This is a genomic window from Psychrobacillus sp. NPDC096389, assembly GCF_044762855.1.
GTDB lineage: Bacteria > Bacillota > Bacilli > Bacillales_A > Planococcaceae > Psychrobacillus.
Genome location: NZ_JBIWFB010000005.1, coordinates 230,687 through 288,357 on the forward strand (window position 1 = coordinate 230,687; position 57,671 = coordinate 288,357).

The window sequence follows — 57,671 nt, forward strand, 5'->3', positions numbered from 1 at the left end:
ACCATCAGCACCCATTAATGGAACAGTAATTCCTAGTTCACGAGCTTGTTTAACAATTAATCCTACTTCTTCATAATATCCAGGGATAAATACAAATTCAGGATTAGAAGACTTGATACGCGTTAGTGTAGAACGGAAATCAGTATCTTTTGCAACATAAGACTCTTCAGCAACAATAGTACCACCAGCTGCTTCAAAATCTTTAATGAATGAAGCCGCAAGACCTTTCGCGTAATCACTCGCATTGTCCGCATAAACTGCTGCAGTTTTCACTTTTAATTCGTTAGAAGCAAAGTTTGCAGCTACTGTACCTTGGAATGGGTCAATAAATGCTGTACGGAATGTGAATGGATTTACTTTTCCATCATCCCCAACAGTTACAGTTGTACTTGTACCAGATGGAGAAATCATTGGTGTTTTAGTATCTGTTGCAATTTGCACTTGAGCAACTGAGGCACCACTTGTAGCAGCCCCGATAATCGCAACTACTTTATCTTGACTCGTTAACTTAATGGCAGCACTAGTTGCCTCCGCAGCGTCAGATTTATTATCAACTTTAATAAGTTCAATTTGTTTTCCATCAATACCACCATCGGCATTGATTTCCTCTACAGCTAGATCGATAGCATCTGCCTCAGAAGTACCGTATGATGCTACAGCTCCTGAAAGCTCAAGATTGGCACCTATTTTAATAGTGTCTCCCCCACTTGCACTGCTTCCTTCTCCCCCATTTGAACTAGTACCTTCTTCCCCTCCTGCACATCCCGCTAGCACCCCTACTAGTAGAGAAGAAGCAAGAAATAATGAAGCAAATTTTGATTTCTTCATAAATAAAACCCCCTGTTTTAGTTTGACAATTCTGAATATATAAGTCCTACTACTTACCATTCTCTTATTTTGGTAAGAAACTATTCAGAAACTATCAAGTTGTTGTTGTGAACAACTTCATTGTAAAACAAAGTTTATATTCAGTCTATACTAATTTTTCTTTTAGTTCTAAAATTTCTGAAATTACACTAAAATAATATTTCGAAAACATGTATAAATCCTTTTAAATAAAGGGTTTTCACTGTTATTTCCTATCGAATATTCATTAAAAATTATGCTCAATATATTTTTTGAAATATCCTTTTAAAGTATTTTTTTATCATGATTACTAATATATTTGTAAAATAATTGTAAAATGAAAGTTATAAGATTATTTTTACATTACCTATATTGTTCTGTATACTAGAAAATAGTTCGACATCCGTAATAAAAGGAGAGATGAAAAATGGTACAAAAGTTACCTAACCGAGAAGAAGTAAAAGTAGAAGAAACATGGAATTTAGCTCATTTATTCGAAACAGAGGAGGATTTTACAAATTCATTAGAATCAATTGAGAAAGAAGTCCAGCAATTTGTCACAAAATATAAAGGAAAAGTAAATAATGCTACGATTATAGTAGAAGCATTAACCGATTATTCGGCATTATATGAAAAAATTGTACCTGCAGGAACTTATGCTAGTCTTTCTTTAAGTACAGACCAAACAAACACTACAGCGCAAATGAGAGCCAATAAATACGGTTCACTTTACGCTAAAATAAGTAGTGAACTTTCTTTTTTAACAAGTGAACTTTTAGAACAACCAGACAAAATAATCACAGAAGCAACTAAACTTGCACCAACATTCCAATTGTATTTAGACAAGTTATTAGAGAAGAAAAAATATCAATTGCATCCAGAAGTAGAAAAAACCCTTGCTGCTTACTCTGCGTCTTTTAATGCGCCATATAAATTGTATAACACGACCAAAATGCAGGATATCTCTTTCGAAAACTTTGAAGTAGATGGCAAATCATATCCATTAAGCTATGTATCTTTTGAAAATGATTGGGAAGCCGAATCAGATCCAGCTATTAGACGAGCTGCATTCGAATCTTTTTCTAAGAAACTAAAAGAATACCAACATACGACGGCTACAACCTATGATATGCATGTGCAAATGGAAAAAACGACTGCTGATCTTCGAGGATATGACTCTATTTTTGATTATCTACTATTCAATCAAGAAGTAGATCGCAGTCTATACAATCGTCAAATTGACTTAATCATGAGCGAGCTTGCGCCACATATGCGTAAATATGCAAAATTACTTCAAAAAGTGCACGGCTTAGAAAAAATGACATTCGCCGATTTAAAAATTTCATTAGACCCAACTTATGAGCCGTCCATTTCGATCGAGGAATCCAAAAAGTATATCGACGATGCATTAGCTATAATGGGTGAAGAATATTTGGAAATGGTGGACCGTGCGTACAAAGAGCGTTGGATCGATTTTGCACAAAATACTGGTAAGTCGACTGGGGCATTTTGTTCTAGCCCATATGGTAACCACCCATATATCCTTATCTCGTGGTCTTCTAGAATGAATGAAGTATTCGTACTTGCTCATGAGCTAGGACATGCCGGTCATTTTTATCACGCAAATAAAGAACAAACAATTTTTAATGCAAGACCTTCTTTGTATTTTATCGAAGCCCCTTCTACGATGAATGAAATGCTTGTAGCGAATCATTTACTGGCAAACTCGGATGATCCGAAATTTAAACGTTGGGTTATTTCTTCTATTGTGGCACGCACTTACTACCATAATTTTGTTACGCATTTATTGGAAGCTGCTTATCAACGAAAAGTATATGAGCGGGTCAATCAAGGACTAAATGTCAATGCACAAATTTTGAATGAATATAAACGTAGCGTGTTGGAAGAATTTTGGGGTGATGCAGTAGAAATATCGGACGGTGCTGAACTTACTTGGATGCGCCAACCACATTACTATATGGGATTGTATCCATATACGTATAGCGCAGGCTTAACGATTTCTACACAAGTCGCAAAACGCATTTTAAACGAAGGTCAAGTTGCTGTAGACGAGTGGACAGAAGTACTTAAAGCAGGAGGAACAAAATCACCTGTCGACTTAGCAAAAATGGCTGGAGTAGATATTACGACAGATGAGCCATTACGAGATACAATTGCTTATATCGGCTCGCTGATCGATGAGTTAATCAGTCTTACGGAAGAAATTGAACAATAAGCCCTGAAAGTTTGAAAGGAGCCTGAAGTGATATATATACTTCAGGCTCCTATTTGTGTTTTCCAACTAAACTTTATTCAGCCGAGGAACAAAAGCACATACGTCTGCTCTGCCCCGATTCAGTAAAAAGAATTTCGAATGGAATGAAACGCATAATAAGGATAATGCGTCGTAGAGAGTTCAATAAGGAGGCCTCTATATTTCCCCTTGGCAAGTGACGAGCCCCTGCGTCGCTAACGCTCTTGCAGGGTCACACACCTTCGAGCGAAATTCCAAAGAATGGCTAAGGGCAATCAAAAAGCTGTTGAAAGCAACTAATTCTACACTGAAAGCAATTAAAATCAGCATGAAAGCAACTAAATTGCAGATGAGAGCAACTAATTTATTACAATATTAAGTTTACTTGGAGTGAGACGACGCTTATTTTTACATATTATAGAAACAATATACCTAAAAGCTCGCCTAACTTGCCTAGCCGGACATCTGCTCGACTGGTTGGTCGTGTTCAGCGGTCGCTTTGTGGCATTCACAGTGGATATTGTCTCATTCAACCATTTATTGTAAATATCAGACTCCAATTAGTTAGTATTTTCCATTTATTTTCTTGATAGGATGTCGACTCCTGCCGGATGAGTGGTTACCTTAAGATGCATTATCCCTATACTACGCTCAAAACTATAAATACAAATTTAATGTTTTTATAAAGTTATCCACATGTAAAAAATTTTATAGTATCCTAAACGAAAAAAAAGCTAAACCATGGTCGGCTTAGCTTTCTGTTCTTACTTTTACTCTTTTAACAAATAAAGACAATATTAACGCTACTAAAGTAACGAGTGTTGCGATAAAGAATGTGTGATTAATACCTTCAAGCATCGCTTTCATTCCTAAATCTAGTTTAAACTGAGCAAGTCCTTCTTGAGTCGCTGGCATGTTCCCTGCTGCTGCCGCCTCTCCAGCAAGTCTTTCTGCAGAAGTTTCCATTCTCGCATTCATAATCGTTAAGAATATCGCAGATCCGATAGCACCAGAAACTTGTTGCAATGTATTATTCATCGCAGTACCATGCGGATTCATGTTCATCGGTAATTGGTTTAACCCATTTGTCATAATAGGCATCATTACCATCGACATACCGAACATACGAAGCGTATAAATTCCCATAATGTAATAATAACCGGTATCTTGCGTAAATTCACTCATAAAATGAGTAGCGATCGCCGTAATCGTAAGTCCAGTGATTGCTAAAATACGAGCACCATATTTATCGAAAATTTTCCCTGTAATTGGTGACATAATCGCCATTGCAAGTGCCCCAGGTAGCATCAATAGACCTGAATGGAACGGAGAAATCCCACGAATATTTTGTACATAAAGCGGTGTTAAAATCATCCCAGAAAACATTGCAGCAGATACAACTATTGAAATAATAGATGATAATGTGAACATCGGGTATTTGTAAATTCTTACATCTAACATTGGTTCTTCTAAGCGCAGCTGTCTCCACACAAAAAGAACTAATGCGATAAATCCAATAATGATTGTTCCATAAACGATTGGAGAATCCCAACCTTTATCCCCTGCTGTACTAAAGCCATATAATAACGACCCAAAACCTATACTTGATAAGATAAGTGAAAATACGTCCAAACTTACTTTGCTATTAGGCGTAATATTACGCAGTTTAAAAATAGCAAATAATAATACGATTACTGCAAATGGTAAAATAAATTCAAATAGCGCTCTCCATTTGTAATGTTCTAAAATAAACCCTGATAAAGATGGTCCAATTGCTGGAGCCAAAATCATGACTAACCCAAACATCCCCATTGCCGCACCACGACGCTCAATCGGAAAAGCAGATAACATAACGTTCATTAATAATGGCATCATCATTGCAGAACCTGCTGCTTGAATCATTCGCGCTGCGATTAAAACGCCAAAAGCAGGAGCCATAGCGGCTAATAATGTACCAGCTGTAAAAAATACCATCGCTGTGATAAATAATTTTCTATTAGAAAATCGTTGTACAAAAAAAGCACTTGCTGGTATTAATATTCCGTTTACTAACATATATCCTGTTGTTAGCCATTGTACTACAGTAGGCTTCACATCAAACTCATTCATAATGGTTGGCAAAGCTACATTTAATAGTGTATTATTCAAAAACGCAATGAATGCACCTACAAAAAGGATAGCAATCATTGCATAGGGTGGTTTTTGTTGCATTTCTTTCATTACTTTCGTTCCTCCTATTTTATTAAAGCTTCTCTCTATTTCTGTCTTATAACACTTGAACATTTTATACTCATCGTCCAAAAAAAGCAAATAAAAAATTTCAATCAACTAAAATAGTTTGATAAACGTTGATTTAACAGTTATTATATGAATTATACTACTAGTCTAAAGGTGATTAATATATGAATACTAAAAAACGAAATGTTTTAGTAGCGGCGCAAAAGCTTTTTATTGAAAAAGGTTTTAGGTCCACTACTGTAAACGATATTATAGAAGAAGCAAATGTCTCCAAAGGTACTTTTTATAATTATTTTTCCTCTAAAAATGAATGTATTATTGCCATATTGGAAAATGCACGACAGGAAACGGTGATCAAGAGAAGAGAAATTCATGCAAAGCAAAATAGTTCCGATATAAATGTATTATCGAAACAAATGTCCGTTCGATTCATTGTCTTTCAAGAACATAATTTATTTCCTCTTTTTGCATCAATTATTAACTCACAAGACGTGGATCTTCGTGACCTGATTAAACGGAATTATCTCGAAGAAATTAGCTGGCTTTCTAGTCGATTAGTTGATGTCTTTGGTGAACAAACAAAAAATGTATCTACAGATTGTGCAGTACTATCACTTGGCATGATTCAACAATTACAACATCCTTGGATCAATCAAGCCGCTAATATTTCCTTTGATCAATTAATTCATTTTATCCTTAGACGAATTAAAACGATCATTTATGAGATGGCGGATACAAACGATTCCTTACTTGGTAACTCATTTTTTGAACTAAATATAGAAACACCCTCTGTAACAAAGGAGCAAGTAATGGAGCTGTTAGAAACCTTTTATTTGGAAGAAAAAGAATCATTTTCTCCAAATATCACACAAGCACTTGAATTTATACGAGAAGAATTGTCGACTGAAACTCCAAGAATCTTTTTGCTAGAAAATATTCTTCCTGCTTTGACTGAAAGCTTTAATGGAAGTCAACTAGAACAAAAATCTACCATTATCATTTACAAACTTTGGAAACTTTTGGATGGTTGGAAAGTAGGTCAAGCATAATGGACAAAGTAATTTCGCAGTATCAAGAGGATGAAAACGTGATGATTCAGTTGTTCGCTAGCTGGTGTGCAAATCATCAATTAGATGCATTATCGTTGTATACACAAGCCTACCCTGAACAAGAAAAGAATATACTGCTTGAAAAAGCAGTGGAAGAAATAGTTACAGCCCCGGTAACAATAGATACAGAAACTCTTTTAAATGTGCTACAACTTTTCGGTAATGAAGATCTTGCTTTCGTTGTTTCCGAAGAAGCGGATAAACTAAAAAAGCGCTAGATGTGCAGGAGCAATCGGCAATTTGGTGATGCTATATTTATAAAAGCCTCATTTCTGGCCGAATTACTATAGAGAAGGACTGAGCAGCCAAAATTGCATCTTTGGCTGCTTTTACCTATATAGGAAATTAGCTACTCTTTCGTTCGTAAAAGCTTTGGCCTACAATTACAAAAAATGTGTAGAGCTGCGACAAAATCGCATCTCTACACATCAAATAATATAGAACTCATTCCGTACAAAGCACCCATACATATAGTTCAATAATTGTTCATTCAATCTATTAATGTATTAAATATTTTTGGTTAATGAAACTTACACAAGTTGGATGTGACTAGATGCTTGCTCCAAAAAAATCCGCTGACTGTTCATAGGTTTTCCATCAATTTCTTTATAATGGTAAATGCCATTGGAATCTTGCACTCTTGCTTTAGCGGTATCTTGAAGTTCAATATCTAAAATACCCATCACCCTCTTTTTAATAGATGGTGCTAACACTGGAAACAAAATCTCCACTCGTTTTACCATATTTCGAGTCATCATATCTGCCGAAGATAAATATAATCGACTTGCTCCATTTCTATAAAACCAATAAATTCTGGAGTGCTCTAAAAATCTTCCTACTATACTCGTAACAGTAATATTTTCACTTACTCCAACAATTCCAGGACGTAAACAGCATATACCTCGCACGATTAAATCGATTTTCACTCCAGCAGTGGACGCTTCATACAATTTTACGATTAAGTCTTTATCGGTCAGTGAATTCATTTTGAGTTTAATATGCCCATTTGAATAATTTCGATGATATTCTATTTCTTCATCGATCAAATATAAAAACTTATCTCGAATGTCATACGGGGAAACAACGAGTTTTTCATACTCTGGTTTATTCGTATATCCACTTAAATAGTTGAAAAATTGCGTTGCGTCGGAACCGATGCGCTTATTAGTCGTAATAATCCCCATATCTGTATAAATTCTAGCGGTTTTATCATTATAATTCCCAGTGCCTAAATGGACAAATTGCTCGATCCGATTGTTACGACTTCTAATAACCAAGGTAATTTTAGAATGTGTTTTTAAATTATGCATGCCGTATATTACAAGACAACCAGCTTTTTCAAGCTCTCGCGCCCAATGTACATTATTTTCTTCATCAAATCGCGCTTTTAGTTCAACAAGTACAGTCACTTGTTTTCCATTTTCAGCGGCTCTTTTTAAAGCCAAAATAATCGGCGAGTTACCGCTCACTCTGTATAATGTTTGTTTTATCGCCAGCACTTGTGGGTCATCCGCCGCTTTATCAATGAAATCAATAATAGGTTGGAAAGATTCATATGGATGATGGAAAAATAAATCCTGTTTTAATGCTTTGGCAAAAATATCTTCATCACTCGCTAAATCTTTCGGGGCTTGAGGTATAAAAGGCTCGTAAAATAGTTCATTATAATTTCCTTCAAAAAATTGAATAAAGGAAAATAAAAAAGTAATATCAAGCGGACCATGTATTTTATACACATCGTCGCGATGTATTTCTAACTGCTCCAACAAATAATTCAAAACCTTTTGTTGAATTTCACTCGTTTTAACTTCCAGCCTACTTACAGCGCCCCATTTTCTCTTTTTTAATTCCTTTTCTATTTCAATGAGTAGATCTCGTGCCCCTTCTTCATGTATGGTTAAATCAGCATTACGCGTAATTCGAAAAGGATTCGCATGTTTTACTACATATCCGTGAAACAACTTAGAAATATTCGCAATAATAACATCTTCCAATAATACTGCAGCGAATGTGTCATCTTTCGTTGATACTCGGATAAATCTTCTTAAAACGGATGGCACTTGTACAATCGCAATTTTGTTTTGTTCATTGATTTTTTCACTGCTGCCCACCTCTTCTACCATCACTAATATGTTCATTGTTTTACTCAACAATATAGGAAATGGTCGGTAAGCATCTACTGCAACGGGGGTGAGTATTGGGAAAATTTCTTCCTCAAAAATAATTTGTAGTTCTTTTACTTGTGCTTTCGATAACTGGGAATATTTCAATAAGGAAATACCATGCTTCGGCAGATGATTTCCGACCAACTCTTTATATATAGCCATTTGCCTTTCAACTAACTTTTTCGTAATAGTTGATATTTGTGCTAATTGTTCTTTTGGTGTGAGCCCGGCTTTATTTTCTGGTTTATTGAAACCTGCCCTCACTTGATCTTGAAGACCTGCTACTCGCACCATAAAGAATTCATCTAAATTGGAACTAAAAATAGCTAAAAACTTTAAACGTTCTAAGAGTGGGTTTGCATCATCTTCCGCTTCCTGTAATACCCGTTCATTAAAAGCTAACCAACTTATTTCTCGATTATTATAATTAGCATAGTCATTAAATGGATGATCATCTACAATTACTTGGTTCATAATATCGTATCCTCCATTTCGTTTAAAAAATTATTTTTACATGATTATTAACGATTTTCTCCAGATGTTTTGTTAGTTTTTCAGCTTGATACTTTTCCAACATATAATTCCCTTCTACTGAAAAAGTAAGAACAATTTCCTCCGATGATTTTGTTAAAGAAACTTCTTTAATATTCGAACGCCCTAACACATCGATGCCTTTAGTAAAACGAATTAATGCACCAATATCTCTCAATTTTTTTAAGTCATTTCCTTGTAACACACTTTCAAATGCAGCTACGTACTGTTTAAACGTATCCTTATTTTTATATGATGCTAAAAGAGCTAGTTTTAATCGGTCTTCATTGGATAGGCCGTCAATCGTTAAATTGGTTAATAAATAGAAAGTATGCTGACTCACAGCATCTTGATCGATGTGCTCTCCTATATAAAATAATATGTATGCATAGCGCAATAGTTGCTCATTTTCTAATGGTTCTATATAGTCCCACTCGATAAATTGTTTATAAATAGATGTGAAAATAGCATATAAATGCAATGTATCTTCTTCCAACACATTGAATTTGCCCAAAACATGACGCACCGCATTTTGCTTCACTTCATGTACATGAAACTCTGATGGAAACTTCTCCACTAACTGCGAGAAAACGATCCCTTCTCTTAGTCCCCGTTTACTATATATAAACGAAGGAGCATTCACTTTGTCCATAAACAGCCGGAATGTTTCCAAAGCTGGAACAATAATGTCAGCTCGATCACTTGATAAACCATCTATTTTTTTCAGCTCATTTATAGAGCAATGAGCAAATTGGGAACTAATTTCTTGTAAATCTACAGCAGTTAACTCATATTGATGTATACCATTCAAAGGATAATTTTTTCGTTGCTGATCTACTTGTGCAATATTACGTGCACTTCCTCCGATTGCAATAATAGGTATTTGGACATTATGCAACCAAGTGAGTGCTCGTAAATGTTCATTCACATATTCCCTTAACTGAATCTTTTCTTGGTGGGTCATTTCCGCATTTTGCATAAACTTTTTAGTTAATGAAACAGCACCAAATGGGATACTATGCATATGAATTAGCTCTTTGTTTTCAAACAACGTAATTTCTGTACTGCCGCCACCCATATCAATCGTTATGGCTGTTTCTATACTAGTAGAATGAATAACTGCCAAATATCCATAATATGCTTCATCATCGGTAGAAATGATAGTTAGTGACAAACCTAATTTACTTTCTATATATGCTAAAATCTCTTCCTTATTTTCGGCTTGACGAATCGCTGCTGTTGCAGCCGCAAACACATGCTGTACTTGTATATCTGCTAGAATTTCTTTGAATTTTGTCAGTGTTTCTAAAAGTATTTGAATACCATCCTCCGTCAATTTTCCAGTAGAGTCGATATACATACTAAGACGCGCAACCGTTTTAAAATTATGATGTTCTACCAATCCTTGCAAGAAGTTATAACTGTATATTACTAGACGAATAGAGTTCGATCCTATATCAATAATTGCTTTTCGATTTGTCATTGTGTTCATTAGCTCCTACTCCTCTATTAAATTATTTTAAACGCAACTGCCCTATATATTTGTAAATGTTTTGTAAATTTTAAATTTAATCAATTTCATTATTTAGAGATACCATTGTTAAATTCTCGTAATTTTTCACAATTTTTTCCCTTGATGCTTTTGAATCATGTACAATAAGGAAAACGACGATAGGGGGATTAACAGACAGATGAAAAAGTTCACCAAAGAGGAGAACAGTTGGTCATTTTACGACTGGGGATCATCGGCATATTCGATCACTATTACTACTGCAGTATTTCCTATATTTTATAAATCTTCGGCAACTTCCGCTGGGGTAGACGCTGCTGATTCTACCGCTTATTTAGGATATACGATTGCTATATTTACGTTTATTCTAGCAATGCTCGGCCCCATTTTAGGAACAATTGCTGATTATCGTGGGATGAAAAAGAAATTTTTCACTTTTTTCTTTGTACTCGGCGTGACATTTACTGCGATGCTTGCATTTATACCTTTTGATAATTGGTTACTCTTACTTATTTGTTACACATTAGCAGCACTTGGTGCAACTGGTGCAAATGTGTTTTATGACGGATTTATCGTCGACGTGACGACTAATGAACGCATGCATAAAGTATCTTCCAGAGGATATAGTCTTGGCTATATCGGAAGTACTATACCCTTTTTAATTAGTATTATCATCATTGTGTTATCTCAACAAGGAATAATTGCTTTATCTACTACTAATGCTAGCCGAATTGCTTTTCTCATTACAGCCATTTGGTGGATTATTTTTTCTATTCCATTGTTTAAAAATGTGCAACAAATTCACTATATCGAACGAGAAGGAAGACCAATTATCCAAAGCTTTAAGCGCTTAGGTAAAACCTTCAAAGAAATACGTCAATATAAAGCATTGTTCTTATTTTTACTAGCATACTTTTTCTATATTGATGGAGTTGGCACCGTTATTAATATGTCTACCGCATATGGGACAGATTTAGGATTAAGTGCTACTAGTTTATTAATCGTTCTTTTTGCTACCCAAGTTGTTGCAGCTCCTTTTGCGCTTTTATATGGGAAGCTTGCAGGGAAATTTTCTGAAAAGAAAATGTTGTATGTAGGAATCATCGTCTACATTATAGTGTGTACGTATGCCTTCTTCTTAGAAACTGTAGTCGATTTTTGGATTTTGGCCATGTTAGTTGCGACTTCCCAAGGTGGTATCCAAGCACTTAGTCGATCTTATTTTGGCAAACTTGTACCAAAGGAAAATTCCAATGAGTTTTTTGGTTTTTATAATATTTTCGGAAAGTTTGCTGCCATTATGGGACCTTTATTAGTCGCTTTTACAGCTCAAATCACAGGCAAATCTAATTACGGGGTATTTAGTTTAGTAGTTTTATTTATTATTGGATTCATCATTTTATCTAGAGTACCAGAACCAAAAACTAGTCCAGCTGTAGATGAAGTTGGCGCAAACTAATAAAAGAGAAGGTGTAGATTATCTCTACGCCCTCTCTTTTCCTTTAATAATGCTTTTTTAAGATAAACGAGGTAGTAATTCCAACAGAAATTACCGTTATACAAGAATAGATGAAAGAAACTGCTTCAACTAGTATACTACCAACGGAAACTATTACAACATCAATGGATAAAATACAAAGTCCCGGATTGATATGTAAGCGTCTAGCAAGCATTTGCGCAAGTAAATCAGTTCCTCCTATTGTGATGCTAGAACGTAGCATGATACCTACTCCAACCCCGATCAATAGCCCACCGCAAATCGCTCCAACCAGTCCAGATGATATGAATTTCTCCCCAACAATATGTAAAGGATATAAAAAATCAATGACGACGGAAGAGACTAGTAGTCCATGTATTCCGTTGTAAAAAAAAGGACGATAATAAAACCAGGCTAAAAGAAAAATCGGCACACTTATACATAGAATTGCAATACCTACTTTTACCTCTACTAAATAATGAATGATTAAACCTAATCCAATTCCCCCTCCATCTAATAAATGAAAAGGAACTAGAAAGAAATTAATCCCCAGCGCAATGAATATACTACCAATTAAAATGATCAGCGTTTTATTGAAAAAATACATTTTCCCCTCCTTCCACTAATTCATATATATGATTAAACGCACAAAAAAACACAGGAATTTGAATATCCTGTGTTTTAAATCTATTGTTAGATTAAGTTGTTGCTGCAAAAGTTGCTGGCATGACAACCGCTACTACTTCCCCTTTAGCACATAGCGTATCTCCGGCAAAAACTTCCGTTGTCACTTTCCATTTCTTTGGATGAATTTCTTCGATTGTGCCAACAGCTTTAAGCATTACTTTTTGTGGCGTCGGCTTTAAGAAATCCACATGTAAAGATCCAGTAACAAATCTTGGCGGTACTTCTTCACTTCCTGGTTCAAAACCATTTTTACGGTGTAATGCAAGTGAAGCAGAGCCTGTCCCATGGCAATCGATAAGCGAAGCGATTAATCCACCATAGACAAAGCCTGGAATCGCAATATGCTTTTCGATTGGATCATAGATAGTCTCTGTATGGTCCCCATTCCATACAGTTCGGAAATGATAGCCTTCATCATTTAACCGTCCACAACCAAAACACCACGCAAAATCGTCTGGATAATCATCTTGTATTGCTCGAACGTCATTTGTCATTTCTTTTCTCCCCCTTTTCAACTACCATTCTATTATACTTATATTTGTTTGAAAAATGCAAAAAAGATAGACTACTCAGTAAAAAGACTGTAGAGTACTTCTACAGTCTAGTAAATTAGTTATAAATTTCTTCTCTTCTATCCGAAAACACTGGTATACGCCCTCGTACATCATCTATTTCTTCTAGATTAATATCGACGATTTGCACACATTCCTCGTCTCCACCATTCCACAAAATCTCTCCCCAAGGACTTATTACCATAGAATTCCCACCAAATTCATTATGTGGGTCTCTGCCAACTCGATTCACCGCTATAATATAGCTTTGGTTTTCGATTGCTCTTGCTTGCAACAATATTTTCCAATGATCGATTCGTTTAGTCGGCCATTGCGCCGGTACAAACATAACTTTTGAACCATTTAGTGAATGCACTCTCGTCCATTCAGGAAAACGCAAGTCATAGCAAATGATTCCACCCATTTGTACGCCATCAAGTGTAAATAGATTTTTTTCATTACCAGCTTCAAAGTAAAGATGTTCATCCATCAATTTGATCAAATGTGCTTTGTCATATTCGGCTACAACTTCACCCAAAGTATTCGTAACATACATAGTGTTGTAAAACTTTTCCCCTTTTTTTATCGAAACAGAACCTCCAACGATATGTACATTTAATTCTTTGGAGAGCTCTGACAATAGTTTTTTTGCTTCTTCTCCATTCACATCTGCGATTTCTTCTAATCGAGTTAAATCATATCCCGAATTCCACATTTCTGGTAATACGACTACATTTGCTCCACTTGAAGCTGCCTCTCGAATTTGTTTCTCTACATTTTTAAAATTTTCTTTTGGCTTACCAAAAACAATATCTGATTGAACACAAGCAACTTTCATCTCGACACCACCTATAGACATAATACTAAAAAGATTATAAGATTTGACTAATATATGCAACTATTAAGAAAAAAGAGGTAACGTACATGGACTTTTCAAATCGATTAAAAAATCTACCAACACAATTTTTTGCTTCTCTTGTTCAAAAAGTAGCTATCGCAGTGGCGGAAGGAAGAGATGTTATCAATCTGGGTCAAGGAAATCCAGATCAACCAACTCCTGAACATATTGTGAAAGCACTACAAGAAGCTGCCGCCAATCCTGGATCCCATAGATATTCCCCTTTTAGAGGTACAAATGATTTCAAACAAGCTGCTGCTGACTTTTATAAACGGGAGTACAATGTGGACATAGACCCGCATACAGAAGTAGCAATTATGTTCGGTACAAAAATAGGATTAGTAGAATTACCACTGGCAATAATGAATGAACAAGAATTGATGTTGCTTCCTGATCCAGGCTATCCGGATTATTTGTCTGGTGCGGGTCTTGCAAATGTTCGATTTGATACAATGCCACTACTGGAAGAAAATGAATATTTACCAGATTACAGCAAGTTAACGGCAGAACAAAAACAAGCGGCAAAATTAATGTATTTAAATTATCCTAATAACCCGACAGGCGCTACCGCAACAAAAGATTTTTTTGAAGAGACTGTGTTACTAGCAAAAGAGTCGGATATTGCCGTTGTGCATGATTTTGCATATGGGGCTGTAGGATTCGATGGCGTAAAACCAATAAGCTTCCTGGAAGTAGAAGGTGCTAAAGAAGTCGGAGTGGAAATGTATACACTATCCAAAACATATAATATGGCAGGCTGGCGTGTGGGATTTGCGGTAGGAAATGCAAAAATGATTGAAGCGATTAATATTATTCAAGATCATTTATTCGTAAGTCTCTTCCCTGCTGTTCAATCTGCAGCAGCTGCAGCTCTTAACGAAAGCCAACAATGCGTAGATGACTTGGTTGCATTGTATGAAGGTAGACGAAATGCATTAGTAGAAGCATGTTCGAAAATTGGTTGGGATGTAAAAGCACCTCAAGGTTCTTTCTTTGCATGGTTGCCTGTTGCTAAAGGATATACAAGTGAAGAATTCGCGGATTTACTACTAGCTAAAGCGGATGTTGCGGTTGCTGCGGGTAATGGCTTCGGTACATTTGGCGAAGGCTACGTGCGAGTAGGTTTGTTAGTGGATGAAGAAAGATTAGTAGAAGCTGTGGAACGAATTGCTAAACTAGAGTTGTTTTAAGAATGTGGCTGTCTCGAAAGTTACACTTTTGGGACAGTCTTTTTGTTGGTTGAGTAAAAGTGTTAATTTATAAACGTGCAACATTTATTAATACTAGTCAGACTCATCGATGTCTCACTCCAAGAATACTTGATGTTATAAGAATTAGTTGCTCTCGTCGGCAAATTAGTTGCTCTCGCACTGATTTTGGTTGCTTTCAAACTAGAACTAGTTGCTTTCAATGATTGGTCAGTCGCTCTATGCCATTTACTGGATACACACAAGTGAAAAACTGGAGAATATTTTGTTTTTTAGCAGGTCTGCACAGATAAACAAGCAATTACGATGCTTTATCCCGCACAAAATAAAAAAGGGATCCTCCCAAAAAGTCATTTTGGACTCACCCCCATAGCTTATTTCTCGATTTTTCTTGGTTCCTTCTCATTTTTCTCCACCGGATAAAATTGATTGCCTCCCGTTTCTGGATCAAACTTACGATGGAATTCCATACCAGCCACTTCTGCTATTACAAGATCCACTGTTATCACCGGGTTTTCCCCTTTGATAAAATGGCCCCCAAAAACGTTCCCATTTTGGTCACACATTGTACCGTGAAAGTGCGTTTCGTACGCTCCTTCTCTTTTACAAATAACGCCTGTACCTTGTAAAAATTCGATTGGACCTTCTTTTCTAACCAAATCATTATAGCCAACCCCAATAACAGAATTTTCATTTGGCACTAAATAGACAAAGCCACTTCTTTGAAAACTTCCAAAACAACTAATAATCGTTGCATATTGTATATTGTTTTCTTTGCATAATTGTTCGATTCCTTCCAGTAAATCCGTACCGTATACTAATCTAGCTGCTACTGTTTTTCCAAACTGTCCAGTCGCATAATTGACTCTAATTGCTGACATTCTTTCATCATCCTTGTATTATTATTTATTGATAACAACTTTAATATAGACCGACTGAATATTTCAACTAGAAAAAAATTGTTGACTTTAGTAAATTGACGTAGTAAATTATATTTTATGGAACTTCTGAATAATTTAATAGCTTATATCTCTTATCAAGAGTAGCTGAGGGACTGGCCCGTTGAAGCTCGGCAACCATCTACATTTCGAATGTAGAAAGGTGCTAAATCCTGCAAAACATATTGTTTTGGAAGATAAGAGAGGACAGATTGTATTTTTGCGCCTCTCTTTCTTTTGGAAGAGAGGCTTTTATATTTATTCAATTTTTCTTATAACTATTAGGAGGAATTAGAAATGAAAAAATTTGGTTTACTTTTATCAAGCATACTATTAACTGGAGCACTTGCTGCATGTGGCGATGACTCTAGTAGTGGAGATAAAGCGTTAGACGAGAAAAAATTAGTTGTTGGTGTAACAGCTGGACCACATGAACAAATCGTAGAAGTGGCAAAAGAAGTAGCAGCAAAAGACGGGTTAGAAATTGAGATCAAAACATTCTCCGATTACATTCTACCAAACACTGCATTATCTGAAGGCGATCTCGATGCAAACAGCTACCAACATGGTCCATTTTTAGATACGTTTAACAAAGATCATGGTACAGACTTAGTGCCAGTAGGAAAAACAATCTTAAACCCAATGGGAGTTTATTCGGATAAATACGAATCGATGGATGACCTTCCAGATGGTGCAACTTTTGGTTTACCGAATGACCCAACAAACGGCGCTCGTGCATTGTATATTTTAGAAGAGAATGGATTTATCAAAATTAAAGAAGATAAAAGAGAGACTGCCTCTATTTATGACATTGAAGAAAATCCAAAAAACTTAAAATTTATTGAGTTAGAAGCTGCTCAAATTCCTAAACAATTAAGCGAAGTAGATGCTGCTGCGATCAATACAAACTTTGCACTAGATGCTGGGATTAATCCAAAAGAAGATTCTATTTTACTAGAATCATCAAACTCACCATATGTAAACTATATTGTTGTTCGTGCAGAAAATGAGAATGATCCAACGATTCAAAAATTCGTTAAAGCTTATCAATCAGAAGAAGTGAAAAAGTTCATAGAAGAAGAGTTTCAAGGATCTGTTTTACCTAGCTGGGATGAGTAAAATTAATCAATCACGCTTACCCGTGATTGCGTCTAGATTTTGAATTGAGCTTGCTCAATTACCTCCCTTCAAAATCTGTGACATCCGCCAGGGGCTTAACTTTATTCAGCAGGAATTTAAATCCTACTGAATCGAAGGCAGTTTCATTTTCACCTTCCACTTTTATTTAGAGTTGGTGGACATTTGCTGAATCAAGTTAGAACGTTACCGACATCGGTAACGTTTTCTTTAGAAAGGAAGATATACAATGATTGTTTTGGAAAATATTTCGAAAGAATTCGATAGTAAAAGTGGAAAAGTAAAAGCAGTAAACAATGTCAACATCCATGTTAAAAAAGGAGAAATTCACGGTGTAATTGGTTATAGCGGCGCTGGAAAAAGTACGCTTATCCGCTGTGTCAACCTTCTCGAAAGACCAACAAAAGGAAAAGTATATATAAATGGAGTAGAAACCACTTCCCTCCCCCTTCCTAAATTACGTGAAGCTCGTAATAAAATCGGGATGATTTTCCAAGGATTCAACCTACTAAAAACAGCTACTGTTTACGATAATATTGCGATTCCTCTTAAACTTCTAGGTTATAACAAAACAGAAGTTCAGAAAAGAGCAGAAAAATATTTAGAGATTGTTGGATTAACAGATAAACACAAAAATTATCCAAGTCAGTTATCTGGTGGTCAAAAGCAACGCGTTGCTATTGCAAGAGCACTTGCACAAGAGCCCGAAATTCTATTAAGTGATGAAGCAACTAGCGCACTCGATCCAGAAACAACAGATTCTATTTTAGATCTTCTATTAAAGATAAATAAAGATCTAGGAATAACTATATTGCTTATTACACATGAGATGAATGTCATCCAAAAAATTTGTGATCATGTATATGTAATGGAAAATGGGCATGTGGTTGAGCAAAATAATGCAATTCAGTTATTTACAAAACCTACGCATCCGACAACGAAAAAGTTTTTAAGTACCATTAGTCAGCGTAATCTATCCCCTGCTTTAATTTCACAATTACATGTGACAGGTAGCGTAACACGCTTAACTTTTGTAGGAGAAAGTGCTGGCCAACCTCTACTTGCTGAAGTTAGCAAAAAATTTAATGTGCAACCAAATATACTAACCGCCAACATTATTGAATTAAAAAATGGCATCGTTGGTAATATAGTCATACATTTAATTGGAGAACAAGATCAAGTAAATGCTGCGTTACTATTTTTAGAGGAAAATGGCGTTGGTATTGAGAAGTTGGAGGGACAATCATGAGTAGATTAGAACAATTTACAAATCAATGGCTGCCGATTATCGGTAAATCCGTCATCGAAACATTTCAAATGGTTGGAATTTCATTGTTTTTCTCCGTGCTTATCGGAATACCGCTAGGAATTTTAATCGTATTAACTAGACCAGGTCAAGCTTTGCAAAATAAGTTTTTATATCAAACTAGCAACTTATTGATTAATATACTTCGTTCGATTCCATTTATCATTTTACTATTTTTTATTCTACCATTTACAAAATTTATCGTTGGTACGACGATTGGTGTAAAAGGCGTAATCGTCCCTCTCGTTATTTATACTGCACCGTATATTGCACGTTTAATGGAGTCTGCATTACTAGAAGTTGAAAATGGTGTGATTGAAGCTTATACCGCAATGGGCATTAGAACTGAATCGATTATTTGGCATGTGTTGTTACGTGAAGCACGTCCTTCCATTATTTTAGGTTTAACAATCTCTACGGTTAGTTTAATCGGAGCAACGGCAATGGCTGGTATGGTCGGTGCTGGTGGTCTAGGGGATTTAGCTTATCGCTTTGGACATTTACGTTATGAAGTCGATGTTATGTATGCTACTGTCTTCATATTAATTATCCTCGTTCAAAGCATACAGTCTATTGGAAATAGACTTGCTGCAAGATTGAAAAAAGACTAGTTGGAGGTTTTTGAATGTCGAACAATTTATATGTAGAAAAGAATGGCGCCATCGCTACTCTCATTTTTAATCGCGCGGAAAAGAAAAATTCTTTTTCGCTTGCGATGTTTAAACAATTAGGTGAAATATTAGATGAGTTGGAACTGGATCAACAAATTAAAGTATTGATCTTGAAAGGTGTCGACGAAACTGCATTTTCAGCTGGCGCAGACATTTCAGAGTTTCTAGAAAACCGCTTTTCTGCTCAAAAGGCAAAAGATTATAATGATGCAACCTTGGAATCAATCGAAAAACTGTATCGTTTTCCGAAGCCAACGATTGCCCTTATCAAAACACTTGCTATCGGTGGTGGACTAGAACTTGCAAATTCTTGTGATTTTAGATTTGCTACTTCTGAAAGTAAACTTGGCATTACAGCCGCAAACATCGGAATCATCTACAATTTGACGAGCACGAAGCGTCTAGTTAACTTAGTCGGTCCATCCAAAGCAAAAGAATTATTATACACTGCTAAGTTAATCCGTGCAGAAGAAGGTAAAGAAATCGGCTTAATCGATTATGTTTATCCAATGGAAGAAATAGAAGAAAAGTGCTTAGAATTTGCCGGACAAATAATCCGTAAATCTTCTGTTGCAAATAATGGGATAAAACAAGTAATCCAATCGATTATCGACGGAGAAAATGCAGAAACAAAAGAAATCGAACAACTCATTTTAGATTCCTTTAGTTCCGACGATTATAAAGAAGGAATTGCAGCATTTTTAGAAAAAAGAAAAGCTAATTTTTCATAAGGAGTGGCTCGCATGACTAACTTAGATTTATTGTTAAACAATATTGGCACCAATGAAAAACATCCGATTAATTATAGCGAATTAGAACAAGCGGCGAAAGAAAAGTTAGATGGAGGTCCATTTGGATACATACGCTCATCAGCTGGCGGAGAAGAAACGCTTCGAAAAAATACAGATTCCTTTGCCAAATATTCCATCGTGCCTAGATTTCTAAACGATGTATCCACCTTAAATACGGAAATAACATTGTTCGGACAAATATACCCCCACCCTCTTTTCATCGCACCAGTTGGAATGAACAAAATTGCGCATGAAGATGGAGAAATTGCTGTAGCAAAAGCTGCAGCCAAGTATAACTTTCCGTATATTCAAAGCACTGTTTCTAGCTATTCAATAGAAGAAATTGCGGATGCGACAGAAGGAAGCACAAAATGGTTTCAATTATATTGGTCAGAGAACAAAGAAATTTCATATAGCATCGTAAAAAGAGCCGAAAAAGCTGGATACAAAGCAATTGTCGTAACCGTTGATACAGTGATGCTCGGTTGGCGTGAAGAAGATGTACGTAACCAATTCTCTCCCCTAAAAAAAGGAATCGCTAAAGGGAATTTTGTTACAGACCCATTATTTATGGCATCCCTCCCAGATCAATCAGAAGCTTCTATTATTAATGGTATTGTAGATTATTTATACCACCCTACCTTAAATTGGGATGCTATTGTAGAACTGCGAAAACAGACTTCATTACCTATTCTTATAAAAGGTATACTACATCCTGATGATGCGAAACTTGCAATCGAAAAAGGAATCGACGGTATTATTGTATCTAATCATGGCGGTCGCCAGTTAGATGGTGTAATCGCAAGCATTGATGCCCTACCAGAAATAGTCGAAGCAGTCGATGGAAAAATTCCTGTGTTATTTGATAGTGGGATTCGTCGTGGTTCAGATGCTGTAAAAGCGCTAGCACTTGGTGCCACTGCTGTTTGCATCGGTCGTCCATTTGTTTGGGGATTAGCAGCGGCTGGTCAAGCAGGAGTAGAACGAGTGCTGGAAAGTTTCCTTGCGGAGACAAAGGTGTCTATTTCTTTAAGTGGTGTAAGTCATGTAAATGATCTGCACAAGTTAAAAGTAGTGAAAAGCTAAGGATTGATTGAAGGTGGTATACTCGATGGAACAAGCATTAAAAGGAATGAAAGTGATCGACCTATCTCAAGTATTAGCAGGACCTTATTGTACAATGGTACTAGGAGATATGGGAGCAGATGTTGTCAAAGTAGAAAAGTTTCCTTCTGGTGATGATACTAGACTGATGGGACCTTATATAAATGAAGAAAGTTATATGTATATGATGGTGAATCGCAATAAACGCGGGGTTTGCCTCAACTTAAAAACAGATGAAGGTTTACAAGTTTTATATAAGCTAATAAAAGATGCGGATGTTTTTATCGAAAACTACCGTCCGGGTGTCACAAAAAAACTGGGTATCGATTATGAGACGTTAAAATCAATCAATCCAAGTATCATTTATTGTTCGATTTCAGGTTATGGTCAAACAGGTCCTTATAAAAATAAAGGCGGATTTGATATTATGGCACAAGGGCTTTCCGGCTTGATCGATATGACAGGAGAACGACAAGGAAAGCCTGTCAAAGTCGGTATTGCTATTCATGATATTGCCGCAGGACAAACAGCTATTCAATCTATTTTAGCCGCTTATATTCACCGTTTGAAAACTGGTACTGGACAATATATCGATGTTTCGCTAGTCGATTCTGGGCTTGCTTGGACAGTTTGGGAAGCTGCAGCCTATTTCGGGAAAGGTGAAGTGCCGCGTAGAAACGGAACTGCTCATCGTGTGTCTGCTCCTTATCAAGGCTATAAAACGAAAGATGGTTTTATCCTTATTGGCGCAGCGAACCAAAAGCTATGGGAAAAATTCTGTTTAGAGGTTGTACATAAACCCGAATGGATAAGGGATGAACGTTTCTTAACGAATAGTATACGTGCACAACATGTAGATGAGCTAGAAGTAGAAATGGAAAAAGTGTTAAGCCAACAGGAATCAGCGTATTGGTTAGATTTATTGGACAAAAACGGTATTCCATCTGGACCTATTTATTCGTACGATCAAGCACTAGCTGATGAGCATATTATTTCTAGAGAAATGATTATAGATTATGAGCATCCAGTTGCTGGAGCGATGAAGACATTAGGCTTCCCTGCTAAATTTTCCGAAACACCAGGACAACTTAGAAACCCTGCCCCCCTTCTTGGTCAACATAATAAAGAAGTACTAGTGGAACTTGGCTATTCTATAGAAGAAATTGAGTCTTTCATGGCAAATAGTGTACTAAAAAATTAACCGATTGCACATGCAATCGGTCTTTTTTACATATTTTCCATTAATCTTTTAGCAATTGCTTGATACTCTTCTGGTCCAATACCAGGAGCGAACTGTTCAGGGAGAGAATCTAAATCTGGTATATCATACCCTTGTGGACTACCTTCTTTTACTATTAACTGTGCGCCACTTGCTGGGTTCGTTCCTTTCCAAATTTGCTTTATGTCTGCGTAATCCCCAACATTATTCCATGTAAATAACACATTACCATAACCGAGGTCCTCGTATTTTTTGGCTTGGTCAAAAGCACGGTTATCTAGACTTGGAATTGGGAGCATTTTAGTTACATCTACCCCAGTTGCAATCTCTATTGCTTTTGCATAGGCCAATACATGTGTACCCCCGCGAACTAGCAAGTAACCGATCATTTCTCTTGCAGTAGGATGGTCCGTCATTTCATACACACGCATTTTATGTGTTCGTGCACCACATTCTAAGAAAAAGTTATGAAGTAAATCAAGTACTAGATTACCGCTTGAAAAAACATAATCTCCTCTCCACGGGGCCCCCATCGAGTCACCTGCTAAAGAAGTTTGGGCATTCGCTATGAAGTGATAAGTATTTCTTTTATCCTTTGCCATTTGAAGTGGGGTAACATCAGGATCTCCATTAAATGTAGTCCCTTTTTGTAATAAATTTATCGTGTTAGAGACTAGCTCTACATGACCGAACTCTTCCGCTGTTATACTTGCTACTAGATCATAAAAAGGCTTTAGCTTTGTTTTATCTCGAAAGTTAAATGATTGGTACATATAATTATTGAGTGTAGACATTTCACCAAACTTCCCGCCTAACAATTCTTGTACAGCAGCTGCAGCATTTGCATCACCATACTCTAAGTTTGGGAGTTCAATTAACAATTTGTTCACCCGGTTGAACAATCTATCATACTCCTTTTTCTATTTTGATAGTGTGACCCAGACAATTTCTTGATTTCTTATATAAAAAGGACTGCTACTAACATCAACGACAATATGATCTGGTGTGACCATTGTTAAATTTCCTTGAATCGTACTATTCCTTGTTTGTACTGCAACTCGTTTCCCGCTTAACGTTTGAAGTAGATGATATAAATAAGGCTCAAAACTACTTACAAATTCAACAGACGACTGTGGATTTGTGTTCACTTACTTCCCATCCTTTCAATTCAATCGTTGTATTGTATGAAAAGAAATTTTATAAGGTGACTTGAAAGTGGTAAGATAATGTGGAGATGTTATATAAAGAAGGTCATATAAATGGTGAAACGATTAGTTGTAACAGGCTATAAAGCGCATGAATTAGGTATCTTTAATGATACGCACCCTGGAATTCCAATCATTAAAAAAGCGATTAAAGATCGGCTACTTCTTTTAATTGAAGAAGGATTGGAATGGGTTATACTAAGTGGACAGCAAGGTGTCGAAACTTGGACAGCAGAGATTGTGCTCGAATTGAAGGAAGCATTTCCTTCATTAAAGTACGCCATCATTACTCCTTTTTTAGAGCAAGAAAAGAATTGGAATGAGCTGAAACAAGAAAAATATAAAAGTTTATTGTTTCAAGCGGATTATGAAACAAGCTTAACGAAAAGACCGTACGAAGCACCTTGGCAATTCATCGAAAAAAATAAATTTTTACTTCGTAATTCGGATGGTATACTTATTGTTTACGATGAAGAAAATGAAGGCTCACCAAAGTTTATGAAAAAATTAGCGGAGGCATACATGGAGAAGGAAATTTATACGCTGATTACGATAGATGCGTATGACCTTCAAACGATTGCGGACGAAATTGCAGAAGAAATGAGGAATGATTTTATATGAGTAAACAACAAGTAGTATGTGAAAGATATGATAAAGAAACGGAAGAACTGGTATCGAAAGATTCAATGGAATTTTTGAATACTCCCCTATCTCATTTAAAAGAAAAGAAAAATGAATATGTTTATTTGCAAACAGAAGACTTAAATGCATTAAAAGTAGATGGACTAGTACTAGAATACGACGAAGTATTTGAAGTATACACAGCTATGTTCGGTCTTTCCGTTCAGAAAAAATTTGCTCCTAAAATAGAAGCTTACTTAAACGAACATTATAATAGTGAGAAAATGAACTATAGCATGATGTTTGCTGGAGATGAAGGTTTATGGGAAATAAATTTACCATTAGATTACATCGATCAATTTAGTGAGAGCTTTACGTTGGAAGAAGCGTATCAATTTCTACAATCGTTCATTACTTCCTTAGTGGAAACGATCGAAAATTAATTTATTTGTATAAACACATCTGCATATCAGTCATCGAACTGACCAAACTATAGAGGATGTCCCAATACATTTTCTACAAGGAGGAGAAATTCGAATGAATCAAAACTCATTTGGTCAAGGTCAAACACATCAAAATATGCAAACTGGAAATGTTCCACCACAACTTAATCATGGTGGTCACGAATTATTCGATGTGCATGAAGTATTATCGACGGTTCTGTCGGGCTTGAACTTAAAAACAATACTTCGTCCACATGTGCAAGATCAAGAACTACTCAATATTTTAAATCGTCAATATGCATTTGCATTGGATGAATATAATATTACGGTAGAATGCTTCAAAACAGGTAAAGATCCTTCCCATCCAACTTCTAGCTATAAAATGCAAGGTGGCAATGACTTTATTTATGGGATGAAACCGTCACAACCGAAAAAGCCAATGCAAGGACCAAATGATATTACAGACGAAATGATTTCCGGGTATTTACTCGGTGCTGCAAAAGCTTCTGCAACGGCTAAAACTGCTGCCGCTCTAGAAACAACGAATCCAGTTGTAAGACGAGTACTTGCAGATTCCATTCCAAACTGTATTGAAATGGCATATGAACTGGCTATTTACCAAAACAAGCATCACTACTACCAAGTTCCACAGTTAACGCAGCAAGATATGCAAGGCATACTTAATTCATACGCTCCTGCTCAAGGACCGATGAACAACCAAGTACAATAATTTCGGCTCATCCCTATTTGCAGTAGGGATGAGTTTTTTTATCCATTGTTTCCCTTTCCATTTAACGTATAATGAATATCAAAGACATACATGAGAAAGAAAAGGTGAATGGAATGCGAGTTGCAATTTTTGATTTCGATGGAACGCTATATGCAGAAGAAACATTCAAGCTGTTAATGAATCATTTGAAAGAACATCCCAAATACGGAACAAAATATAAACGCTTTTACCGATCTATCGTCCCACCTTATATTGCAAATAAATTAAAGCTATATCCAGATGCCAAAATGAAAGAACGTTCGATGCAATTATACATAGAAGCTTTTGATGGAATAACAGAAAAAGAAATGGTCGCTTATTTTGATGAACTAACGAAACCGGTTCAACAAGATTTCAACCAAACAGTTTTGACAAGACTCCAACAGCATCAAACTGACAACATACATATACTGCTTGTTTCTGGTGCTTATACGCAATTTTTGCATCAAGTGACAGCTGGCATTTCTTTTAACCAAATTATCGGTACAGAAATTTCCTATAAGAACAATAAAGTCCATACCCATACTCCTATCAGCCATGTGAATGGAACTCGAAAAACCGAGAATATATTACAAACACTACAAGGTCAACAAATTGATTGGGAAAATAGTTATGCATACGGGGATAGCTTTTCGGACTTGCCCGTTCTAGAACTTGTTGGAAATCCTGTAGCGGTAAATCCTGAGGAGAAACTAAAACTAATTGCAAAAGAGCGAGGATGGGAAATAATTTGAAAACCAGAGAGCATTTGGCTATATGCCGGTGCTTTTTTCTTTAAATTTATTTATTTGGAAATATTTACTGCATGCCTTTTCTGACGCAAAAAATCGAAGTTACTCCGCATGAGTTTACTATTTACAAGCTTACGTTATCAGCCGAATGAAGTCCTCACATTTGGGTACACTTTTACTTAAACAGAACAATTAGTAACTAAGGAAAAAATTGTACTATTAATTGGAATGAGGCGTACTTGCATGGAAAGTAGTAATTGCGATTTTTCACCATTAAAGGATCGATTAATAAGAGAGCTTAAAGAAGTATCAATTGAAGTGGATATCGGGCTAAAAACATTATCAGAAGATAACTTTTGTCTTTTAAGCAAACTAGCTACCATTAAAGAACACTTTGAAAAAGCAGAAGCGATGGCGGCTTCTTTTTATTTGAACTGTTATTTGTCTCCGTTTACGGATATGTATTTAGATATTTCGACCGCTCTCCAGCATCTATCAAATCAAAGACATGGAGCCCTAATTGTCATTGAGCGAAAGGACTCTGTAGATTCTATTATTCGCTCAGGCACTCCCTTAGGTGCAAAGTTGACACATTCATTGTTAGAATCCATTTTTTATCCGGGAAATCCTCTCCATGATGGTGCTGTATTAGTTCGGAGTAATCAAATTTTATCAGCTGCAAACGTGCTTCCTTTGTCGAGCATATTTGTAGGTGAAAAAAAACTTGGTACTCGCCATCGTGCTGCTTTAGGATTATCAGAAAAAAGTGATGCGCTCGTCCTTGTTGTTTCGGAAGAGACGGGTAAGGTTGCTTTTGCTCTAAATGGAGAACTTCACCATATTATTACAACTAGCTCTGCGATTCTTTAACCTAGCTATTATGCTTATTAGTTTTAACGTTTTCTTCATCATCAACACATTCGTCTAAGTCCATTCCTATTTATAACATATCATAATAGGAGGGATGAATTCTTTTATCCTTCATTTGGATGTAGGAGGTGAAAGTAATGGGCTATGGATATGGTGGTGGCTACGGTAGTGGCTATGAAGGTGGCTATGGTGGCGCTGGCTCAAGTTTCGTATTGATTGTTGTGCTGTTTATTCTTCTTATTATCGTAGGTGCAACTTTTCTTGCATAACAAGCATAATCGTCTGTTCATTTGAAATAATAAAGGGTGGACTTAATACATCCACCCTTTTGCTTTGTTCTCATTTTATTCCATTCGCACGTTTATCTGTTTGCTTTTTAAATACGATTTAATATCAGAGATCGTGTAATCACCATAGTGAATCATTGATGCGACGAGTGCTGCATCTGCATGGCCATCTGTAAAAACTTCTTCGATATGTGCAAGTTCCCCCGCGCCTCCAGAAGCGATAATTGGCACGTTTACTTTTTCAGATAGTAATTTGATCAATTCGACATCGTAGCCGTTTTTCATACCATCTTTATGAATACTTGTACATATGATTTCCCCAGCACCCAGATCTGTTGCTTGCTGTGCCCACTCCACGACATCCATCCCTGTTTTCTCATGACCAGAATGTGTATATACTTCCCATCTAATTATTTCTTCGTCTTCATTATAAATAGGCATTGCATCTAATCCTAATACGACACATTGTTTTCCGTAAATTTCAGCAGCTTCACGAAGCAGTTCTGGTCTGGCTACTGCCGCGGAATTTACACCAACTTTATCTGCACCTGCACGTAGTAAACGTTTAAAATCATCGATTGTTCGTACACCACCAATGACCGAAAACGGAATATATACTTGTTCTGCAACTTTTCGAATCCAGTCGATTTTCAATTCTTGGCTTTTAAGAGAAGCAGTTGTATCTAGATAAATTAATTCGTCTGCGCCATCTTCTGTATATTTCTTACCTAATTGTGCAGGATCTCCGATAATCGTCGGATTACGAAATTGTACATATTTTACTGCTTTATCATTTAACACATCGATTGCTGGAACAATTCTTTTTCTAAGCATATATGTTACTCCTCATTTACAGTAATTTTCTAATAACTGAATGCCATGTTTACCGCTTTTTTCGGGGTGAAACTGTACTCCCATTACTTGTTCGTTCCCAATAACGCTAGCAAAATCGAATCCATAATTAGTACCTCCTAAAACATCCTTTTCTTCTGTGGCATTCGCATAAAAAGAATGGACGAAGTAAAAATCTGCGTTTTGCGGAATTTGATGAAATAAGAAATGATTTTGAACATCCTTTACTTGGTTCCAGCCCATATGAGGAACCTTTTCGACTGTTTCTTTAAATAAAGGAACGCTTCCTTTGATCAGTCCCAAACATTCCACATTTCCCTCTTCACTTGTTTCCAACAAAAGTTGCATCCCTAAACAAATACCTAAAAGTGGTGTTCCTTTTGAAACCTCTATTTTTATATAGTCGCTTAAACCTGTTTCATTTAACACGTCCATGGCAACTTTTGCATTTCCAACTCCAGGTAATATGAGCTTTGTCACAGATTCGTCATGATCACTCGATTTAGTAATAAGCTTTGTCTCATATCCTAGACGGTCGATCGCTTTTAATACACTATGTAAATTCCCTGCTCCATAATCGATTATGCCAATCATCATTTTGCCTCCACTAATTAGTATTCTTTTATTATGCCACCAATCGATCGAAAAAAACAGAAAAACTTTAGTCTGCTAATAGAGTAAACCAGTCATTTAAGAAATGACTGGTTTTTTGCTTACATATGCACCTACTTTTTTGGCTACTTCCTGCCCTTCTTTTATGGCCCAAACGATAAGACTTTGCCCTTTTCTTGCATCTCCTGCAGTAAATATGCCTTCCACATTCGTAGCGTAATCTTTTGTAGAAGCGGCAATTTTTTTGTTCACGATGTTCACCCCAAATTGGTTTGGAAGTGTTAGCTCGGGACCTTCAAATCCAATCGCTACAAACACAAATTGCGCTGGCCAAACTTTTTCGGTACCAGGAATTTCACGGAAAAAATGATAGCCATCCTCTCCTAAAATTTTTTCCATTTGAATGGTATGAAGCTCTTTTAAATTTCCTTTTGCATCTGGGATCATTTTTGTCGTTTGAATCAAATATTCTCGAGGATCTTTACCATATTTTGCTTCTGCTTCTTCATAGGCGTATTCCAATTTATAAGTAATTGGATCAGTCGGCCATAAATTGTCTTCCGCTCTGGCAGTTGGTAATTGTGGGTGTTTACCGAACTGGACAACCGATTTACATTTTTGACGAATTGCAGTCGCTACACAATCAGCACCAGTATCTCCCCCACCAATTACGATGACATCTTTTCCTTTCGTATCGATATACTGTCCATCAGCAAAATTGGAATCCAGTAAACTTTTTGTTGTTGTCGTTAAGTAATCCATAGCGAGATGAACCCCATTTGAGGTGCTACCTTCCATATGAAGAACTCGTTGTTTTTGTGCACCAATACATAAAATAATGGCATCGAATTGATCTTTTAATTGCTGAGCTGAAATATCTTTGCCGATTTCTGTATTTAATACAAAATCAATTCCTTCTTGCTCTAGTAATTGAATTCGACGCTCCACCACTTCTTTTTCTAACTTCATATTAGGTATCCCGTAAGTAAGTAACCCTCCTGCACGGTCCGCACGCTCATAGACAGTGACAGAGTGACCAGCTTGGTTTAATTCATCGGCACTTGCAAGTCCAGCAGGACCCGATCCTACGATGGCAATTTTTCTCCCACTACGCTCCTTCGGAATTCTAGGTACTACCCAACCATTTTCAAATCCTTTATCAATAATCGTTCGCTCAATATTTTTGATGGATACTGCTGGATCTGAAATAGCAAGTGTACAAGAACCTTCACAAGGTGCTGGACAAACACGACCAGTAAATTCAGGAAAATTATTGGTCATAGAAAGTCTTTCTAGTGCCTCTTGCCATTTCCCTTTATAAACTAAATCATTCCACTCTGGGATTAAATTATTAATCGGACAGCCTGCAGTTGCACCTCTTATTTCAATCCCCATATGACAAAAAGGAGTACCGCAATCCATACATCTTGCCCCTTGTATTTGAAGCGCCTCATCCGTTAACTTGGAAGCATACTCCCCCCAGTTTTTAATACGCTTGAGGGGGGCTTCCTCCTTTCCTTTTTCTCGTTTATAATCCATAAATCCAGTAGGTTTCCCCATTTGTATTCCCCCCTCTTATTTTTTTACTAACGTGAGTGGCTTCTTTTCTTCTTTCACAGAAGTGGCTAGAAATGCTTGCATTGCTGCTGCGTCATCCGTTAAACCATTACGTTTAAAGTCTGCGATTTTATCGAGCATTTTCTTATAATCTTTCGGCACGACTTTTACCATTTGTTGTACTGCTACATCCCATTTATCCAGTATATTCATTGCTTTCGTGCTTTTCGTGTAATAGTAATGATCCATTATTAATTGGCGAATGGAGTGTCTTTCTTCTGACAATTCAATACGTTCCAACTGAATCATTTCCATATTGCATTTTTCTTTTAATCCGTCCAAGTCATCAACAAGTACATACGCAACCCCGCCTGACATGCCTGCAGCAAAGTTTTTCCCTACATCCCCTAGTATGACGGCACGACCACCAGTCATATATTCACAACCATGATCCCCAATGCCTTCTACGACTACATCTACCCCACTATTTCGAACTGCAAAGCGCTCCCCAGCACGACCATTAATAAATGCAGTTCCACTTGTTGCACCGTAAAGCGCGACATTCCCAGCTATAACATTTCCTTCTACAGCGCCTTTAATAGGTGCCGAAACAAACAGTTTTCCACCAGATAAACCTTTCCCAAAATAATCATTTACATCCCCTGTAACATACATCGACATCCCTTTAGGTACAAAAGCGCCAAAGCTCTGACCTGCACTTCCCGTAAACCTTAGTGTAATGGAATCATTGGCTAATCCTCTAGCTCCGTATAGCTTAGAAATTTCGCTTCCAATTACTGTGCCTACTACACGGTCCGTATTGGAAATTGGAAAATTCAAATCCACTTTTGATTGGTTTAAAATGGCATGTTCTACTTTTGGTAATAGTTCTGTTAAGTCAAAAGATTGATCTATTTTATGATTTTGAATTGTTTTAAACGTTCTCGGACCTTCTGGCTGAAATAGAAGTGCCGTTAAATCTAAGTGCTTGGCTTTCCAATGTTCTTTTGCACGATTGCTCACCTCTAACACATCCGTACGTCCTACCATTTCTTCTATCGTTCTAAAACCAAGTAATGCCATATATTCACGCACTTCTTCTGCTACGAATTTCATAAAGTTGACAACATAATCGGCTGTTCCTGTGAATTTGTCACGAAGCTCTGGATTTTGAGTGGCAATACCGACTGGACAAGTGTCTAAATGGCAAGCCCGCATCATTACACACCCTAAAACGATTAAGGGAGCTGTTGCAAAGCCATATTCTTCTGCACCGAGTAATGTGGCCATCACAACATCTTTACCAGTCATCAACTTGCCGTCTGTCTCTAGTCTGACTCGATCACGAAGTCCATTTAACATTAATGTTTGATGAGCTTCTGCAAGGCCGAGCTCCCAAGGAAGTCCCGTATGTTTAATGCTCGTTTTCGGAGATGCCCCAGTTCCCCCATCATAGCCACTAATGACAATAACATCTGCTGCACCTTTTGCCACCCCAGCTGCAATGGTACCAACGCCAGATTTTGCGACTAGTTTTACACTAATGCGAGCAGTTCTATTGGCATTTTTTAAGTCATGGATTAACTGCGCCATATCTTCAATCGAATAAATATCATGATGCGGAGGCGGAGATATTAATCCAACTCCAGTAGTAGATCCGCGAACATCCGCTACCCATGGATATACTTTATTGCCAGGTAACTGGCCACCTTCTCCAGGTTTTGCCCCTTGCGCCATTTTGATTTGAAGCTCATCTGCTTGCACTAAATAATGGCTTTTTACACCAAATCGACCAGACGCTATTTGTTTAATCGCACTTCTACGATTATCTCCGTTTGCATCTAGTTCATAACGACTTGGATGCTCCCCGCCTTCTCCACTGTTACTTTTACCGCCAATTCGGTTCATAGCAATGGCAAGTGTTTCATGTGCTTCTTTGCTAAGTGAACCAAATGACATTGCACCTGTTTTAAAACGTTTGACAATGGAATCCACTGACTCTACTTGTTCCAGTGGAATTCGTTTAATATCTTGTTTGAATGTCCATAAATTACGTAAAAAACCGATGCGTTCTTCATTAGCCATTTCTGCATATTGGCGATATAAACCGTAATCACCTCTCCTAGTAGCCCACTGAAGTGTATGAATCGTTTTCGGATTAAAAGCGTGATGCTCCCCTGTGCTTCTCCACTGGAAATCACTGCCTGAATCTAATGAGCCTCCCTTTGAATCCAATGCTGATTGATGTCGTTTATTTGCTTCTTCAGCAATCGTTTCTAGATTGATCCCTCCTATTTGAGAGGCTGTTCCAGTGAAATAGCGATCGATTACGTCTTTACTAATACCTACTGCTTCAAAAATCTGTGCACCTCGGTAACTTTGCACAGTCGATATTCCCATTTTGGACATGACTTTGACTACACCATCAGCAATACCTTTACTGTATTTGATTACAGCTTCTTCGTAACTTATATCAATATGCCCATTCTCCATTGCTTCGGCAATTGTTGCATAGGCAAGATATGGGTTAATCGCATCTACACCGTAACCGATTAAAGCGGCGAATTGATGGACCTCTCTTGCTTCACCAGACTCTAAGATGATACTTACTTTCGTTCGATTTCCTGTGCTTAGTAAATGTTGGTGTAGACTACTTGCTGCGAGTAAAACAGGAATGGTTGTTTGATTGCTGTCTAGCGGTTTATCTGACAAGACAAGCAAAGTTTTCCCTTGAGCGATACACTCATCCGCCTTCTTAGAAATGGTACTCAAACTATTTTCTAAGTTTTCAGACATACCTAGATAGATTGTTGCGCTTTGAAAAGATTCTGACTCCATTTTCATCAATTGTTTCAGTTGGCTGTTCGTTAAAATTGGTGTGTCTAGAAAAATCCGCTTACTATTTTGTTCCGTAGGATGGAGTAAGTCCCCCTCTGCTCCGAGCAATGTCATCGTTGATGTGACAATATGCTCTCGAATTGAATCGATCGGCGGATTGGTCACTTGTGCAAATAGTTGTTTAAAATAATTGAATAAAGATTGTGGACGATCCGACAACACAGCAAGTGGCGTATCGCTACCCATTGATCCTATTGGGTCTTTGCCATCTAATGCAATGGGAACAATATATTTTTGAATATCTTCATATGTGTAACCAAATACTTTTTGTTTGAATAAAAGATCTTCTACCTGCTCTGGTTGTTCATTTTCGGAAGTAAGTGGTATTAAATGATCGTTTAACCACTTTTCATACGGTAATGCATTTGCCATTTGGGATTTTATTTCTTCGTCTGAAATAATGCGACCTTGTTCTAGATCGACAAGTAGCATTTTGCCCGGACTTAATCGTTCTTTTATCAAAATATTTTCTTCTTCGACATCTACTACGCCTACTTCAGATGAAAAAATAATATAATCGTCTTTTGTCACATAATAGCGAGCTGGGCGTAAGCCGTTACGATCTAAAATAGCTCCAATTTGCTTGCCATCTGTAAATGAAATCGCAGTAGGTCCATCCCACGGCTCCATTAAACTGCTGTGATATGCATAGAAGGCTTTTTTCTCGTCACTAATATGCGGATTTTCCGTCCAAGGCTCTGGTATTAGCATCATCGCAGTATGCGCTGGAGTTCTCCCAGCAAGCACAAAAAATTCAAAAGCATTGTCGAGCATGGAAGAGTCACTTCCATTTGTATCAATGATTGGCAACAATTTAGGGAGATCTTCTCCAAATGCTTGTGATATAAATTGTTGCTCGCGAGCTTTCATCCAGTTTATATTTCCACGTAATGTATTAATTTCTCCGTTGTGGACGATGTATCGGTTAGGATGTGCACGTTCCCAGCTCGGAAAAGTATTCGTACTATAGCGGGAATGTACTAATGAAAATGCAGATGTAAATAGCTCATCTTGTAGATCTAAGTAAAATAGGTCTACTTCTTCTGGTGTAAGCAATCCTTTATAAACAATTGTCTGGCTAGAAAGACTAGCACAATAAAATTTTTTCTCTTGTTGTAGTGCCCAATGTTCTACTTGTTTTCGAATGACGTATAATTTCCGTTCAAATGCAAGTGAATCAGTTGAATCAACTGCCTTGATAAATACTTGGCGAACGACTGGTGCCGTTTCTTTTGCTTTTTCGCTTAAGCAATTTTCGTTAATAGGGACAGTTCTCCAGCCGATAAGTTCTTGCCCTTCCGCTGCAATTGTATCGTTTATCTTTTGCTCAATTGCTTCGCGTTCTTCCGTGTTATTTGTAAAAAATAGCATTCCTACACCGTATGCTCCACTTTCCGGTAAATTCCATTTGTTACAAACAACACGAAAATAGACATCCGGGATTTGAACCATAAGCCCAGCGCCGTCTCCTGTTTGACCATCACTTCCACGTCCCGCACGGTGATCAAGACGACATAACATTTCTAATCCTTTTTTGACAATATCATGTGTTTTCATTCCTTTTATATGTGCATATAAACCTATCCCACATGCGTCATGCTCAAACGCTGGGTCGTACATGCCTTGTGCTTTCGGTATTTGATGAAATGTCATGTGAATCCCTCCATCTTTTTCAAAAGTTAACTTAGGAATATTGTATGTTTTCAAACTAATACAAACAATATATAATTTGGATATAAATCATCTACATTTTAGATAGATTAGGAGGAAACGATGGAAATACGCCAATTGAGGTACTTTATCGAAGTAGCAGAACGAGAACATATTTCAGAAGCAGCAATTCATTTGCATGTGGCACAGTCAGCTGTCAGTAGGCAAATCGCCAATTTAGAAGATGAACTCGGCGTCGAATTATTCGAGCGTGTTGGGAGAAATGTAAAGTTAACGCCGATTGGGAAGATTTTTTTAGAACATAGTATTTCGGCATTGCAAGCAATCGATTATGCGAAAAAGCAAATTGATGAATATTTAGATCCGGATACAGGTACGATTAAAATCGGTTTCCCTACTAGTTTAGCGGGACATTTTTTGCCTACTGTCATTTCTGCATTTAAAAAAGAATATCCAAATGTTGCCTTCCATTTACGTCAAGGTTCTTACAATTATTTAATCGATGCTGTGAAAAATAGAGAGCTAAATCTTGCTTTTTTAGGACCACTTCCACCTAAGGATCATTCGATTAACACATCTATTTTATTTACCGAAAATTTTTCGGCACTTTTACCTTCTACTCATCCACTAGCAAAGCGGGAGAAAATCCATTTAAAAGATTTGTTGGATGATGACTTCATTTTATTTCCAGAAGGTTATGTATTACGGAAAATCGCATTAGAAGCTTGCCATTCTGTTGGATTCACGCCTAACACTTCTTCGGAAGGAGAAGATATGGACGCGATTAAAGGATTAGTGGCAGCAGGAATGGGGGTAAGTTTACTGCCAGAAAGCTCTTTTTACCATTCAACACCTAGATTTACAGTTAAAATCTCAATCGAAACGCCGGTTATTAGAAGAACAGTTGGCATTATTAGTCCAGCAACGAGAGATTTATCACCGTCAGAAAAAGTGTTCCACCAATTTGTCATACGCTTTTTTGCGGTACTTGGCCAGTATCAATGAAAAAGACAGCAAATCCTCATTCAAGGATTCCTGTCTTTTTTCCATTTTTAAATTTCTGATCTATTAAGTTCTCTTATCGAAAGTAACTTCTTTTTGCTTTGATAGTTAACGATAAAAATACTTAACCCTACCATTGCCAATCCAACAACAAGCAAATAAGTAATTGGCTCACCTAAAAAGACAGCTCCTAAAAAGACGGCAATAATTGGCACGAGAAAAGTAAACGCCCCAACTTTACTTGCTTCCCCTTCATTAATGAGTTTGTAGTATACAATATAGGCAAGTGGAATCCCGAAAACGATACCGAAACTTACACCAAATAAATAACTGCCGTTCCATATAATATCGGACCAATTTTCAAAGATGGTCCCGCTCCCTAATAAAACGGCTCCACCGATCATCGATTGCATAGAAACCATCCAATAAGCGTCTAGTCGATGTCTGACTTTCTTTACATAAATCACCCCGAAAGCCCAACATACAGCAGTGGTCAACCCTAAAACAACCCCGATGACAGATACATGATATGTCAGTCCATCCATACTCACGACTACAATTCCCGCAAATCCAAGAAATAGGCCAAATATTTTCACGAGCGTCATCGATTCTCCTAACCAAATCCAAGCAAGCAACCCCAATAAAATCGGTTGAAAATACACAAGAATTGAAAACAATCCACCAGGCAAATAATTTAACCCAACAGTGTGTATCCCAAAAAACAAAACCGTATTAAATAATGCAGAAATACAATACATACGCCAATTGTCACGCCAATTAATCTTATCCCGCCGCTTCAACAAGAGAATTCCCAATAAACATCCACCAATGAATGTTCGCATTCCTGCAAATAGCAAAGGTGGAGTAAAAGGTAATGCATATTTGTAAATCGGCCAACTGGCCCCCCATAAAAAAACAAGAAATAAAAGTAGTACCGTAGAATTCGAGAATAACTTATTCAAGTTTACAACTCCCCTCCCCTACAAAACGAACCCCTTACTTCCACTATACGCCCAAAATCCAAAACGACTCACTACAACTTTTCAAATCTAACCTTTGCTTTATTACATTTGTGTTACTGGTGCCAGGCACCAGTAACTTAGTTGTAACATTTCCTTAACTATTAGAATACTAAAAATAGAGTAGATACATGTATTTATTCATGCGTCTACTCTATTTTGTGCCACATTATATGAAAGCATTATCCAACAATCGAATTTGCAATTATTAACATAATCATCGCTGTGAACCAAGCAAGTGTTGTTGGTATAGACCAAACTAAGACTTGTTCTTTCAACTTTGTAATGCCAAGCATACGGTTAACTACCCAGAATAGGGAGTCGTTGAAATATGAAAACAGCATTGCACCGAGTGCTGCAGCTTGTGCTGCAAGTGCTAAATTCACATCTAAATTTGCTAGTATAGGAGCTGAAATAGATGCGGCTGTAATCATTGCAACTGTACCACTACCTTGGATCAAGCGAACGATAGAAGCAATAAAGAAAGGAACTAAAATTGCTGGTAAAGGCAATCCTGCAATAATTTCTGCAAGGTAATCACCAGTTCCACTATCACGTAAAACTGTACCTAAAGCACCACCAGCTCCAGTTACTAATAAAATTATTCCAGCAGTAGTCATACCTTCTTCCATTCTCTCAAGTGCTTCTTCACGTTTCATACGATTTGCTAAACCATAAATTGCAGCAACTAATCCTAGTGCTAATGCGATAATTGGTTGACCTAAAAATAATACATAATCCCAAACTCCGCCTGTGATTTTTAATGCTGATAATGTTGTATTTAAGAATATTAATAGAATTGGTAATAAAATCGGGAAAAACGACAGAAATAATGATGGCAATTCTTTTTCACGATCTGCAGATGCCGCTAAAAAGTCATTGTATACCATTTCTGAAGAGTCTCTTCGTATAAATCCTTCCCCATCTTCCTCAGGCACTTGGTAAATTCTTTTACCAATCCATTGTGCGTACAACACACCAACAATAATGATTGGTATAGCGAATATCAGACCCCAGAAAATCATTTCCCCTATGTCTACCCCAAAAATCCCTGCAACTCCTAACGGACCTGGAGTCGGCGGTACTGCATGATGCGTTGCAGCCAATCCAATCGCTAGTGCAACTCCAAGTGTAACGACGGATTTTCCTGTTTTACGAGATAATGACTTTACTAACGGATTTAAAATTACAAAAGCGGAATCTACAAATATCGGAATAGAAACAATGTATCCCGCAATCGCCATTGCCCATTCTTCTTTTTTCTTTCCTACTAGACGAATCAACGAGTAAGCTAGTTTTTCGGCTGCTCCTGTGACTTCCAAAATACGTCCCATCATAACTCCAAGACCAACTACAATACCAATAGATGCCAGCGTATTCCCGAAACCTGATGTAATAGAATTAACCACTTTAAGTGGCTCCATCCCTCCGATTAATCCAGTAATTGATGCAGCAATAATTAGTGCTAAAAATGCATGAATTTTTGTTTTTAAAACTAGTAAAATAAGAACTGTAATACCAATAGCTAAACCAAGTAACATTTGCATTTCTAATGTCATCCCCATGAAACCCCTTTCATTTTATCTTTATAAAATAGAAGGAAAGCACACTCTCCTTCTATCAAATAACTTATAGTGATTCTCGAGTAAATTTTGGTGCATATTCTGCAGCAAGTTTGATACATTCGTACATACTCACTTCAGATGCGATGTTTTTCCATGCGATATCAAATGCTGTACCATGGTCCACAGATGTACGTAAGAATGGTAAACCATTTGTAATCGAAATCGTACGGTGGAAATCTGTCATTTTTGCAGCGATATGCCCCTGGTCATGGTAAAGAGAAAGAACAGCATCGTATTTACCATTTAAGGCTTGGAAGAATACTGAATCTGCTGGAACTGGTCCGTAAGCGTCAATTCCTGAAGCTACCGCTAGTTCAACACCTGGTTTAATCTCTTCCACTTCTTCATTACCAAATAGACCGCCTTCCCCAGCATGTGGGTTAAGTCCTGCAACTGCTAATTTACGGTTTTCAACTCCAAGACGTTGTAAAGCTTTGTCACAACGAATTAAATAATCATGGACACGCTCTTTTGTCATTTGTGTAATAGCTTTCGCAACAGACACATGGCGAGTTAAGAAGAAAATACGCATCCCATTTACTTGGAACATTGTCAATGGATCTGGTGACCCACTAAGGTCTTCTAGCATTTCAGTATGCCCGATATAAGGAACATTCGCTGCTTTTAGGGATTCTTTATTCATCGGAGTTGTTGCGAGTGCTTTTACTTCTCCAGCCATCGCTAACTCTACAGAACGTTTAATATATTCAAATGCCGCTTTCCCATTTTGAGCAGCAACTTCCCCTGGAACAAATGCATCCACATCAATGTTCGCTAGATCCAACACATCAATCGTACCGAATTCATAAGCACCTTCTGCTGGGCTTGCAACTGTTCTAACTTGTAGATTGACTTCTGTCACTTCAATTGCTTTACGAATAATATTTGCATCCCCGACAACTAAAGGTTTACACATATTGTATAATTCTGCTTTCGCTAATGATTTCACAGTAATCTCTGGGCCAATACCTGCTGCATCTCCCATAGGAATTGCGATAATTTCTTTTATTGTTGTCATATCCTATACACTTCCTTCTTCTTTTTTATTTGTTAAGAATCTTACACATTTATAGATAGAATATTTATCCCCAACCGTACCACCTTTTGTAATAACTGGAATCCCATCAAGTGTTCCACCGATGAAATGTCCATAAGCTGCACGAGGGAGAACTTCATCTTGTAAGCCTATTGCTTCCGCATTACTTACAGCACACAATGCCGCAGTAACATCCCCACCACTTGAAAACGTACCGTCTATCGTATGGTCTGTCTGTAGAACAACGTTATTTGTTACTCTAGCAAGGCCTTCTGTAATTCGTTTTGCCAGTTTTTCTTCCGTGACACCTTCATTAGCTGCAATTTCCGAAAGCTTTAACTTTTCAGTTCCCGGGGAGTACGTTGTAATGATTAGTATTTCCTCAGTTTCCAATTTAATTAATGCTTCCTTTGTTGCACGATCAATTTCCGCATCCCATGAACTTGTAACGGAAGCAAGTGATTCTGTTTTAACATAAACAGGTTGAGCAGCTTTCTTATCAATTAAATAGTTTAGTTGCCGGCCCGTTAAAGGGGTGATACTACCTACTGTGACAATGAATTTATTCGTCTGCACATGTTGATGCGCTTTCATACGACCATAAGAAGCAGTTAAAGGTCCTGGATCTACCGGGATAAAATGAGTTCCTTCTATTGAAATCATCGCTTCAGATATATGATCTATTTCTTCATTCGTCACAGCATCAATAACAATGATTCGATGCCCAGCCTCAATTTGGCACATTAGTTCCAATTGAATGGCTTCTTTTCCCTTTAGAACTTTTCCTAAACCAATATGCGAAACTGAATAATTACTTTGCTCTTCCATTAACGTTGGAACATGTGATTTCGATATTGGGTTCATCGGATCTTTTCCGACATCGGTCGCTTCTACCGGTACACCGTCTACTAAAAGATAGCCGCCAGATACAACACGACCAGAGTCCGGAAAAGAGGCAACAACGATCGCTACACTGTTTTTCCCAGTGGCGGTCAATAAGGCGTCCGTTTCCACACCTAAATTTCCTCGAACCGTACTGTCAATTCGCTTAGTAATGACACTAGCTCCCCAAGTGCAAAGCTGTTGGTAAGCTTTTATCACACGTGTCTCTGCTTCAGTTGCTGCGCAATATCTGCTATCCGTATCAATTCCTAGTGCCGTGAAGTCGCCTTTTGTTGGAACTTCTCCATCAAATACGACCGTTGCACTCGTAAATCCATTCTTCAAAAGACGAACCCCAGTAGCATTCGCACCAGTTAAATCGTCTGCAATAACCCCAATTTTCACAATTACACTCCCTTTATAAAGGTAGACATTTCTCCGTAAATTTGCTCTAAATCTTTTGGCATTGTTTGATCTGTAATAATTCCCGTTATCGAATCTACATCTGCTATTTTGGCAAACGCTTTTTTTTCAAACTTTTGTGCGTCTGCTACTAAATATACACTCTCACTGGCGTTGATCATTTCTCGCTTAATAGCGGCTTTTTCAAATGTAGCTGATGTTATTCCTAAAGTAGAGTGCACCGCATGAGCTCCTAAAAATAATATATCTACATGAATGTCTTTTAACATTTTCTCCGCGTAAGAACCAAACACCGCTCCTACATCGTTTTGTATTTTTCCACCCAATAGGATTACTTCTAGTTGACTATCTACAAGTTCAGCTGCAATCTTTATATCATTTGTTACTATTGTTAAAGTTTTTCTAGTCTTTAAACGCCTCGCAATTTCGAAAGTAGTTGTACCAGAGTCTAGTAGTATTCTCATACCATCTTTTATAAGCCCTACAGCAATCTCTGCAATTTCTACTTTCTGGGCATGTGCTTCTGAAAGCTTTTGGTTATAGCTCTGTTCTGCAATGATCGCTTGCGGAAGTGCCGCACCGCCATGTGTTCTGATTAGTTTTTTCTGCTTTTCTAATTCATCTAAATCTCGCCTGACCGTCATAGCAGATACGGCCAAAAGATCGACTAATTCTAGAATCTCTACTTTCCCTTTTTGTGTAAGTTCTTCTAAAATCAGTTTTTTTCGTGAAACAGGTGTCATGAAATCATCCCTTCAACCTTTGAAAGCGTGTTCATTATGAACATATTATGTTCTATTACTTCAAATAAGTCAACATATTTTGTGAAAAAAGAACATTTCTTGTTCGAAAATAACAAATCAGTATAATCACAATATTTCATATGAATATTACATTTCTGTTACTGGTGCCTGGCACCAGTAACAGAAATGTAATACTACCAATGGGATAAAAGATATATAATGCACAACTAATTATTAAGAATTATCGGAAAAATATAGAATTTCCACGATTTAGTGTGTTAAAATGAAGTGTACTTAGTGACTTATTAATTGGAGGTTGGCATCAATATTATGCAAGTAACAAACACGAAAACCGTTCAAGTAGAAAATGTGCTAATAGCATATCAATTTTTAAAAGATGTGGTAGTACATACCCCTTTGCAAAAAAATGATTATTTATCTGAAAAATACGGAGCAACGATTTATATTAAACGAGAAGATTTGCAACATGTTCGCTCCTTTAAATTACGAGGCGCCTATTACAAAATTAAAACAATCGAGCAACTAGCACGACAACAAGGAATCGTTTGCGCAAGTGCAGGAAATCACGCACAAGGAGTAGCTTACGCATGTGCTCAATTACGAATTTCTGCTAATATTTTCATGCCGTTAACAACGCCAAAACAAAAAATTGACCAAGTGAAAATGTTTGGTCGCGAATATGTGGAAATTACGCTTGCCGGGGATACTTTTGATGACTCAGCAGCTAGCGCCGCAGCTTTTGCAGAAGCAGAGGATCGAATTTTCATCCATCCATTTGATGATCCCGACATCATCGCGGGCCAAGGAACAGTCGCTATAGAAGTGATGAATGATATCGAAGAACCAATTGATTTTGTATTTGGCAGTATTGGAGGCGGCGGATTAGTAGCTGGTGTTTCTACTTATATAAAGAACCTCTCCCCACATACAAAAATAATCGGTGTGGAACCTGCCGGAGCTGGTAGTATGAAAGCGGCATTTGACAATAATGGGCCTGTCGTACTTGATACAATCGATAAATTTGTGGACGGAGCTGCTGTACAATGCGCGGGAAATTTAACTTATGAAACTTGTAACAAATACGTAGATGATATCGTGCTCGTACCAGAAGGAAAAGTCTGTACAACTATTTTAGATTTATACAACAAACACGCAATCATTGCAGAACCAGCTGGTGCACTGCCGATTGCAGCACTTGACTTTTATAAAGAGGAAATCAGAGGAAAATCGGTCGTTTGTGTTATTAGCGGTGGTAATAACGATATTGGCAGAATGCAAGAAATTAAAGAAAAATCACTGATGTATGAAGGGCTACTCTACTACTTTATCGTGAACTTCCCACAAAGAGCAGGGGCACTCCGTCAATTTTTAGATAAAGTACTTGGGCCTGAAGATGATATTACGACATTTGAGTACACAAAGAAAAACAATAAAGAAAGCGGTCCAGCATTAGTAGGAATCGAGTTAAAACATAAAGAAGACTATCAGGGGCTTATCACACGATTGACTGAGAATGGATTTTCGTACAAAGAAATCAATAAAGATAGCACTTTATTCGACCTTCTCATTTAATAGTTAGAAAGAAATTCCTTGTCATATCAAAGATTCATCGCCTCACTAAATAGAATAAAATTATTATAAAATAAAAATTATTAAAATGTCACATTTGATTTCTAGCAATATTCCTAGCAGTTTGATATAATCATTATTGAATGATAAAGATTCTAATCTAGGAGGAATTATTAATGGCTGAAAATCAAAACAACAACAACTTGACAACTGCAGCTGGCGCACCTGTAGTAGATAATCAAAACTCAATGTCCGCTGGTAAAAGAGGTCCTCTATTATTACAAGACGTTTGGTTATTAGAAAAACTAGCTCACTTTGATAGAGAAGTAATTCCTGAGCGTCGTATGCACGCAAAAGGTTCTGCTGCATATGGTAAATTCACAGTAACAAACGATATTACAAAATATACTAAAGCAGCACTATTCTCAGAGGTTGGAAAAGAAACAGAAATGTTCGTTCGTTTCTCAACTGTAGCTGGTGAACGTGGAGCTGCAGACGCAGAACGTGATATTCGTGGATTCTCTATGCGTTTCTACACAGAACAAGGAAACTGGGACCTAGTTGGTAACAACACACCAGTATTCTTCTTCCGTGATCCACTTAACTTCCCGGATTTAAACCATGCTGTTAAACGTGACCCAAGAACAAATATGCGTAATGCAAATAATAACTGGGATTTCTGGACTAGTCTTCCAGAAGCACTTCACCAAGTAACAATCGTAATGAGTGACCGCGGTATTCCAGCAACTTACCGCAATATGCACGGTTTTGGTAGCCATACATTCAGTATGATTAACGCGGATAATGAGCGTGTTTGGGTGAAATTCCACATGCGTTCTCAACAACCAATTGAGAATTTAACAGACCAAGAAGCGGAAGAACTAGTTGGGAAAGACCGAGAAAGTCACCAACGTGATCTTTTAGAAAATATCGACAACGGCAACTTCCCTAAATGGAAAATGTACATCCAAGTGATGACAGAAGAACAAGCAAAAAATCATCCAGACAATCCATTCGATTTAACAAAAGTTTGGTATAAAGGCGATTACCCATTAATCGAAGTTGGAGAATGGGAATTAAATCGTAACCCTGAAAACTACTTTGCAGAAGTAGAACAAGCAGCGTTCACACCTGCGAACGTAGTACCAGGTATTAGCTTCTCTCCAGACAGAATGTTACAAGGACGTCTATTCTCTTACGGAGATGCACAACGTTACCGTTTAGGTGTTAACCACCATCAAATCCCAGTTAACCAACCAAGATGCCCAGTTCACTCTTTCCATAGAGATGGTGCAATGCGTACGGATGGTAACTTAGGGGCAACATTACACTATGAGCCAAACACTTACGGTCAATGGAAATCACAACCAGCATTCAAAGATCCTGCACTTGATCTGAACGGTCCAGCGGATATTTATGACTTCCGTGAAGATGATGATAACTATTTCGAGCAACCAGGTAAATTATTTAGATTAATGAGCCCTGAACAACAACAATTATTATTCGAGAACACTGGCAGAAACATGCAAGGTGTAGACAAACATATTCAACTGCGTCATATCACGCATTGCTATAAAGCAGATCCTGCTTATGGTAAAGGTGTAGCAGAAGCATTGGATATTCCATGGGGCGAAGTAGAAGCAGCATTAGCTTTCGCTGAATAATACGAAACAACGAAAAGCACTGCATTTTGCGGTGCTTTTTTGTTATTTTCCTCTTCTTTGTATTGCTAATAAAAATTGCACATTCCTACTAATCTAGCTTTTTCTAAGCAGTAAAATCCTCTACAATTTCAACCACTTCTACCTTCCCATCAATTAACAATTCAGAAAGGTCGTTTTTCACGTTTCCTTCCCAATATTCTCTAGCTTGTTCGATTTTTCGAGAAAAGGGAACCCCATCTTCTTTTGGCAAAAGGTTTCCGTCTCCCTCAAAAGATTTTCCATGAACTCGAAGTTTAACAATCTGTAAAATCTCCCGATTGTATGAATCGAATAATTCTTTCCATTTCATTACATCTTCATAGGTTTTTGTCGTATATAAACAAGACAATCTTGAAGGGTATTGTGGATATTCTTGCAGTCTGACCATTTCAACTATCACTTCTCTTATTGCTCTTATTGTTTGACTTGTATAATTAATTGCTACATCCGCATTTTCTTTATTCAAGTACAATCCTTCATTTGAATAATTTTCTTGTAAAATTTGAAAAAAGTCTTCTCCTTTAACATTCAATTGCTCTCTCTCAAAAAAGAAGTGATATAAAGTATTTTTTTGTTTATTATCAAAGCGAATAATTTGACCAAGAGTCATTTTTTTCCTCGTAACAAGATGATAAACATACAGCTCATTCTCATTCATAACCTATCTCCCACCTTTCTTCTCTGAAGGGCTAATGTTACATTAACCCTTTTCAGTCTCGGTTATCTACCTATTAATTGTGTTCATCCCTATCTCTTTAAAGACAGTATACCAAAATATACCAAAAGGTCTTTAGAACTACAAAGTATACTGTTTTAATCAATTACATCTGTTGGTGTTGCTTCTTTTAAAATAATGATGCCGTCATATGCCTTATTGGGTACCATTTCAATTGTGTAAAACATTTTTACAAGCTTTTGCCACGAGCGAAAATCGTCACCCACGTTCACCATTTTTTGTTCACTTTTAATAATTTCCAACAATTCCTTTGACCGACTTGCTTTTTCAAAATCAACATAAAAGATATCTGGCTCTACTTCACTAAATGCATCCACTAAACCATTATGATTTTTTATCTTATAATTCTTTCTTTTATCAGATCCACGGTTTAGGGCTTGAAATTCACTGTTCAATAAGTCGGTACCAATTGCAAAATACTTGGTCCCGTATATCTCATCTAAATAACTTCCCATCGATTTATAACCTGCTAATGAAGCAGACGTTTTTTCAACATGCCCATTATGTCCAGAGAAGAACACCTTATCATGACCACGTGCGACTTCAAATTCAACAATCCATTGCAAATTATCCGCTAAATATTGATCACGAAGTTGTTGGTAGTCCCCCTCATTTAAAAATAGCTCTGTTCGTTGTTTCATAAGTTGTGCGTATTGTAAGGCAAAGGCAAACTTATCCGATGATGAATGTTCCGTATAAACTACTTTGTTTGATTGCAAATCAAAAATGATACTTTCGAGCACCTCATCAATTTCTTTCAGTTGCTTCGTTGATAAAGATCTCATTGTAGTGTTTGAAGCATTTTCCAGTTGAACTGCATATTTTTGTTCCGCTTCTTTGTTAACAACTTCATAATAGTCAAGCAGACCTTTTTTACTATAATCATATCGCTGCATATCATTTCCGTAAAAAAATATTTTCTCATCGCCACTAGCCGTTGCGTTATAATCATGCATCCATTGAACAAGATCCATCATTTGCTCCGTTTTATAAATGCTATAATCAAGTGCCTTCACGGCTTCTTCTGCAGAACCCTTTCCGTCCAAAATGAACTGATTTATTTCCTGTCCGCCTCCAAAATCCCCTTCTATTACAAACACACGGACATGTTCATTTTTAATTAATGCTTCAAAAACATCTTTTTTCAAGTTCTGAAGTTCTATATTCCCATGTGTTGCTTCTCCAAAGCCAATTATTTTTACATCATCCGGGATATTCATTTCGTTAACAGACGAAATATATTTTTCTGCTTCAACCAACACTTTCCCCTTATTACTGCACCCTGATAAAACAATCATGAAGCAAATAATAGCCATTAAGAAATGTTTCTTTTTAGAAAAATGCATCTTTAAATCCCCTCGTTTACTATTTTTCTTTTAACATAGAATACTTTCGATAAGCTTTATAGAAACTGCTACCAAAGAAAACAACCATAAGGGCGGGCAGCAATCTTAAAAGGGCAAATGGAGTTTCAAATAAAAATGCTTTCCAAAATAATGAACCTTCCATATTCCAAAGACCTTCCGCTAAATATAAACCTGAATCCTTGTATAGCATATAAGAAAAGCACAAAAACAATATACATAAACCAGATGAATAGCCCATCAATCTTTTATAATAATTACTCGTTGACTCACGATCTGAGAAGATTTCATTTTGATCGTCCTCTTCTTTTTGCCAATATCGTATCCCACCAAGCCAAGGGCCATTTATATAACTCCAACCGAAGTCTTCATATATCCCTTTGTAATCATTGAACTTTTTCTTTGATAAATAATCTTGATAATCCAGTCTCATCACATACCTTTTGTCGGTTTTTTCGAAAGTATATATTCCAAACCCACTAATATTTGTACAACGATAGCCTTTTTGTAATTGCTCGTTCAGCCATTGCTCCTCTTTTTCAATATCAAAAAATGTCTTAATTTTCTTCATTTGATTCACTTCCTTCATACAAGGATAAAATATGCAATAACCTGTTTTGTTCCATTTTTAAAATTTTACTTCCTTCCGCAGTTATCATATAAACTTTTCTCCTGCCTGACTCTCCGACAGGTTCAATCCAACCATGCTTATTCAAGTTTTCAATCGCACCGTATAATGTACCTGCTGCTAAAATAACAGTACCATTACTTATCTCCTCAATCTTCTGCATTACCGCATAGCCATGGAGTGGCTCACGCAAAGCCAATAAAATATAATGCATCGTTTCAGACAACGGTAATAATTTATGTCTCATCTCTTCACCCTCTATTCAGTTCGACTATATAGTTCAACTTAGTAACAATTTAATACAGTTCAACTGAATAGTCAACAACATTTTCAAGATTAGTCAAAAAACTTAAATTAAAAAGTCGCTACCCTTAAATAAGGGAAAGCGACTTTTTGTGTAGTTTTATTCAATTAAATTGTGCAAAACTGTTCCATTTTTAGTGATAAAACACAGCATTTTATTTTTTTATAATAATAAGCCACCTATTAGTTGATTAAAAAATATCTCCATAAGTATACAGCCCGTTTAAAGCAATTGAATTTTAATGATGGATTGGTAAATAAATCTCTACTTCTTCATCACTATTTTCTATTGGATGATAGGTCTCCACAATATAAGATTCTAAATCCCTTTCATATCCCTGCTCAACTATCCATTTTAGTAATTGTTCATGCAGGTGATCAATATTCATAATTTTGCCCCGAGTCGTGATATACGATTTAGCAGTTTCAAAATAATCCATTCCAACTGGAACTTCCTTTAGAGTCTCATTAACAATTACCCCTACATAATAGCGACCTTCCAAATGATCAACATCCTTTTTAGGTTCGAAAAGTGCTATTTCAGTACCAGAGTGATTTGCAACTTCATCTATACGAGTTAGAAATTGCCGGGCAAGTTTTGGCACTTCGGTACCAAAATTTGCAAAGGTTCCTCCGCCTTTTATGCCTACAGCTTTAAAGTTTCTGTTTACCTTTTTACATTCCACCATTATTCCCCCATTGCCTTTTATAAACACTTTTATGTCATTCTCTTTTTAACAATAGAATCCCTTCTTAAGCAATCTTATTTATCTTAAGTAAGAAAAAGTATTGTTCATGTAGGAGTAGGAGAGTAACAAAGATATAACTTTTTTAAGTATCTAATAGCTTAATCATTTGTATTGTTTTAAAAAGTTATAACAGCGTTTTAGTCATGATAAGGTCAGTTTGCTCTTCATCCCCCATGTAAAATGAGTGGGCCCCGGTTTGAATAAACCCTATTTTCTTGTAAAAAGCAATAGCATTTTCATTCTTCTCCCATACACCTAACCAGATCTTCTTTTTGTTACTTTGCTTGGCAATTTCCAGCGCTTTTTGGTACAGATGTTTACCAAGCCCATGTTTTTGAAATTGATTTTTTAAATAAATTCTTTCAATTTCAAGTGTTTCATCACCCATTTTTTCAGACTGTGCATCATTGGTATTGATCTTTAAATAACCAGCAACTTCATTATGAAAATAAACAAAGAAAAATTGTGAAAAAGTATTCAATAATTCTTTTTCTAATTGATTTAGGTTAAATGCTTTTTTCAAATAGGCATTCATATTTTCTGGTGAATTCTGCTGCTGAAATGTCTCATTAAATGTTTCATAACTAACTTCTTGCAGTTTATGAGCATCTTCCATCGTACATTTTATTATTTGTATGGTCATCTAACCGTATCTCCCCTTTAAATAATCAATAAGTTCTCTTGTTTCCTTTTTTTACAAATTCCCAGTCTTTTTCTATATTTTTTCTCACTTTTTGCAGAAGATTAAAAATAGTTTCCATTTCTGTCTCGGAAAACCCTTGTAATGCAACAGTATTGGAATATTCATTTTCTCTTTTTATAAGAGGATAAACGTTTTCTCCCTTTTCGGTTGGGAAAAGTTTTTTAATTTTTTTGTTCTGTTGATCCTCTCTCTTTTCGATAAAACCATTCATTTCCAATTTCTTTATCGAACGGGCTGCTGTTGTTCGATCTACCTTTATCATCTCAGCTAACTTTTCTTGAATAATGCCTGGTTGTTCACATATTCGTACGAGGTACAAATATTGCCCTTTCGTAAGGTCGTACTCCTTAAACTCTATATTACTTACAGAATCAAGTGCTCTTGCTATCATTCCAATTTCACGAAGAATGTCCTTCATAACCGACTCCTTTTTGTTGTAAATACAACAATTAATCTATATCTAATTTACATCTTTTTTGTTGCATTTGCAACAAAAAAGAGATTGCAAACTAGACTATTTTACTTCTGAACTTGAAAGAGTTACCTAAGCCCCTCTAACTAAGGCAACTTCTATCAAGATTTCCTCAATAGGATGTTAAAAATATTTTCCCCGTTGATATTTTAGAAGATTCAACAGCATCCACTGCTTGTTTTATATTGGTTAAGTCGTATTGAGAATCAAGCGACATCAAACGTAATTTATTGTCATCAAATAACCTTATTAAATTGTTAAATGTTTCTTGCCATTTATTTGCCGAAACTCCTTTATTCCAATGTCTTAAATGAAATATATTGGCATTGACCTTTGCTTTTTTTACAATATCCGCCCAATTCACTTGTACTCCCGATAGAAGACCAATTGTTAGAAAATGACCATTAGCTTGTACACAAAAAGCTAAGTCGTTTCCAGATGAACCGCCGATCGAATCAATAGCAGCATTTGCACCTATGCCATTTGTTAATTCCATAACCGTTTCATAAAGAGAATTTGTAGATGTATCAATTACAAAAGAAGCACCTAGATCAAGTAATTCCGCTGTATGCTTGTTGTTTCTAGTAACTGCAATTAATCGAAAACCTAAAATCTTTGATAATTGTGCAAAAATACGACCAATAGAAGAGCCACATGCATTCACCAATAAAACATCATGTGGTTTTAACTTTAATACCTCGTTACAAACTACCCATGCTGTAATTGGATTGATGTACAGCTGTGCTGCGGTGAAATCATCAATAGAGTCAGGTATAGGAACTGCAAATTCTGAGAATGTTTTCACGTAGTCCTGCCATGTACCTTCCCCTCGCAATGGCAAAACACGTCTACCAATTAAATGACGAGAGACTAATGGACCTACATCTTCTACAATACCGACTCCTTCATATCCCGGAATATTTGGCAAAGTAATCCGATGAGAATATGACCCTCTAATTGGAATTAGATCAGAAGGATTAATAGGTCGTGTTAACATTCGCACAAGGACTTCCTGTTCCTTTGGTGGTTGAATGCTTTTATATTCAACTTTTAATACATCTTTCGGGTTACCGAATTCATAGAATTTAATACATTTTGCATCCAAGACTATACTTCTCCTTCAATTACATTTATTTAACTATATTAGCAAGAATCCAACTTCTTTGATTAAAAGTTAGATTCAAACCAAATAGGTTTTACTAATTCAAAGTTCTTATGATCCTCCAATATCAATTCAATACTTTCTATAAATTTATCTAGCTGTTCCGGAGACTTTTTAATGGACCAGACAACACTAGAAAAAATAACCATAGCAGAATAAATGGAATAAAGTCTCCAGAATTCTTCCGGTATATTATGCGCGAAATATCCTTCTATTTGGCCAACAGAAAAAGAAACACTGTCTTCCCTACTAGCTAAAGCAACTTTTACAAAGTCATGAAATGGATCTCCCCAATCAAAATTATCAAAATCAATGACACCAGCATATTTTTTATCCTTCAATATTATATTTTCCAAATGAAAGTCATCATGTTGAAATTGATTTGGACGATTTTTTAAATAAGGATAATTGCTTTCTATAAAACTCATAATCTTTTCATCATGATTAATTTTTATACCACATTTTTTGTATTCCATTAGATATCTATTATGTTTTTGAATAGATCTTTCATACCAACTTTTAATAGTAATCGGAGCTGGGTGTAAATGAATTCGTGCTAAATCTTTCCCTGCTTCTATTCCAATTTCATACTGTTCTTGCTCTTTGAAGGATCGTATTAAACTTTTGGCATCTTCCCCTGCCATATAAGAAAATATACTGTAACAAACACCAAGCTCCTTTAACATCCCAAAATCAATTGGTCTGGCAGAATGGACTTTATATTTTCTAATATCAGTTAAAATTTGAAACTCTTCCTTTTTTCTCTCATACTTATTCAGATCACTTATTCGCAACAAATATTTGTCCCCATTTTCATTTTCAACAACATATTTCTCATCAGGGGAATAACCTTTAGAAAGTTTAGTAACTCTAGTAGAATTGCGAAGAACCTTTATTTTATCTAACAGTATTTGAATATTATCTTCCATTATGCACCCCCAAATATTATCCTTACACTTTTCAAAACCTTGCTCTAGGTCATTATTAAGGGATATTGGAAAATATTCCTTCTAAATCTTCCCAATTCTCGCCAACCCAAATGTTCTCTTCATTAAATCTCTTTATCGTGGATGAATGTTGCACTTTTGCAGGTCGAACCCATCCTGCTTCTTTCCACCAAGTTAATTTAATGGAACGTACTAATTTTTGGTTGGATAATTTTTGATATTCTCGATAGCCTTGCATAAACGCCGAAACTTTCTCCATATGTATCTGTTCATTTTCAAGACAACACGATAAAATAGGTCTTGATATGTCAAATTCAGGATAAATAAAATTCATCCGATCAAAATCAAGAATGGCTGAGACTCGATTTGTTTCAAATAAAATGTTATCTACAAATAAGTCCCAATGCCCCCAGCCCTTTTCACATTGGGAGAAAATATCTATATCGTTACTTTCTAAAATTTTTCTTTGCACTTCTAGATTCGAAAGTGTATTCGTACAATTAATACTCGACGCTTCTTTCCATCTTTCATGCCAATTTTTCATCATACTTTTCTTTGACCGAACATCCCAATGCAATGGTAATTGAACTGTATTTTTGGAATTTAACATTTTATGCATCTGCCCAATTATCTTGCCTAGACTATACACTTGTTCCTCGTTTGCTGTTCCCGGCCGGATATTTCTTCCTTCACACAACTCCATTAACACAAAATGCTCACCGGATGAAGACTGTATGACATATTTTTCTTTATATGCGTATAGTTCAGGGCAAGGAATACCTTTACTATGTAACTTACTTTGATGACTTAGTGATGTTTCTAATCCCTGTATCATTTGTTCAGGGTAGCGGGTTTTATTATACTGTTTCACAAAAAAATGACCTTTTTCCGTTTTTATTTTCCATTTCAAGTTCAAATAACCTAAGTCAATTGGAGAAAAGTCTAGAATATTAAACCCGAATTTACTTGTTATTGTTTCAAAGATATCTTCCCTAATATCAATAGTAGAAAGAAGGGTCATTTATAGTTCCTCCTTTACCTCTTCACGAGTTTTAAAATAAACCTTGTTCAAGTACTTTGGAGACTATCAGATGTCTTATCTGTATATTTTTCTACATTTGAATAAGGAATCCCAGCTTCTATATAACTTCTAACTAATTTCCATTCTTTCTTGCTATTTTTTTTGAACGTCTGAAAAAACAAATTGGCTGTTTCTAAACGTTTTCCTTGAACAATCAAAGTAGTTGATAAAATAGCCATAGTTTCAGTTTCTCTTAAAGGAAGAATGGAAATTACATGAATGTTCCACTCTGCATTGTTTTCTTTGGCAAATTTAAAACCTTGTTCCCAACCCTTCAGTGACTCTTCATAGCCAAAATCAACTATCTCTCCTTGTGATATTTCTCTAGCTTCATAATCTTTCGATAGGATATTTTTCAAGTCTGTTAGAGATTACTCTCTCCAAATTTCTAAATAATTATCTAAAAATCCTGAAAATGAGTTATGCATAAAAAAACTCCTTAAATGTATTTATAGGTACAATTCTATATAAAAAGAAATATTCCTTTATTAAACTAGACGCACCGAAAAACGATTAATACATAATCCACCATTCATCACAGTGGAATTCTATCTTATACTCACATCATGGTGTTTTTCCATATCTTTCAATAATAAAGTCAATGAAATATTTGCTTGCTATTGGCAATACTTTTTTATCCTGATAGGCAAGACTGATTGTCCGGATAACAACTGGGGAGATTTCTTTGGTGATAATATTGTATGGGCATCTACTGAGAACAAGCTTGGGTAAAATGGAAATGCCAAGTCCCTGTTCAATCATAGACATAATTGAATAATCATCATGTACTCGATATTGAATATTAGGTTCTAAATTGTGTTGTTTAAAGATAGTTAATGGTTCACTTATTTCTCCCTCATCTAAAAGAATGTAAGGTCCTTCCGTTAAATCTTTCAAAGTAACTTTTTCGGCAGCTGCTAGAGGATGAGCAGCCGGTAATACAGCAAGCATGTCATCTTCTTCCAAGGGAATGGTAGTCAAATTGGACACAGAGTTTGGATTCACAAAGCCAAAATCTACGCTCCCCTCCTTGATCCAATTTGAAATATCGGTGTATTCCCCTTGATGTAATTCAAATTGAACAGCTGGATATTGCTCCTTAAAATCTTTCATTAAAACTGGTAACCAGTGACATGACACACTAGAAAAAGTTCCAATTCGAATAAGACCGCTATGCAGACCCACCATCTCTTTGTGCTTTTCTAACAATTTTCTATGGGAATTATAAATATTCTTAATATATGGGAAAAATTCCTCCCCATCAGGTGTCAAAGTAATACCAGATCGCGAGCGTAAAATAAGCGTTGTAGAGAGTTCTTCTTCCAATGAATGCACCATTTGGCTAATGGACGATTGAGTATAACCTAGCGCCTCAGCTGCTTTCGTAAAACTGCCCGTTTCAATAGCTTTGATAAAAGCATAATACATATTCAATTATATAAACCCCTTCACATTAGAATATCTAATAGTTCCATTATAAATATTCGTTTTATTAATGCAAATATCGATGTTACGATAAGGATAAGATTTAAAGAAATAGAGAAAAGGGGGAATTGCTTATGATGACACAGCGGCAAGCAAACTGGATGTTAGCTTCGGTTTCAGCGGCTTGGGGAGCATCTTATATATTTATGAAACTCCTTGTAGATGAAATTCCACCTATAACAATTGTCGCATTACGATTCGGTATAGCATTTATCGTTATGCTAGCAATATTCTTCCAAAAATTAATACATGTAGATGCAAAAACATTGAAGTATAGTGCGATTGTAGGTGCTCTACTATGCGGTATTTTCATTGCTCTTATGTATGGCGTCAAAAACACGACTGCTTCTACGGCAGGGTTTCTTACGAGTACAACCGTTATTCTCGTTCCCGTTTTACAAATTTTCATTACACGGAAAATACCCGATAAAAAAATTGTCTGTGGCGTTCTGATTGTTACGACCGGTTTAGCAGCCCTACTCGTTGGGGATGATTTCAATATAGCATCTGGCGCGTTTCTTTGTTTAGTAGCCGCCTTCCTATATGCAGTCCATATTATCATAACAAATCGTTTCGTTGGTGAAGTGGATGCCTTACAGCTTGGGATTTATCAATTGGGATTCGCCACTCTTTTCGCTGCGACTGGAACTTTTATATTCGAAACACCTGTCTTGCCGAATAGCGCAGTTCATTGGCTATCAATACTTGGACTGGCACTCATTTGTTCCGCTTACGGCTTTGTCATGCAGCCTATTGCCCAAAAGTATACGACACCTGAAAGTGCAGGTTTTCTTTTTTCACTAGAACCCATTTTTTCAGCTATACTTGCATTCATCTTTCTACATGAAAACATGGGGCTACAAGGCTATTTTGGTGCCTTGGTCATTTTAGCTGGCGTTCTCATAGCAAATGCTACATCCAAAAAACAACCTGAAACGAAATTTCAATCATAAAGATAAATTATAGGAGATGAACTCATGAATATATTAATCGTTTACGCGCATCCAGAACCAAAATCCTTTAATGGTGCTTTAAAAGATCTTGCTGTCTCCGAATTAACATCCTTAGGACATCAAGTCAAAGTATCTGATTTATATGCGATGAATTTTAAAGCTGTTGCTGATCAAGACGACTTTCAATCTCTTCAGAATGAAGAATTTTTGAAATATGCAGTCGAACAAAAACATGCATCGAAGACAGGGAGTTTCTCTCCAGATATTCAAGCAGAGCAAGAAAAACTTCTTTGGGCAGATTTCATCATTTTTCAATTTCCTATTTGGTGGTATTCCGTCCCTGCTATTTTAAAAGGTTGGTTTGATCGAGTATTTGCATCTGGCTTTATTTATTCAAGAGATAATAGATATGATACTGGTGGACTCAAAGGTAGAAAAGCGATGCTGTCCGCTACAACGGGCTCTCCTAAACATGCGTATACTCCGTACGGAATGGACGGTGATATTCATGAGAAAATCCTTTATCATATTAATCACGGAATGCTTTACTTTGCCGGCTTGGAACCTGTCGAACCATTTATTGCATGGACGCCATCACATCTTGAAGAAGACCGAAAGCAATACTTAGAAGAATATAAAAGACTTTTATGCAATCTGTCGGAAATCCCTTCTATTCCATATCATCCTACTAGTCATTATGACGAAGATCATCAATTAAAAAAGGAGTATAGATGATACTAAGGGACTTTTTTAAGATTTTTATAGTATAGAATTTTTCAATCAAAAGTCTAATTCCTCGCTAAACTATAGGGATTAGACTTTTAAAATATTGAAAATCACCATATTGTATGGTTCCTTAATTGGCTGTAGACAATCTTAAAATTCTGCTTTAACTTTTTCTAAAAAATGCCGAACTTCTCTCGGAGATTTAAAAATAATGACTTTTTTATCATCAGGCAATTGTTCTAGTTTCTTAAATACAATCGGTTTCTTTGTTTTTGGATAATCCCAAACCCACTTCAAAAAATTAAAATCCAGCCTTTCATTGACACCCTCTGCCATATCCGGTCTCGATTTTCCACGGTACTGAATCATCCGTTTAAAAACCCTATAGAGACATATTACTCTATTAATATCAACAAGGATGATAGTGTCTGCTGCATTCAGTCTTATATCCATTGTACCGTTATAATTCCCGTCAATTATCCATTGATCTTTATTTACTAATTCATTTTGAACCTTTATTTGCTCTTCTTTTGAAGTTGGGGTCCAATTTGGTTTCCACAACAGTGCATCTAAATGATAGACTTCTATGTTCAATTTTTGCCCTAACTGACGTGCGAGAGTCGACTTCCCTGCCCCTCCTGAACCAATTAATGCAATCTTTTTCACTGTATGTCACCTCTTTATGTATTTTTTTAATAGCCTTAGAAGTAAATAGATGGGGCTGGTCGCACTCACTACCCCACCTATTCGTCCTTGATATCACTATTGCCCATTAACTAAAACCTTTTTTAAAATATTCCTTCCGTTTTGCCCCAATTACAGCTTTCCACGCCAATAACCCTAAAAAGAAGAAACCAAATGATCCTATCAATCCGACCAGACGAATCGAAGTTAATTCAGCAGCTAAACCTATCAAAATTGTTAATACAACAACAAAACCTGCTTCCACAACACTGAAGATGCTTCCGAACCTTCCCATCATCTTCACAGGGACATGATTTTGGTAGAAAGTTAAATAGCCTGTATTTGCAAAGGTTACCGAAAACCCAATTAAAAATACACCCGGCACTGCACTAATAAAGCCACTTGAACTATAAAATACGATATAACCGATTGCGGTAAAAATAGTACCATAACCTATTAATAGATTAACTGCAAGCTGTTTTGAAAACACTGAATTAAT

At 36.6% G+C, this 57,671-nt stretch carries 55 protein-coding genes and 1 riboswitch (2 of these 56 running past the window's edge); of the genes, 22 read left to right on the plus strand and 33 right to left on the minus strand.

The window, feature by feature from the left end; genetic code table 11:
* Positions 1-828, minus strand: partial view of an ABC transporter substrate-binding protein gene (locus ACIQ38_RS14490; RefSeq protein ID WP_402824226.1) — the 5' portion only. It extends 375 nt beyond the left edge of the window; the window shows 828 of its 1,203 coding nt (coding positions 1-828); it begins with the start codon at positions 826-828; its stop codon lies beyond the left edge, outside the window.
* A gap of 445 nt (positions 829-1,273) precedes the next feature.
* Here ACIQ38_RS14490 and pepF point away from each other — a divergent pair, with 445 nt between their 5' ends.
* On the plus strand, positions 1,274-3,082 hold the full coding sequence (gene pepF / locus ACIQ38_RS14495; protein ID WP_402824229.1) for an oligoendopeptidase F: 1,809 nt from the start codon (positions 1,274-1,276) through the stop codon (positions 3,080-3,082).
* A 768-nt stretch (positions 3,083-3,850) separates the two neighbouring features.
* Here pepF and ACIQ38_RS14500 read toward each other — a convergent pair.
* Positions 3,851-5,320, minus strand: coding sequence for a DHA2 family efflux MFS transporter permease subunit (locus tag ACIQ38_RS14500; RefSeq protein WP_402824232.1), 1,470 nt, complete (start codon positions 5,318-5,320; stop codon positions 3,851-3,853).
* Between the two features lie 182 nt (positions 5,321-5,502).
* On the opposite strand from ACIQ38_RS14500, the gene ACIQ38_RS14505 reads away from it, so the two are divergent.
* Both ACIQ38_RS14505 and ACIQ38_RS14510 read left to right on the plus strand, forming a co-directional pair.
* A complete protein-coding gene (locus ACIQ38_RS14505) occupies positions 5,503-6,387 on the plus strand; it encodes a TetR/AcrR family transcriptional regulator (RefSeq protein ID WP_402824235.1) in 885 nt (294 codons plus the stop codon).
* Entirely contained in the window at positions 6,387-6,665 is a 279-nt protein-coding gene (locus ACIQ38_RS14510; RefSeq protein ID WP_402824238.1) for a hypothetical protein, read from the plus strand. The genes ACIQ38_RS14505 and ACIQ38_RS14510 overlap by 1 nt, the downstream gene beginning before the upstream one ends.
* 312 nt (positions 6,666-6,977) lie before the next feature.
* On the opposite strand, the gene ACIQ38_RS14515 is transcribed toward ACIQ38_RS14510, so the two are convergent.
* Positions 6,978-9,086 carry an RNA degradosome polyphosphate kinase gene (locus ACIQ38_RS14515; protein WP_402824241.1) on the minus strand — a complete coding sequence of 703 codons (2,109 nt, stop codon included), beginning with the start codon at positions 9,084-9,086 and terminating at the stop codon, positions 6,978-6,980.
* Between the two features lie 22 nt (positions 9,087-9,108).
* Positions 9,109-10,635, minus strand: a complete 1,527-nt coding sequence (locus ACIQ38_RS14520; protein ID WP_402824244.1) for a Ppx/GppA phosphatase family protein — start codon at positions 10,633-10,635, stop codon at positions 9,109-9,111.
* A gap of 199 nt (positions 10,636-10,834) precedes the next feature.
* On the opposite strand from ACIQ38_RS14520, the gene ACIQ38_RS14525 reads away from it, so the two are divergent.
* On the plus strand, positions 10,835-12,112 hold the full coding sequence (locus ACIQ38_RS14525) for an MFS transporter (RefSeq protein WP_402824246.1): 1,278 nt from the start codon (positions 10,835-10,837) through the stop codon (positions 12,110-12,112).
* Between the two features lie 43 nt (positions 12,113-12,155).
* Here the strand turns inward: ACIQ38_RS14525 and ACIQ38_RS14530 are convergent, their stop codons facing one another.
* The 3 genes from ACIQ38_RS14530 to ACIQ38_RS14540 form a co-directional block, all read right to left on the minus strand.
* Complete coding sequence (locus tag ACIQ38_RS14530) at positions 12,156-12,737, minus strand: YitT family protein (RefSeq protein ID WP_402824249.1); 582 nt, start codon at positions 12,735-12,737, stop codon at positions 12,156-12,158.
* Positions 12,738-12,828: 91 nt separating this feature from the next.
* Entirely contained in the window at positions 12,829-13,311 is a 483-nt protein-coding gene (locus ACIQ38_RS14535; RefSeq protein ID WP_402824251.1) for a PaaI family thioesterase, read from the minus strand.
* 115 nt (positions 13,312-13,426) lie between these two features.
* Positions 13,427-14,206 (minus strand): carbon-nitrogen family hydrolase, encoded by a 780-nt coding sequence (locus ACIQ38_RS14540; protein ID WP_402824254.1) that lies wholly within the window; start codon positions 14,204-14,206, stop codon positions 13,427-13,429.
* Between the two features lie 86 nt (positions 14,207-14,292).
* Here ACIQ38_RS14540 and ACIQ38_RS14545 point away from each other — a divergent pair, with 86 nt between their 5' ends.
* Positions 14,293-15,456, plus strand: a complete 1,164-nt coding sequence (locus ACIQ38_RS14545; protein WP_402824257.1) for a pyridoxal phosphate-dependent aminotransferase — start codon at positions 14,293-14,295, stop codon at positions 15,454-15,456.
* Between the two features lie 392 nt (positions 15,457-15,848).
* Here ACIQ38_RS14545 and ACIQ38_RS14550 read toward each other — a convergent pair whose 3' ends face one another.
* The gene (locus ACIQ38_RS14550; RefSeq protein ID WP_402824260.1) at positions 15,849-16,355 is read right to left on the minus strand and encodes a PPC domain-containing DNA-binding protein; all 507 of its coding nucleotides are present in this window, start codon (positions 16,353-16,355) and stop codon (positions 15,849-15,851) included.
* Between the two features lie 149 nt (positions 16,356-16,504).
* Positions 16,505-16,616, plus strand: a riboswitch (SAM riboswitch).
* Between the two features lie 93 nt (positions 16,617-16,709).
* Between ACIQ38_RS14550 and ACIQ38_RS14555 the strand changes: the two genes are divergently transcribed.
* From ACIQ38_RS14555 to ACIQ38_RS14580, 6 genes are all read left to right on the plus strand, one after another.
* Entirely contained in the window at positions 16,710-17,531 is an 822-nt protein-coding gene (locus ACIQ38_RS14555) for a MetQ/NlpA family ABC transporter substrate-binding protein (protein ID WP_402824263.1), read from the plus strand.
* 247 nt (positions 17,532-17,778) lie between these two features.
* Positions 17,779-18,798 (plus strand): methionine ABC transporter ATP-binding protein, encoded by a 1,020-nt coding sequence (locus ACIQ38_RS14560; protein ID WP_402824266.1) that lies wholly within the window; start codon positions 17,779-17,781, stop codon positions 18,796-18,798.
* Complete coding sequence (locus tag ACIQ38_RS14565; RefSeq protein ID WP_402824269.1) at positions 18,795-19,466, plus strand: methionine ABC transporter permease; 672 nt, start codon at positions 18,795-18,797, stop codon at positions 19,464-19,466. The genes ACIQ38_RS14560 and ACIQ38_RS14565 overlap by 4 nt, the downstream gene beginning before the upstream one ends.
* Positions 19,467-19,480: 14 nt before the next feature.
* Complete coding sequence (locus ACIQ38_RS14570) at positions 19,481-20,257, plus strand: enoyl-CoA hydratase/isomerase family protein (protein ID WP_402824272.1); 777 nt, start codon at positions 19,481-19,483, stop codon at positions 20,255-20,257.
* Positions 20,258-20,269: 12 nt separating this feature from the next.
* Complete coding sequence (locus ACIQ38_RS14575; protein ID WP_402824275.1) at positions 20,270-21,403, plus strand: alpha-hydroxy acid oxidase; 1,134 nt, start codon at positions 20,270-20,272, stop codon at positions 21,401-21,403.
* 25 nt (positions 21,404-21,428) lie between these two features.
* Positions 21,429-22,622 (plus strand): CaiB/BaiF CoA transferase family protein, encoded by a 1,194-nt coding sequence (locus tag ACIQ38_RS14580; protein WP_402824278.1) that lies wholly within the window; start codon positions 21,429-21,431, stop codon positions 22,620-22,622.
* Between the two features lie 26 nt (positions 22,623-22,648).
* On the opposite strand, the gene ACIQ38_RS14585 is transcribed toward ACIQ38_RS14580, so the two are convergent.
* The gene (locus tag ACIQ38_RS14585) at positions 22,649-23,542 is read right to left on the minus strand and encodes a manganese catalase family protein (protein ID WP_402824281.1); all 894 of its coding nucleotides are present in this window, start codon (positions 23,540-23,542) and stop codon (positions 22,649-22,651) included.
* Positions 23,543-23,560: 18 nt separating this feature from the next.
* On the minus strand, positions 23,561-23,788 hold the full coding sequence (locus tag ACIQ38_RS14590) for a YuzF family protein (protein ID WP_402824284.1): 228 nt from the start codon (positions 23,786-23,788) through the stop codon (positions 23,561-23,563).
* 111 nt (positions 23,789-23,899) lie between these two features.
* Between ACIQ38_RS14590 and ACIQ38_RS14595 the strand changes: the two genes are divergently transcribed.
* The 6 genes from ACIQ38_RS14595 (at position 23,900) to ACIQ38_RS14620 (ending at position 27,548) form a co-directional block, all read left to right on the plus strand.
* Positions 23,900-24,466 carry an SLOG family protein gene (locus tag ACIQ38_RS14595; protein WP_402824287.1) on the plus strand — a complete coding sequence of 189 codons (567 nt, stop codon included), beginning with the start codon at positions 23,900-23,902 and terminating at the stop codon, positions 24,464-24,466.
* Positions 24,463-24,909 (plus strand): branched-chain amino acid aminotransferase, encoded by a 447-nt coding sequence (locus ACIQ38_RS14600; RefSeq protein ID WP_402824290.1) that lies wholly within the window; start codon positions 24,463-24,465, stop codon positions 24,907-24,909. Before ACIQ38_RS14595 ends, ACIQ38_RS14600 begins: the two co-directional genes overlap by 4 nt.
* A 94-nt stretch (positions 24,910-25,003) precedes the next feature.
* Complete coding sequence (locus ACIQ38_RS14605; RefSeq protein ID WP_402824293.1) at positions 25,004-25,639, plus strand: spore coat protein; 636 nt, start codon at positions 25,004-25,006, stop codon at positions 25,637-25,639.
* Between the two features lie 113 nt (positions 25,640-25,752).
* Complete coding sequence (locus tag ACIQ38_RS14610; RefSeq protein WP_402824296.1) at positions 25,753-26,412, plus strand: HAD family hydrolase; 660 nt, start codon at positions 25,753-25,755, stop codon at positions 26,410-26,412.
* A gap of 240 nt (positions 26,413-26,652) precedes the next feature.
* Positions 26,653-27,279: a sporulation-specific diadenylate cyclase CdaS gene (gene cdaS, locus ACIQ38_RS14615; protein WP_402824299.1), complete on the plus strand. Its 627-nt coding sequence runs from the start codon at positions 26,653-26,655 to the stop codon at positions 27,277-27,279.
* A 137-nt stretch (positions 27,280-27,416) separates the two neighbouring features.
* Entirely contained in the window at positions 27,417-27,548 is a 132-nt protein-coding gene (locus tag ACIQ38_RS14620) for a YjcZ family sporulation protein (protein ID WP_402824302.1), read from the plus strand.
* 75 nt (positions 27,549-27,623) lie between these two features.
* On the opposite strand, the gene hisF is transcribed toward ACIQ38_RS14620, so the two are convergent.
* From hisF to gltB, 4 genes are all read right to left on the minus strand, one after another.
* A complete protein-coding gene (gene hisF, locus ACIQ38_RS14625) occupies positions 27,624-28,400 on the minus strand; it encodes an imidazole glycerol phosphate synthase subunit HisF (RefSeq protein ID WP_402824304.1) in 777 nt (258 codons plus the stop codon).
* A gap of 12 nt (positions 28,401-28,412) precedes the next feature.
* Positions 28,413-29,012: an imidazole glycerol phosphate synthase subunit HisH gene (gene hisH, locus ACIQ38_RS14630; protein WP_402824307.1), complete on the minus strand. Its 600-nt coding sequence runs from the start codon at positions 29,010-29,012 to the stop codon at positions 28,413-28,415.
* Positions 29,013-29,108: 96 nt separating this feature from the next.
* Complete coding sequence (gene gltD, locus ACIQ38_RS14635; RefSeq protein ID WP_402824310.1) at positions 29,109-30,590, minus strand: glutamate synthase small subunit; 1,482 nt, start codon at positions 30,588-30,590, stop codon at positions 29,109-29,111.
* Between the two features lie 15 nt (positions 30,591-30,605).
* The gene (gene gltB / locus ACIQ38_RS14640) at positions 30,606-35,138 is read right to left on the minus strand and encodes a glutamate synthase large subunit (RefSeq protein WP_402824313.1); all 4,533 of its coding nucleotides are present in this window, start codon (positions 35,136-35,138) and stop codon (positions 30,606-30,608) included.
* Between the two features lie 120 nt (positions 35,139-35,258).
* Here gltB and gltC point away from each other — a divergent pair, with 120 nt between their 5' ends.
* Positions 35,259-36,161, plus strand: coding sequence for a glutamate biosynthesis transcriptional regulator GltC (gltC, locus tag ACIQ38_RS14645; RefSeq protein WP_402824316.1), 903 nt, complete (start codon positions 35,259-35,261; stop codon positions 36,159-36,161).
* Positions 36,162-36,208: 47 nt separating this feature from the next.
* Here gltC and ACIQ38_RS14650 read toward each other — a convergent pair whose 3' ends face one another.
* The 5 genes from ACIQ38_RS14650 to ACIQ38_RS14670 form a co-directional block, all read right to left on the minus strand.
* Positions 36,209-37,120: a DMT family transporter gene (locus ACIQ38_RS14650; protein ID WP_402824319.1), complete on the minus strand. Its 912-nt coding sequence runs from the start codon at positions 37,118-37,120 to the stop codon at positions 36,209-36,211.
* Positions 37,121-37,359: 239 nt separating this feature from the next.
* Positions 37,360-38,736: a GntP family permease gene (locus tag ACIQ38_RS14655; protein WP_402824322.1), complete on the minus strand. Its 1,377-nt coding sequence runs from the start codon at positions 38,734-38,736 to the stop codon at positions 37,360-37,362.
* A 70-nt stretch (positions 38,737-38,806) separates the two neighbouring features.
* Positions 38,807-39,820, minus strand: coding sequence for a 4-hydroxythreonine-4-phosphate dehydrogenase PdxA (gene pdxA, locus ACIQ38_RS14660; protein ID WP_402824325.1), 1,014 nt, complete (start codon positions 39,818-39,820; stop codon positions 38,807-38,809).
* A 3-nt stretch (positions 39,821-39,823) separates the two neighbouring features.
* Complete coding sequence (locus tag ACIQ38_RS14665) at positions 39,824-41,125, minus strand: four-carbon acid sugar kinase family protein (protein WP_402824328.1); 1,302 nt, start codon at positions 41,123-41,125, stop codon at positions 39,824-39,826.
* A gap of 2 nt (positions 41,126-41,127) precedes the next feature.
* Entirely contained in the window at positions 41,128-41,886 is a 759-nt protein-coding gene (locus tag ACIQ38_RS14670; protein WP_402824330.1) for a DeoR/GlpR family DNA-binding transcription regulator, read from the minus strand.
* A 330-nt stretch (positions 41,887-42,216) separates the two neighbouring features.
* On the opposite strand from ACIQ38_RS14670, the gene ilvA reads away from it, so the two are divergent.
* Together ilvA and ACIQ38_RS14680 are read left to right on the plus strand one after the other, a co-directional pair.
* Complete coding sequence (gene ilvA, locus ACIQ38_RS14675; RefSeq protein WP_402824333.1) at positions 42,217-43,479, plus strand: threonine ammonia-lyase IlvA; 1,263 nt, start codon at positions 42,217-42,219, stop codon at positions 43,477-43,479.
* A gap of 173 nt (positions 43,480-43,652) precedes the next feature.
* Positions 43,653-45,140 (plus strand): catalase, encoded by a 1,488-nt coding sequence (locus ACIQ38_RS14680; RefSeq protein WP_402824336.1) that lies wholly within the window; start codon positions 43,653-43,655, stop codon positions 45,138-45,140.
* Between the two features lie 103 nt (positions 45,141-45,243).
* On the opposite strand, the gene ACIQ38_RS14685 is transcribed toward ACIQ38_RS14680, so the two are convergent.
* From ACIQ38_RS14685 to ACIQ38_RS14740, 12 genes are all read right to left on the minus strand, one after another.
* Positions 45,244-45,837 (minus strand): DUF2441 domain-containing protein, encoded by a 594-nt coding sequence (locus ACIQ38_RS14685; protein ID WP_402824338.1) that lies wholly within the window; start codon positions 45,835-45,837, stop codon positions 45,244-45,246.
* A gap of 155 nt (positions 45,838-45,992) precedes the next feature.
* The gene (locus ACIQ38_RS14690; protein WP_402824341.1) at positions 45,993-47,261 is read right to left on the minus strand and encodes an erythromycin esterase family protein; all 1,269 of its coding nucleotides are present in this window, start codon (positions 47,259-47,261) and stop codon (positions 45,993-45,995) included.
* 19 nt (positions 47,262-47,280) lie between these two features.
* Complete coding sequence (locus ACIQ38_RS14695) at positions 47,281-47,850, minus strand: DUF2812 domain-containing protein (protein ID WP_402824344.1); 570 nt, start codon at positions 47,848-47,850, stop codon at positions 47,281-47,283.
* Positions 47,837-48,154 carry a PadR family transcriptional regulator gene (locus ACIQ38_RS14700; RefSeq protein ID WP_402824347.1) on the minus strand — a complete coding sequence of 106 codons (318 nt, stop codon included), beginning with the start codon at positions 48,152-48,154 and terminating at the stop codon, positions 47,837-47,839. The genes ACIQ38_RS14695 and ACIQ38_RS14700 overlap by 14 nt, the downstream gene beginning before the upstream one ends.
* 295 nt (positions 48,155-48,449) lie before the next feature.
* Positions 48,450-48,896, minus strand: a complete 447-nt coding sequence (locus tag ACIQ38_RS14705; RefSeq protein WP_402824350.1) for an effector binding domain-containing protein — start codon at positions 48,894-48,896, stop codon at positions 48,450-48,452.
* A 187-nt stretch (positions 48,897-49,083) separates the two neighbouring features.
* Positions 49,084-49,602 (minus strand): spermidine/spermine N(1)-acetyltransferase, encoded by a 519-nt coding sequence (paiA, locus tag ACIQ38_RS14710; RefSeq protein WP_402824353.1) that lies wholly within the window; start codon positions 49,600-49,602, stop codon positions 49,084-49,086.
* Between the two features lie 25 nt (positions 49,603-49,627).
* Positions 49,628-50,080, minus strand: a complete 453-nt coding sequence (locus tag ACIQ38_RS14715; protein ID WP_402824356.1) for a MarR family winged helix-turn-helix transcriptional regulator — start codon at positions 50,078-50,080, stop codon at positions 49,628-49,630.
* Positions 50,081-50,246: 166 nt separating this feature from the next.
* Positions 50,247-51,239 carry a zinc-dependent alcohol dehydrogenase family protein gene (locus ACIQ38_RS14720; protein WP_402824360.1) on the minus strand — a complete coding sequence of 331 codons (993 nt, stop codon included), beginning with the start codon at positions 51,237-51,239 and terminating at the stop codon, positions 50,247-50,249.
* Positions 51,240-51,301: 62 nt separating this feature from the next.
* Positions 51,302-52,225, minus strand: coding sequence for an aminoglycoside phosphotransferase family protein (locus ACIQ38_RS14725; protein ID WP_402824363.1), 924 nt, complete (start codon positions 52,223-52,225; stop codon positions 51,302-51,304).
* A 55-nt stretch (positions 52,226-52,280) separates the two neighbouring features.
* Positions 52,281-53,264 (minus strand): phosphotransferase, encoded by a 984-nt coding sequence (locus tag ACIQ38_RS14730; protein WP_402824366.1) that lies wholly within the window; start codon positions 53,262-53,264, stop codon positions 52,281-52,283.
* A 47-nt stretch (positions 53,265-53,311) separates the two neighbouring features.
* Positions 53,312-53,683, minus strand: a complete 372-nt coding sequence (locus ACIQ38_RS14735; protein ID WP_402824369.1) for a flavoprotein — start codon at positions 53,681-53,683, stop codon at positions 53,312-53,314.
* 205 nt (positions 53,684-53,888) lie between these two features.
* Entirely contained in the window at positions 53,889-54,752 is an 864-nt protein-coding gene (locus ACIQ38_RS14740) for a LysR family transcriptional regulator (protein ID WP_402824468.1), read from the minus strand.
* A 131-nt stretch (positions 54,753-54,883) separates the two neighbouring features.
* Here ACIQ38_RS14740 and ACIQ38_RS14745 point away from each other — a divergent pair, with 131 nt between their 5' ends.
* Positions 54,884-55,762, plus strand: coding sequence for a DMT family transporter (locus ACIQ38_RS14745; RefSeq protein WP_402824372.1), 879 nt, complete (start codon positions 54,884-54,886; stop codon positions 55,760-55,762).
* A gap of 24 nt (positions 55,763-55,786) precedes the next feature.
* Entirely contained in the window at positions 55,787-56,497 is a 711-nt protein-coding gene (locus tag ACIQ38_RS14750) for an NAD(P)H-dependent oxidoreductase (protein WP_402824375.1), read from the plus strand.
* Between the two features lie 141 nt (positions 56,498-56,638).
* Here ACIQ38_RS14750 and ACIQ38_RS14755 read toward each other — a convergent pair whose 3' ends face one another.
* On the minus strand, positions 56,639-57,154 hold the full coding sequence (locus ACIQ38_RS14755) for a DNA topology modulation protein (RefSeq protein ID WP_402824378.1): 516 nt from the start codon (positions 57,152-57,154) through the stop codon (positions 56,639-56,641).
* Between the two features lie 106 nt (positions 57,155-57,260).
* Positions 57,261-57,671 carry the final stretch of an MFS transporter gene (locus ACIQ38_RS14760; protein ID WP_402824381.1) on the minus strand. Its footprint extends 804 nt past the window's final position, so 411 of the gene's 1,215 nt are visible here — the last part of the coding sequence; its start codon lies off the right edge, out of view; it ends in the stop codon at positions 57,261-57,263.

Bases quoted from the DNA above. Each gene is read 5' to 3' on its own strand.
- cdaS (WP_402824299.1), top strand. From the start codon at position 26,653: ATGGAAAGTAGTAATTGCGATTTTTCACCATTAAAGGATCGATTAATA.
- ACIQ38_RS14565 (WP_402824269.1), top strand. From the start codon at position 18,795: ATGAGTAGATTAGAACAATTTACAAATCAATGGCTGCCGATTATCGGT.
- gltB (WP_402824313.1), bottom strand. From the start codon at position 35,138: ATGACATTTCATCAAATACCGAAAGCACAAGGCATGTACGACCCAGCG.
- ACIQ38_RS14670 (WP_402824330.1), bottom strand. From the start codon at position 41,886: ATGACACCTGTTTCACGAAAAAAACTGATTTTAGAAGAACTTACACAA.
- ACIQ38_RS14525 (WP_402824246.1), top strand. From the start codon at position 10,835: ATGAAAAAGTTCACCAAAGAGGAGAACAGTTGGTCATTTTACGACTGG.
- ACIQ38_RS14500 (WP_402824232.1), bottom strand. From the start codon at position 5,320: ATGAAAGAAATGCAACAAAAACCACCCTATGCAATGATTGCTATCCTT.
- ACIQ38_RS14605 (WP_402824293.1), top strand. From the start codon at position 25,004: ATGAATCAAAACTCATTTGGTCAAGGTCAAACACATCAAAATATGCAA.
- ACIQ38_RS14685 (WP_402824338.1), bottom strand. From the start codon at position 45,837: ATGAATGAGAATGAGCTGTATGTTTATCATCTTGTTACGAGGAAAAAA.
- gltD (WP_402824310.1), bottom strand. From the start codon at position 30,590: ATGGGGAAACCTACTGGATTTATGGATTATAAACGAGAAAAAGGAAAG.
- pepF (WP_402824229.1), top strand. From the start codon at position 1,274: ATGGTACAAAAGTTACCTAACCGAGAAGAAGTAAAAGTAGAAGAAACA.
- ilvA (WP_402824333.1), top strand. From the start codon at position 42,217: ATGCAAGTAACAAACACGAAAACCGTTCAAGTAGAAAATGTGCTAATA.
- ACIQ38_RS14695 (WP_402824344.1), bottom strand. From the start codon at position 47,850: ATGAAGAAAATTAAGACATTTTTTGATATTGAAAAAGAGGAGCAATGG.
- paiA (WP_402824353.1), bottom strand. From the start codon at position 49,602: ATGACCATACAAATAATAAAATGTACGATGGAAGATGCTCATAAACTG.
- hisF (WP_402824304.1), bottom strand. From the start codon at position 28,400: ATGCTTAGAAAAAGAATTGTTCCAGCAATCGATGTGTTAAATGATAAA.
- ACIQ38_RS14655 (WP_402824322.1), bottom strand. From the start codon at position 38,736: ATGACATTAGAAATGCAAATGTTACTTGGTTTAGCTATTGGTATTACA.
- ACIQ38_RS14580 (WP_402824278.1), top strand. From the start codon at position 21,429: ATGGAACAAGCATTAAAAGGAATGAAAGTGATCGACCTATCTCAAGTA.
- ACIQ38_RS14750 (WP_402824375.1), top strand. From the start codon at position 55,787: ATGAATATATTAATCGTTTACGCGCATCCAGAACCAAAATCCTTTAAT.
- ACIQ38_RS14515 (WP_402824241.1), bottom strand. From the start codon at position 9,086: ATGAACCAAGTAATTGTAGATGATCATCCATTTAATGACTATGCTAAT.
- ACIQ38_RS14700 (WP_402824347.1), bottom strand. From the start codon at position 48,154: ATGAGACATAAATTATTACCGTTGTCTGAAACGATGCATTATATTTTA.
- ACIQ38_RS14680 (WP_402824336.1), top strand. From the start codon at position 43,653: ATGGCTGAAAATCAAAACAACAACAACTTGACAACTGCAGCTGGCGCA.
- ACIQ38_RS14520 (WP_402824244.1), bottom strand. From the start codon at position 10,635: ATGAACACAATGACAAATCGAAAAGCAATTATTGATATAGGATCGAAC.
- ACIQ38_RS14560 (WP_402824266.1), top strand. From the start codon at position 17,779: ATGATTGTTTTGGAAAATATTTCGAAAGAATTCGATAGTAAAAGTGGA.
- ACIQ38_RS14570 (WP_402824272.1), top strand. From the start codon at position 19,481: ATGTCGAACAATTTATATGTAGAAAAGAATGGCGCCATCGCTACTCTC.
- ACIQ38_RS14730 (WP_402824366.1), bottom strand. From the start codon at position 53,264: ATGACCCTTCTTTCTACTATTGATATTAGGGAAGATATCTTTGAAACA.
- ACIQ38_RS14555 (WP_402824263.1), top strand. From the start codon at position 16,710: ATGAAAAAATTTGGTTTACTTTTATCAAGCATACTATTAACTGGAGCA.
- ACIQ38_RS14715 (WP_402824356.1), bottom strand. From the start codon at position 50,080: ATGAAGGACATTCTTCGTGAAATTGGAATGATAGCAAGAGCACTTGAT.
- ACIQ38_RS14510 (WP_402824238.1), top strand. From the start codon at position 6,387: ATGGACAAAGTAATTTCGCAGTATCAAGAGGATGAAAACGTGATGATT.
- pdxA (WP_402824325.1), bottom strand. From the start codon at position 39,820: ATGACAACAATAAAAGAAATTATCGCAATTCCTATGGGAGATGCAGCA.
- ACIQ38_RS14610 (WP_402824296.1), top strand. From the start codon at position 25,753: ATGCGAGTTGCAATTTTTGATTTCGATGGAACGCTATATGCAGAAGAA.
- ACIQ38_RS14620 (WP_402824302.1), top strand. From the start codon at position 27,417: ATGGGCTATGGATATGGTGGTGGCTACGGTAGTGGCTATGAAGGTGGC.
- ACIQ38_RS14505 (WP_402824235.1), top strand. From the start codon at position 5,503: ATGAATACTAAAAAACGAAATGTTTTAGTAGCGGCGCAAAAGCTTTTT.
- ACIQ38_RS14540 (WP_402824254.1), bottom strand. From the start codon at position 14,206: ATGAAAGTTGCTTGTGTTCAATCAGATATTGTTTTTGGTAAGCCAAAA.
- ACIQ38_RS14740 (WP_402824468.1), bottom strand. From the start codon at position 54,752: ATGTATTATGCTTTTATCAAAGCTATTGAAACGGGCAGTTTTACGAAA.
- ACIQ38_RS14600 (WP_402824290.1), top strand. From the start codon at position 24,463: ATGAGTAAACAACAAGTAGTATGTGAAAGATATGATAAAGAAACGGAA.
- ACIQ38_RS14550 (WP_402824260.1), bottom strand. From the start codon at position 16,355: ATGTCAGCAATTAGAGTCAATTATGCGACTGGACAGTTTGGAAAAACA.
- gltC (WP_402824316.1), top strand. From the start codon at position 35,259: ATGGAAATACGCCAATTGAGGTACTTTATCGAAGTAGCAGAACGAGAA.
- ACIQ38_RS14690 (WP_402824341.1), bottom strand. From the start codon at position 47,261: ATGCATTTTTCTAAAAAGAAACATTTCTTAATGGCTATTATTTGCTTC.
- ACIQ38_RS14530 (WP_402824249.1), bottom strand. From the start codon at position 12,737: ATGTATTTTTTCAATAAAACGCTGATCATTTTAATTGGTAGTATATTC.
- ACIQ38_RS14745 (WP_402824372.1), top strand. From the start codon at position 54,884: ATGATGACACAGCGGCAAGCAAACTGGATGTTAGCTTCGGTTTCAGCG.
- ACIQ38_RS14575 (WP_402824275.1), top strand. From the start codon at position 20,270: ATGACTAACTTAGATTTATTGTTAAACAATATTGGCACCAATGAAAAA.
- ACIQ38_RS14595 (WP_402824287.1), top strand. From the start codon at position 23,900: ATGGTGAAACGATTAGTTGTAACAGGCTATAAAGCGCATGAATTAGGT.
- ACIQ38_RS14535 (WP_402824251.1), bottom strand. From the start codon at position 13,311: ATGACAAATGACGTTCGAGCAATACAAGATGATTATCCAGACGATTTT.
- ACIQ38_RS14725 (WP_402824363.1), bottom strand. From the start codon at position 52,225: ATGGAAGATAATATTCAAATACTGTTAGATAAAATAAAGGTTCTTCGC.
- hisH (WP_402824307.1), bottom strand. From the start codon at position 29,012: ATGATTGGCATAATCGATTATGGAGCAGGGAATTTACATAGTGTATTA.
- ACIQ38_RS14545 (WP_402824257.1), top strand. From the start codon at position 14,293: ATGGACTTTTCAAATCGATTAAAAAATCTACCAACACAATTTTTTGCT.